The 55,700-nt window shown below is 48.1% G+C and carries 41 protein-coding genes; 27 read left to right on the forward strand and 14 right to left on the reverse strand.

Annotated elements, in window-relative coordinates; genetic code table 11:
- Positions 1-54 precede the first annotated feature (54 nt).
- Genes Q0198_RS05640 through Q0198_RS05650 form a run of 3 tightly spaced genes read right to left on the reverse strand, consistent with a single transcriptional unit; the run spans position 55 to position 2,556 of the window.
- Entirely contained in the window at positions 55-1,104 is a 1,050-nt protein-coding gene (locus tag Q0198_RS05640) for a dehypoxanthine futalosine cyclase (RefSeq protein WP_297895964.1), read from the reverse strand.
- Positions 1,097-1,639: an NfeD family protein gene (locus Q0198_RS05645; protein WP_297895966.1), complete on the reverse strand. Its 543-nt coding sequence runs from the start codon at positions 1,637-1,639 to the stop codon at positions 1,097-1,099. Before Q0198_RS05645 ends, Q0198_RS05640 begins: the two co-directional genes overlap by 8 nt.
- Positions 1,636-2,556, reverse strand: coding sequence for a stomatin-like protein (locus Q0198_RS05650; RefSeq protein ID WP_297895968.1), 921 nt, complete (start codon positions 2,554-2,556; stop codon positions 1,636-1,638). Before Q0198_RS05650 ends, Q0198_RS05645 begins: the two co-directional genes overlap by 4 nt.
- Before the next feature lie 118 nt (positions 2,557-2,674).
- On the opposite strand from Q0198_RS05650, the gene Q0198_RS05655 reads away from it, so the two are divergent.
- Positions 2,675-3,865: an MFS transporter gene (locus Q0198_RS05655; RefSeq protein WP_297895969.1), complete on the forward strand. Its 1,191-nt coding sequence runs from the start codon at positions 2,675-2,677 to the stop codon at positions 3,863-3,865.
- Between the two features lie 10 nt (positions 3,866-3,875).
- Here the strand turns inward: Q0198_RS05655 and Q0198_RS05660 are convergent, their stop codons facing one another.
- The 5 genes from Q0198_RS05660 to murJ all read right to left on the reverse strand — a co-directional run bounded on the left by Q0198_RS05660 (position 3,876) and on the right by murJ (position 10,987).
- Positions 3,876-5,027: an MFS transporter gene (locus Q0198_RS05660; RefSeq protein WP_297895970.1), complete on the reverse strand. Its 1,152-nt coding sequence runs from the start codon at positions 5,025-5,027 to the stop codon at positions 3,876-3,878.
- A gap of 512 nt (positions 5,028-5,539) precedes the next feature.
- Positions 5,540-7,261, reverse strand: a complete 1,722-nt coding sequence (locus tag Q0198_RS05665) for an ABC transporter ATP-binding protein (protein ID WP_297895972.1) — start codon at positions 7,259-7,261, stop codon at positions 5,540-5,542.
- A 136-nt stretch (positions 7,262-7,397) separates the two neighbouring features.
- Positions 7,398-7,667, reverse strand: coding sequence for a hypothetical protein (locus tag Q0198_RS05670; protein WP_297895973.1), 270 nt, complete (start codon positions 7,665-7,667; stop codon positions 7,398-7,400).
- A 361-nt stretch (positions 7,668-8,028) separates the two neighbouring features.
- The gene (cysS, locus tag Q0198_RS05675; RefSeq protein ID WP_297895974.1) at positions 8,029-9,603 is read right to left on the reverse strand and encodes a cysteine--tRNA ligase; all 1,575 of its coding nucleotides are present in this window, start codon (positions 9,601-9,603) and stop codon (positions 8,029-8,031) included.
- A complete protein-coding gene (murJ, locus tag Q0198_RS05680; protein ID WP_297895976.1) occupies positions 9,590-10,987 on the reverse strand; it encodes a murein biosynthesis integral membrane protein MurJ in 1,398 nt (465 codons plus the stop codon). Before murJ ends, cysS begins: the two co-directional genes overlap by 14 nt.
- A gap of 80 nt (positions 10,988-11,067) precedes the next feature.
- Between murJ and Q0198_RS05685 the strand changes: the two genes are divergently transcribed.
- The 14 genes from Q0198_RS05685 to upp all read left to right on the forward strand — a co-directional run bounded on the left by Q0198_RS05685 (position 11,068) and on the right by upp (position 24,790).
- Positions 11,068-12,171 carry an ABC transporter permease gene (locus tag Q0198_RS05685; RefSeq protein WP_297895978.1) on the forward strand — a complete coding sequence of 368 codons (1,104 nt, stop codon included), beginning with the start codon at positions 11,068-11,070 and terminating at the stop codon, positions 12,169-12,171.
- Positions 12,168-12,938 (forward strand): ATP-binding cassette domain-containing protein, encoded by a 771-nt coding sequence (locus tag Q0198_RS05690; protein ID WP_297895980.1) that lies wholly within the window; start codon positions 12,168-12,170, stop codon positions 12,936-12,938. Before Q0198_RS05685 ends, Q0198_RS05690 begins: the two co-directional genes overlap by 4 nt.
- Before the next feature lie 506 nt (positions 12,939-13,444).
- Positions 13,445-14,374 carry an MlaD family protein gene (locus Q0198_RS05695; protein ID WP_297895982.1) on the forward strand — a complete coding sequence of 310 codons (930 nt, stop codon included), beginning with the start codon at positions 13,445-13,447 and terminating at the stop codon, positions 14,372-14,374.
- A 2-nt stretch (positions 14,375-14,376) separates the two neighbouring features.
- Positions 14,377-14,940: a hypothetical protein gene (locus tag Q0198_RS05700; RefSeq protein ID WP_297895983.1), complete on the forward strand. Its 564-nt coding sequence runs from the start codon at positions 14,377-14,379 to the stop codon at positions 14,938-14,940.
- Positions 14,937-15,491 (forward strand): Holliday junction branch migration protein RuvA, encoded by a 555-nt coding sequence (ruvA, locus tag Q0198_RS05705; RefSeq protein ID WP_297895985.1) that lies wholly within the window; start codon positions 14,937-14,939, stop codon positions 15,489-15,491. Before Q0198_RS05700 ends, ruvA begins: the two co-directional genes overlap by 4 nt.
- A gap of 23 nt (positions 15,492-15,514) precedes the next feature.
- Positions 15,515-16,546, forward strand: a complete 1,032-nt coding sequence (locus tag Q0198_RS05710) for a D-alanine--D-alanine ligase (RefSeq protein WP_297895986.1) — start codon at positions 15,515-15,517, stop codon at positions 16,544-16,546.
- Between the two features lie 60 nt (positions 16,547-16,606).
- Positions 16,607-16,825 (forward strand): prevent-host-death protein, encoded by a 219-nt coding sequence (locus Q0198_RS05715; protein ID WP_297895988.1) that lies wholly within the window; start codon positions 16,607-16,609, stop codon positions 16,823-16,825.
- Positions 16,815-17,546, forward strand: a complete 732-nt coding sequence (locus tag Q0198_RS05720) for an alpha/beta fold hydrolase (protein WP_297895990.1) — start codon at positions 16,815-16,817, stop codon at positions 17,544-17,546. The genes Q0198_RS05715 and Q0198_RS05720 overlap by 11 nt, the downstream gene beginning before the upstream one ends.
- 845 nt (positions 17,547-18,391) lie before the next feature.
- Complete coding sequence (locus Q0198_RS05725) at positions 18,392-20,179, forward strand: Mur ligase family protein (protein WP_297895992.1); 1,788 nt, start codon at positions 18,392-18,394, stop codon at positions 20,177-20,179.
- 248 nt (positions 20,180-20,427) lie between these two features.
- Positions 20,428-21,108 carry a DNA alkylation repair protein gene (locus Q0198_RS05730; protein WP_297895994.1) on the forward strand — a complete coding sequence of 227 codons (681 nt, stop codon included), beginning with the start codon at positions 20,428-20,430 and terminating at the stop codon, positions 21,106-21,108.
- Between the two features lie 98 nt (positions 21,109-21,206).
- Positions 21,207-21,575 carry a pyridoxamine 5'-phosphate oxidase family protein gene (locus tag Q0198_RS05735; RefSeq protein ID WP_297895996.1) on the forward strand — a complete coding sequence of 123 codons (369 nt, stop codon included), beginning with the start codon at positions 21,207-21,209 and terminating at the stop codon, positions 21,573-21,575.
- 275 nt (positions 21,576-21,850) lie between these two features.
- Positions 21,851-22,624 carry an SDR family oxidoreductase gene (locus tag Q0198_RS05740; protein ID WP_297895998.1) on the forward strand — a complete coding sequence of 258 codons (774 nt, stop codon included), beginning with the start codon at positions 21,851-21,853 and terminating at the stop codon, positions 22,622-22,624.
- 380 nt (positions 22,625-23,004) lie between these two features.
- Positions 23,005-23,577: a BON domain-containing protein gene (locus Q0198_RS05745; RefSeq protein ID WP_297896000.1), complete on the forward strand. Its 573-nt coding sequence runs from the start codon at positions 23,005-23,007 to the stop codon at positions 23,575-23,577.
- Positions 23,578-24,163: 586 nt separating this feature from the next.
- The gene (gene upp / locus Q0198_RS05750; protein ID WP_297896033.1) at positions 24,164-24,790 is read left to right on the forward strand and encodes a uracil phosphoribosyltransferase; all 627 of its coding nucleotides are present in this window, start codon (positions 24,164-24,166) and stop codon (positions 24,788-24,790) included.
- A 1,209-nt stretch (positions 24,791-25,999) separates the two neighbouring features.
- Here upp and Q0198_RS05755 read toward each other — a convergent pair.
- A complete protein-coding gene (locus tag Q0198_RS05755; protein ID WP_297896002.1) occupies positions 26,000-28,054 on the reverse strand; it encodes an ATP-dependent helicase in 2,055 nt (684 codons plus the stop codon).
- 41 nt (positions 28,055-28,095) lie between these two features.
- On the opposite strand from Q0198_RS05755, the gene Q0198_RS05760 reads away from it, so the two are divergent.
- The 6 genes from Q0198_RS05760 (at position 28,096) to Q0198_RS05785 (ending at position 41,956) form a co-directional block, all read left to right on the forward strand.
- Positions 28,096-31,719, forward strand: a complete 3,624-nt coding sequence (locus Q0198_RS05760; RefSeq protein WP_297896004.1) for a transglycosylase domain-containing protein — start codon at positions 28,096-28,098, stop codon at positions 31,717-31,719.
- Positions 31,720-31,766: 47 nt separating this feature from the next.
- On the forward strand, positions 31,767-36,935 hold the full coding sequence (locus tag Q0198_RS05765; RefSeq protein WP_297896006.1) for an alpha-2-macroglobulin family protein: 5,169 nt from the start codon (positions 31,767-31,769) through the stop codon (positions 36,933-36,935).
- A 270-nt stretch (positions 36,936-37,205) separates the two neighbouring features.
- A complete protein-coding gene (locus Q0198_RS05770) occupies positions 37,206-38,756 on the forward strand; it encodes a flavocytochrome c (protein ID WP_297896008.1) in 1,551 nt (516 codons plus the stop codon).
- A gap of 459 nt (positions 38,757-39,215) precedes the next feature.
- Positions 39,216-40,760, forward strand: coding sequence for a flavocytochrome c (locus Q0198_RS05775; RefSeq protein WP_297896009.1), 1,545 nt, complete (start codon positions 39,216-39,218; stop codon positions 40,758-40,760).
- Positions 40,761-40,894: 134 nt separating this feature from the next.
- Positions 40,895-41,656 carry an EFR1 family ferrodoxin gene (locus tag Q0198_RS05780; protein ID WP_297896010.1) on the forward strand — a complete coding sequence of 254 codons (762 nt, stop codon included), beginning with the start codon at positions 40,895-40,897 and terminating at the stop codon, positions 41,654-41,656.
- Between the two features lie 141 nt (positions 41,657-41,797).
- The gene (locus Q0198_RS05785) at positions 41,798-41,956 is read left to right on the forward strand and encodes a hypothetical protein (protein WP_297896012.1); all 159 of its coding nucleotides are present in this window, start codon (positions 41,798-41,800) and stop codon (positions 41,954-41,956) included.
- A gap of 559 nt (positions 41,957-42,515) precedes the next feature.
- Here Q0198_RS05785 and Q0198_RS05790 read toward each other — a convergent pair.
- From Q0198_RS05790 to Q0198_RS05805, 4 genes are all read right to left on the reverse strand, one after another.
- Positions 42,516-44,165, reverse strand: a complete 1,650-nt coding sequence (locus Q0198_RS05790; RefSeq protein ID WP_297896014.1) for a sensor histidine kinase — start codon at positions 44,163-44,165, stop codon at positions 42,516-42,518.
- Positions 44,149-44,811, reverse strand: a complete 663-nt coding sequence (locus Q0198_RS05795) for a response regulator transcription factor (RefSeq protein ID WP_297896015.1) — start codon at positions 44,809-44,811, stop codon at positions 44,149-44,151. The genes Q0198_RS05790 and Q0198_RS05795 overlap by 17 nt, the downstream gene beginning before the upstream one ends.
- Positions 44,812-44,942: 131 nt before the next feature.
- Entirely contained in the window at positions 44,943-45,572 is a 630-nt protein-coding gene (locus Q0198_RS05800) for a hypothetical protein (protein ID WP_297896016.1), read from the reverse strand.
- Between the two features lie 13 nt (positions 45,573-45,585).
- Positions 45,586-46,089, reverse strand: coding sequence for a PepSY domain-containing protein (locus Q0198_RS05805; protein ID WP_297896018.1), 504 nt, complete (start codon positions 46,087-46,089; stop codon positions 45,586-45,588).
- A 207-nt stretch (positions 46,090-46,296) separates the two neighbouring features.
- Here Q0198_RS05805 and Q0198_RS05810 point away from each other — a divergent pair, with 207 nt between their 5' ends.
- The gene (locus Q0198_RS05810; protein WP_297896019.1) at positions 46,297-47,913 is read left to right on the forward strand and encodes a phosphoethanolamine--lipid A transferase; all 1,617 of its coding nucleotides are present in this window, start codon (positions 46,297-46,299) and stop codon (positions 47,911-47,913) included.
- A 204-nt stretch (positions 47,914-48,117) separates the two neighbouring features.
- Here Q0198_RS05810 and Q0198_RS05815 read toward each other — a convergent pair whose 3' ends face one another.
- Positions 48,118-49,008, reverse strand: coding sequence for a LysR family transcriptional regulator (locus Q0198_RS05815; protein ID WP_297896020.1), 891 nt, complete (start codon positions 49,006-49,008; stop codon positions 48,118-48,120).
- 156 nt (positions 49,009-49,164) lie between these two features.
- Between Q0198_RS05815 and sdhA the strand changes: the two genes are divergently transcribed.
- From sdhA to Q0198_RS05840, 5 genes are all read left to right on the forward strand, one after another.
- A complete protein-coding gene (gene sdhA, locus Q0198_RS05820; protein ID WP_297896022.1) occupies positions 49,165-51,045 on the forward strand; it encodes an 8-methylmenaquinol:fumarate reductase flavoprotein subunit in 1,881 nt (626 codons plus the stop codon).
- Positions 51,042-52,016: an 8-methylmenaquinol:fumarate reductase iron-sulfur subunit gene (sdhB, locus tag Q0198_RS05825; RefSeq protein ID WP_297896024.1), complete on the forward strand. Its 975-nt coding sequence runs from the start codon at positions 51,042-51,044 to the stop codon at positions 52,014-52,016. The genes sdhA and sdhB overlap by 4 nt, the downstream gene beginning before the upstream one ends.
- 10 nt (positions 52,017-52,026) lie before the next feature.
- The gene (sdhE, locus tag Q0198_RS05830; protein WP_297896025.1) at positions 52,027-52,884 is read left to right on the forward strand and encodes an 8-methylmenaquinol:fumarate reductase membrane anchor subunit; all 858 of its coding nucleotides are present in this window, start codon (positions 52,027-52,029) and stop codon (positions 52,882-52,884) included.
- 388 nt (positions 52,885-53,272) lie between these two features.
- The gene (locus tag Q0198_RS05835; protein WP_297896028.1) at positions 53,273-54,418 is read left to right on the forward strand and encodes a hydrogenase small subunit; all 1,146 of its coding nucleotides are present in this window, start codon (positions 53,273-53,275) and stop codon (positions 54,416-54,418) included.
- 2 nt (positions 54,419-54,420) lie between these two features.
- On the forward strand, positions 54,421-55,700 hold a 1,280-nt coding region (locus Q0198_RS05840), incomplete at its 3' end, for a nickel-dependent hydrogenase large subunit (RefSeq protein ID WP_297896030.1).

Raw genomic sequence — 55,700 nt, forward strand, 5'->3', positions numbered from 1 at the left:
TAAATTCTAGCCGTAAGCGCATAAATTCCTGCCGCAAACGCGCAAAACCTGCACCTAAGCGTACGTCTCCAAAATATCGTAGTTGGTGTTGCGCTTGGCGGGTATTTCGCCTACGTCGCGGATCAGCGCTATCATCTCGTCCTTACTCATCCGAAAGCTCGCGCCTGCGGCCTTTACGACGTTTTCCTCCATCATCGTGCTTCCCAGATCGTTCGCGCCGAATTTTAGCGCCAACTGCCCGATGTAGCTACCCTGCGTGACCCAGCTGCTTTGGACGTTTTTGAAATTATCCAAAAATAGCCGCGAAACGGCGAGTAGGCGCAAGTAGCGGTTTGGGCTTTGCTTTTTGATCTCTGGGTGCTCGCGCAAAAGGCGGGTGTTTTGCCCCTGGAAGCTCCATAAAATGAACGCTCGAAAGCCGCCCGTGCGATCTTGCAGCTCGCGGATTTTTTCCCAGTGTTCTACTATCTCGCGCGTGCTTTCCAGCGTGCCGAACATCATCGTGGCGGTCGTTTTCATGCCGATGCCGTGCGCCTCCTCGTGCACTCTAAGCCACGTGGCACTGTTACTTTTGCGCGGCGCGACCAGGTCTCGCACGCGGTCGCTTAAAATTTCGGCTCCGGCTCCGGGCATCGAGTAGAGCCCCTTGGCTTGCAGCCTGCGAAGCACTTCGAGCGTGCTGATGCCGCTAAGGCGCGCGATATAATCGATCTCGATCGCCGAGAAGCCGTGGATCGTGATGCTAGGGTACTTTTTGCGGATGAACTCCACCAGATCCTCGTACCATTCGATTTTCAGCTTCGGATGGACGCCGCCTTGAAATAAAATTTGCGTGCCGCCCACGGCGATGAGCTCCTCGATCTTTTCGCTAATCTGTTCAAAGCTCAGCACGTAGGCATCCGCGTCGCTTGCGTGGCGGTAAAATGCGCAAAATTTGCAATCCACCATGCAGGCATTGGTGTAGTTTATGTTTCGATCGATGATGAAGGTCGTGACGCGGTCTGGGTGCAGCTCGCGCTTGCGCGCAAACGCCGCGCGTCCAAGCTCGTTCAGATCGGCGTGCTCGATCAGCTCTAGCGCCTCATCGGCGCTCATTCTAGCCATTAGCTCCCTTTAAATTTACATCGCTCGTGTCGGCATTGGAATTTTTATCGTCGGTACTCGTGCTGTCCGCGCCGCCTAAATTTACGCCGCCGTCATTTAAATTTACGCCGTCTGCGCCGCTAGAATTTAGACTGCCATCTTTTTTAACCACGATCTGACCGTTTTTTACGCCTAAAATTTCGACGCGGTCGCCTTCGTTAAGATCCGAAATTTCATCGCTTTTCCAAAACGTACTTTTGAAATATACCATGCCGTTTTTGACGATGCCGGTGCCGCTCTCGTCTAAAAAATTATCCTCGTGTTTCTCTTCGGGCTTGAAAAAGCGCGATTTTAGCGGCCTTTTAAGCGCGATTAGAAGCATGAAAGAAAGCACGAACGAAAGCAGAATTTGTACGTCCCAATCAAGGTGAAAGCCGAAGCTCAAAAGCCCCGTGATGAAAAATCCGGCGCTGAAAAATATAAAGGTAAAATCCATCACCAAAAGCTCGACGATCGCCAAAATCACGCCGATTATGATAAAAATCAGCGCGTTCATTTGAGCTCCTTCGCGCCGTTTTTGCCGAGGAATTCTTTAAGCACGCTAAGAGAGCCGATCAGCTCGCTCGTTTCGTAAGGCACTAGAATTTTATCCTTGCTCGGGTTTTTGGACAGCTCGCTGAAAGCATTTACGCGACCTTGCGCGAGCAGGTATTCCGCCGCAAAGCTGGAAGCGCTCATCGCTAAATTTATACTATCCATCGCATCTTTTTGACCCTGTGCTAGCGCGATCTGCTCGTATTTTTTCGCATCCGCCATACGCTCGATCGCCTCGGCTTCGAGAACCTTCTCCTGCTTTAGCGCCTCGGCGTTTCGGATGAGGGCTGCTTTTTCAGCCTCGGCTTTAAGCTCGATCGCGCGCTTTTCACGCTCGGCTTTCATCTGCATATTCATCGCCTCTTCGATACCGTGCGGTACCGAAATTTCGGAAATCTCTACGCGCATGATCTTTACGCCCCAGTTATCCGCAGCATCGCCCAGAGCGATTTGTAGCTTGGAATTTAGCTGATCGCGCGAGCTAAGCGTGCTATCTAGGCTCATCTCGCCGATCGCGCTACGTAGCGTCGTCATCGCTAAATTTGAAATTGCGCGGCGATAATCCTCGACATTGTAAAGCGCCATCTTACCGTCGATGACCTTTAAAAACACGATACCGTCGACGCTTATGTTGACGTTATCTTTTGTGATGACTTGCTGTTTGCTGATGTCTACGAGCTGTTCGCGCACGCTCATCTTAGCACGCACCGCGTCAAAAAACGGCACGATGATGTGAAAGCCGCCGTCTAGCACCTTATGAAAGCGACCCAGCCGCTCGATGATCAAAATTTCCGATTGTGAGACGATCTTGACCCCCATCTTTAGAATTGCCGCGATGAGGACGCAAAATACTATTACCGTAGTTACGAACCCTTCCATTTTCACTCCTGAATTAAAATTTCGCAATTATAGCATTTTTAGCTTATTTTGGCTTTTAAGGCGCGTCGTGATACAATTTCGCTAGATTTTTTATATTAAATTTACGGGATAAAATTTTATGATCAGATACATCGTCCTGCTTCGACATTCGCGCAACTACCGACTGCTCTTTTCGGCGGGTTTTATATGTATGTTCGGCTTGTGGTTTTCGGTGGTGGGGGTCGCTACGCTGCTCATAGGGCTTGGCGCACCTGTGTGGGCGATTACGGCGGTGGGCGTCGTTTCGTTCGTGCCGAACGTTTTTTTAGCGCCCATCAACGGCATCATCGTGGATAAATTTCAACCAAAGCCGCTGATGACGGCGATGTTTATAACCGAGATGATCAGTATTTTCATGCTGATTTTTATCGATAGTTTGGATTATCTGTGGCTGCTGCTTCTGATCGTGGTCGTGCGAAGCGTCGCAGGCACGCTGTTTTTTCAGACCGAATCCTCGACGCTGCCGAAATTCCTAAGCCGCCCCTATCTCAAGCTTGCTAACGAGATGACGGGCATTATCTGGACGATCACATATACTTTCGGAATGGCGAGTGCGGGTGTTTTTATCCACTATTTCGGCGTGCGAGCGGCGTTTATTTTGGATTTTTGCTTATATGTTTTTTCGTTTTTTATCCTGCTACGGCTAAATTTTAAAGACCTCGCAAGAAACGCGCCAGGGCCGGTGTTTAAGATGCTAAAGGAGGGCTTTTCTTACCTGCGCTCGCATCCTTTGGTGGTGCATCTCATCGTCCTTCACGCCTTCGTCGCCGTCACTACTTACGACAATCTCATCGCGCTTCTTGCGAAGTATAAATACAAAGAAATTTTAAGCGCCTCGCTAGTCATCGGGCTTATGAATATGTCGCGCTCGGCGGCTGCATTTTTCGGGCAGATATGGCTAAGCAAGATCGTGAATAAACATACGTTTTTTTGGCTATTGCTGGGGCAGTTTGCGGGCATCGCGCTGTGGGCGGTGCTGGAGTTTAACTACTGGCTTTCGTTTGCGGGCATGATCGCGGCGGGATTTTTCATCACGACGGTGTGGTCGTATTCTTTTACGCAGCTGCAAAACCACGTCGATAGGGAGTTTTTCGGGCGCGTTATCGCTTACAACGATATGGCGTATTTCATCGTCGCGACACTCGTGTCGGCTGCGATCGGATTTTTTTTCGAGCTTGGATTTTCGCTTTCGCAAATCACCTTCGGCATGGGCTTTATGTTTGCAATCGCGGCGTTTTATTATAAATTTTTGATCTACGAAAAAATTTAAAATTTTAAAGCTATCTTTTCGGCGCGATCTCGGGGCGAAAGATAGCAAATATAAATAAAAAGCTCATCGCCGCGAAAAATACCCAGATAAAGCCGTTTGCGCCCAAAAATTTCATCATCGCGCCGATTATCAAAGGCGAGCAGAGCGACGCGCTCGAATAGATAAAAAGCATTGCCGCTGAAATTTGCACGCGAGATGCGCCTTCGCCGGTGATGGAGTCGTTTGCACGCGCAATGGCGAGCGAATACAAAGGGAAAGCGCCAAATCCCAACATCAACGCAAGCGCGCACGTTAGGATGAAGCTTTTAGCAAAAAATAGCGCCGCGCAGGCTACGATACCGATGGCGCAAACTATCATTATGGCGCGTTTGCGACCGAACTTATCTGAAATAGTGCCGCAGACGAGCTGCGCTAAGAAGCCTCCTGCCATCGCCGATCCCATAAATGCGCCCACCGAGCCCACTCCAAGCCCTGCGCTTAGCACGAAAACGCTCGCCATCGAAAAAAAGCCGTTAATCAAAATGCCCGCGCAAACCACCGTCGCAAACGCAAGCGGCGGCACGATCGAAATTTGCGGCATCGAGATGCGCATGCGAGCGGGAACTCTGGGAGGGTTGAAGCGGATTAAATTTACCGGCAGCAACGCCAGGATGATGAAAAATGCGCTTAGCACGAAGACCTTCATCGTTCCGAAATTTAGCGCTAAAATTGCAACTCCTATCGCAAACGCGCCGTAAAAAACCGCTTCGTAGATCGCCAGCACGCGGGAGCGGATGGAGTTTGTGATCTTTGAGTTTATCCAGCTTTCGATTATCATCAAAAGCGCGTAATAACAAAAGCCCAAAATAAAGCGCAAAATCGCCCAATACACGAGGTTTGAGCCAAGATCATGCAGCATTGCAGCAATTCCGAAAAGCGCCGTAAAGACTGCGTATGCCCGCACGTACGAGAGCGCACCGATTATCGAAGGCACGAAAAAGCCGCTAAAGATCGCCCCTAAAAAGAAAAACGCCGAAATCGCTCCGATCTCAAGCTCGCTGTGGCCGGATTCTTTTAGCATGATGCCCGCGCTTGCGATAACTAGCGCGTCGCCGATAAACATAAAGAAAATCCCCAGAAATAGGGGGCTTAGCGAGCGTGCCGCGCGCATAGATTCAAACAATGACTTTCCCTTGGAATTAAATTTGGCGTATTGTAGCCTTTTATTGATTAAAGCTCGGTTTTTATGTAAAAAATATTTGAAAAATTTCGATTCGGATAGGGATTTTAAAAAGATGCGAAAATTTATAAAGGAAAACAAAGCCAAAATTTTATCGCAGATGCCTAAGATCAAGTGCAGGTAGCGCGCCGAAGAGCCCAGCGTGCGATAAAATTTTACCGCAGCGGTTTTAAAACAGCACGAGCCTTTAAATTTAGTGGCAGCCTGCAATGAAGCGCTGAAATTTTGAGATAAAATTTTAATCCAAACGTTAAAGCTCTAGCAGTCGTGCCTCGTCGCATCAAAGAGACGAGCTTTATTAAAAAGCCCTGTAGCCAAAACAACGATCCGCGCGGCTAAATTTCAAGATAAAATTTCAATCTTTGCGGATAAACTTATGCGGCTTGCTTCAAAGATAAAATTTTAAAATTTCGTAGAGCAAAACCGAGGCGCAAAAGGGGTAAAATTTTAAAGCTCTAGCCGTTTTGCATAATCCCCTTTAGGCTGCGATACTCCTCGCATTCGCCCGCCAGCTTCGCGTCGGTGCCGATGGCGAGAATGCGGCCGTTTTTCATCACCGCGATATTATCGGCGCGCTCGATCGTAGAGAGGCGGTGCGCGATTACAAAGACGATTTTGCTTTGTTTGATCTTTTCGATGACGTTTGAGATCTCCTTTTCGCTTGCGTTATCCAGCGCCGAAGTCGCCTCGTCGAATATTAAAATTTGCGGGTCTTTATACAGCGCGCGCGCGATGGCGATACGCTGGCGCTGCCCGCCGCTAAGATTAGCGCCGAACTCGCTAAGCACGGTGTAAATTCCATCCTTCATCGAGCTTACGAACTCATAGGCGTTGGCGAGCTTGAGCGCCTCTATGACGCGCTGCTCGTTAAATTCTGCACCATAGCTTACGTTTTGCGCGATCGTGTCGTTGAAAATATAGACGCGCTGGCTTACGAGGCCGATATTTTCGCGCAGGCTAGGGATGCTAAACTCGCCGATCTCGTCGTTGCCGTTGAATAAAATTTTACCGCTGCTTGCGTCGTAAAAGCGCATCAGTAGGTTCACGACCGAGCTTTTTCCGCCGCCGCTGTTTCCGACGAGCGCTAAAATTTCGCCCTTTTTGACGCTGAAGCTTATGTCTTTTAGCGCCGCTTTGTCGCCGTAGTTTAGCGACACGTCGCAAAAGCTCACCGAGCCTATCTCACCCATCTGCTTTCCGCCTCCGACGATCGTAGGCTCCAAATCGATTAGCTCAAACGTCCGCTCGCTCGCCGCGATGGCGTCTTGCATGTTGTTGTAGAGCGAGGAGACCTTTTTTATCGGGGTGTAAACCATAAAAAGCGCCGTAAGGAAGCTGAAAAAGCTGCCGATACTCATCTGGCCCGCGATGACCTCCTGTCCTCCGACGATGATCACCACGGCGATGCCCACGGCGCCTAGCATCTCCATGATCGGGCTTACCAGGCACGTCGTTACGACCGCCTTTAAATTTAGACCGAAAAATTTCTTGTTTTCGGCGTTAAATTTCTCCACTTCAAAGCTCTCGGCGTTGCTTGCCTTGACGATTTCGATGTTGGAGTAAATTTGGCTGAGCGCCGAGGAGATATCGGAGGTTTTCTCTTGAGACTCGCGCGAAATTTTTTTCATCCGCTTTGCAAGGCGCGAGAGCGGATATATCGCGCACGGAAAGACCACGAGCGCGAAAAATGAAAGCTTTGGGCTCTGATAGATCACGACGCCCAAAAGCCCCAAAATCGTAATGATCTGCGTGAAAAAATCGGGGATCATATTCGAAACCACGACGCGGATACGCTCGATGTCGTTGATCGTGCGGCTGATGAGCTCGCCCGTGCGGAAGCGGTTGAAAAAATCCACGTCCAGCCGCACGAGGCTTGCAACGAGCCTATCACGGAAGCGGCGCACCGTGTCTTGACCGATGAAGGCGGTGAAGTAGTTTTGCATAAACGCGCCGCCGCTTTTCATCGCAAAAACCACGATGATAGCGATCGGAAGCGTGTAGAGATACGGCTCGTTTTTTTCGACGAAAATTTTATTTAAGACGGGCTCGACCAGCTTCGCGCTCGCAGCAGTCGCCACGCTCGTCATCACCATACCCAAAATCGCCAATGCAAACTGCGGCTTGTAATCCCTAAAATAGGGCTTAAAGCGCGATAGTAAAGTTTTAAAGCCGTTCAAATGCTATCCTTTTTTATAAAATTTTTAAAATTTAAATCTCAAAATTCCTAAAATTTTAAAATTTATAATTCTAAAATTCCTTAAATTTTAGAATTTTGACCGCGATGCAGCACGAAATTTATGGGGCGGCGCGGGACTAATTTGCGCTTCGCAAGCTCGCTAAATCAACTCGCTCGCATGCGGCGACCGTGCGGACGACGCCGAGATTTAGCTTTTTGTTTGCCGCTTTTAAAGCGCAAAGCGACTTAAAAGCGAGCGAGTTTTTATTCATCGCGATTTCTAAACACTTTCGCACGTCATAAGCGTTAAATACTTTGAGGCGCCATAAAGCGCTACAAAGTGCCGTATCGTAATTGCATCGCGTTATATCGCTACTTCGCATCGCCGCGCCGCATTGCACTTTCATACTGCCGCGCCTTCAAAAAAATCGCGCTAAATTTATACGCAGCACTGTGACACTACCTCGCCGCGGCACTATTCCGCTACGCCGCAACTCGGCATAAGCTAAAAATCACGCTTTCATCATCGCGTCGACAGCGCCTACGAATGAAAATTGCGATCCGCCTTGTGTCTTCGCCGCCACATCGCCGTATCATTGTATCGCCGAATAAAAATTGCGCCGAAATATGCACGACCGCCGCAGTGCTACCATCGCACCGCCGAATGAAATCGCACTGAAATTTATGCGCGAATTAGCGTTAGGATTTGTACTCCGTATGACAAAAATCATAAAATTTAACGTAAAATTTCGCGCTAAATTTTACGTTTTACTCCGCTGCGACCTCCCAAACGGTGCCGCTAGGCGTATCCATCACTTCGATCTTCATATCCGTAAGGCGCGCTCTGATGGCGTCCGCGCTCGCAAAGTCCTTTTCCGCCTTTGCCTGCGCACGCTGTTTTATCAGCTCCTCGATCTGTACCCTCTGCTGCTCGCTCACGCCGAAGCGAAAGTATTCGGTCTCATCCTCGTATAAAATTCCAAGGGTATGCTTCGCAAACTCCAAATTTGCAGTGATTTGGGCCTTTAGCGCCTTGTCTTTTGGCGCACGATCTAGCGCTTCATTCGCGCTTGCTACGAAGCTATCGAGCACCGCAAGCGCGCCCGAGGTGTTAAGATCGTCGCTTAAAAACTCCATCATCTCCGATCTAAATTTAGCCTCCGCAGCAGGCAGTTCTGGCGCGGAATTTTTAGGCTTGGAATTCGGTGCCGCGTTTGGGCTTAAACTTTGAGATCCGCTCGAAGTTAAATTTCGCCCTGTATCCCCGCAGGTCTGCGCAGAGCTTGCGGATGAAATTTGCGCAGTATGTTCAGATACACATACCGCAGAATTTTGCCCCGTAGCGGGAGCTAAAACTTCACACACACGCTTTTTAAGGCGGTAAATTTTATCTAGCCTCTTTTTACTCGCAAGCAGATCGGTCACCGAATAATTAAAATTTGCCCTGTAATGCGAGCTTAAGAGATAAAATCTCAACGCCTCGCCCGGGGCGATTTTTAGAGCGTCTCGTACAAAAAAGGAGTTGCCTAGGCTCTTGCTCATCTTTTCGTTATTTACCTGCACGAAGCCGTTGTGAAGCCAGTATTTGCTTAGCGCTCTATGGCGGGCGCAGCGGCACTGCGCGGCTTCGTTTTCGTGATGCGGGAAGAGCAGATCGGCGCCGCCTGCGTGAATGTCGATGCAAAATTGCGGATCGCCGCTATCAAGGTGCGCTAAAATCATCGCTACGCACTCGCTGTGCCAGCCCGGGCGCCCTTTGCCAAACGGGCTATCGAACCAATTCTCGTCAAATTTCCACAGCACGAAGTCCTTTTCGTCGTGCTTGGCATCGTTTGAGGCGACGCGAGCGATGTTTTTGCCGGCGCCCTCTTTTTTGCCGCTAAGACTTAGATAATCCCCATCCTTGCGCGTGTCGAAGTAGATGCCGTCACCTGCGATCTCGTAGGCAAAGCCTTTTTTAAGAAGCGAGGATATGAGCTCGCAGATCGCGGCGATATTTTCGGTCGCTTTGGGCGAAATGCTCGCGTCCGCGACGTTTAGCGCGCTCATATCCTGCAAATATCTGCTGGTATAAAATTCCGTGATCTCCCCCAGACTCTTGCCGGTTTCCGCCATCTTTTTTAAAATTTTATCGTCGATGTCTGTGAAATTTCGCGCAAATTTAACCTCATAGCCCTCCGCTTGCAGTACGCGGCGCAGCAGATCGAAGCTTACGGCGCTTTTTGCGTGCCCCAAATGCGCATCGTCATAAACGGTCGGGCCGCAGGCGTAAATGCGCGCTAATCCCTCGCTAATGGGCTTAAACGGTAGCTTCTTTTTGCTCAAACTATCATAAATTACCATAATACAAGCCTTTTAAAATGTATAAAATCGCCGCTTCGCCCGCACAAAGCGCCGCGATCGCAATAATTTTTTTTGCGCGGATTATAGCCAAAAAGTTATTAAATCCAAAAAAATAGAGGTTAAAGCCGAGCAGAAATGCCCCCGTTATCGTGCTTGCAAATGCAAGCCCCACCGCACCGAAGGGTTTAAAAAACAGCGCGCACAAAGCGACATTTATAAAGACGCACCAGATCGAAATTTTCGCGCTTAGTTTCTGCTTCATATTCGCATACAGCCAGTGCGAAAAAATCCTAGATAGCCCAAACGGCACGAGCCCCACCATATACGCGCCGAGAACTGCGGCGCATTCGATGGAATTTTGGCGAGTAAATTCTCCGCGCTCAAACAGCAGCTGCGTGATCTCGTTTCGCAGCATCACGCCGCCTATCGCGGAAAGCCCGAGCAGCGCCAAAAGGAAGTAAAACCCGCGCTCGACGAGCGCCAGAGCCTGCGCGTCGTCGTGAGCTTTTACGAATTTGCTCATGCGCGGAAAGATCGCCGTGCTAAGCGCGATCGCAAAAAGCGCAAGCGGCAGCTGAAATATGCGGTTGGCGTAGTATAGATAGCTGATACTGCCGCTAGCAAGGAAGCTCGCAAAGAAGGTATCTATAAACGAGCTTAGCTGAAGTGCCGACGCACCGAGCACGCCTGCGAAAAAATTTTTATAAAAGCCCTGCGTCTGCGGTTTATCACCCCGCGCAAGCCGCGCAAAGCCGCCCGTTAAGACGCGCAACATTCCGGTGAACTTCAGCGCATAAACGTGCACCGCAAGCTGTAAAAGCCCGCCCGCTACGACGCCGAAGCTAAGATAAAGCACCGCCGTGGCGCCGTCCTTACCGCGAGCTAGCAGAAGCGCCGCGATCATCGCCAAATTTAAAAGCGCGGTCGAAAACGCCGTCGTAGCGAAGTGGTCGCGATACTGAAGCAGCGAGGCAAAGAGCGTAACGACAAAGATAAATGTAAGGTAGAAAAAATTTATCCGCACGTACGGCACCGCAAGACCGATCTGCTCGGCGCTAAATCCGTATGCCAAAACTTTAGTAAAAACGGGCGCGGCAAGCAGTACGAGCGCCGTTAAAAGCGCGATGAAAATACTAAATTTAATAAGCACCGCTGCGGCAAAAATTCCTTTTTTGTGCGCGGCGGTAAAGCTAGGCAAAAACGCCTGCGTAAAGGCTCCCTCGCCGAAGAGTCTGCGGAAAAGATTGGGCAGTTTAAACGCTACGAAAAACAGATCGCTGTAAATCCCCGCGCCCAAAACCGATGCGGTAAGCAGGTCGCGCACGAAACCCAAAACCCGCGAAACCAGCGTGCCTACGCTATTTGTAAAAAAGCCTCTGAGCATAAATCTCCATTAAATTTTATAAAATGCCAAGGTTGATTATATTATAATTTCCCCTATTTTTTGATTTTGGAGAGAAATTTTTGCGGAATTTAGCCTTTTCGCTCGAAAGCTCGGGCGGGAAAAATACCTTATCGCTACGCGGGCAGTGGAACTACAAAAGCTCGCACTCCCAGCTACTTGCACTAAAAAAAGCGGTAAAAAATCTAAACGAGCTGGAGCTAAGCTTAAGCGAAATTTCAAATTTAGACTATTTCATGGCGTTGATGATCAAAAACGCCCTTGCCGGCAAGCGGGTTAGCCTTGTGGAGGATGGCAGCAAAGCTGCCAAAATTTTAAGCTTTATGGATGATAAAACGATCGATTTTAGCTACGTACCCGAGTCTCGCAGGCTAAATTTTTTAGCGCAGATCGGACTTTATTGCCATCTTGGAATTCTAGGCTTGCTAAGCCTTGCAAGCTTTTTAGGCGAGTTTTTTTCTAAACTCGCGGCTTTTATAATTCATCCGATGAAATTCCGCTTCAAAGAAACCGTAAATTTCATTAAAGATAGCGGCATAGACGCGCTTTTCATAGTCTCACTGACGGCATTTTTGATCGGCATCGTGCTTGCTTACATCGGCTCGGATATGCTTTCTAAATTTGGCGCCAGCATCTATATCATCGATATTATGGGCTCTTTGACGCTGCGCGAGGTGGCGCCTCTAATCGCCGCTATCGTTATCGCAGGTCGCTCGGCTTCGAGCTTTACGGCACAGATCGGCGTGATGAAGATCACAGAAGAGATCGATGCGATGAGGACGATGGGCTTTGATCCGTTTTATTTTCTTGCGATGCCGCGCATTATCGCGATGGTACTAATCATGCCGCTAGTCATTTTTATCGCAGATTCGGTAAGTATTTTGGCTCAGATGATTGTGTGTGACGCGTATTTAGACATAGCCTTTAACGATTATTTGGATAGATTTAAGGCTTCTGTAGAGCTTAGGCATTTTTTAGTGGGTATGATTAAAGCGCCGTTTTTCGGGGCATTCATCGCTATCATCGGCTGTATGCGGGGTTTTGAGGTCAAAGGAAATACCCAAAGCATCGGCGAATACACCACGATCAGCGTCGTAAATGCGATATTTTGGGTCATCGCGATCGACGCGGTCTTTGCGGTTCTGTTTTCGGAAATCGGACTATGAGCGAGCAAGTGCAATCCGGCGAAAGCGCTAAAATTATAGTCGCGCGCGACGTTACTACCGCGTATGGATCGCGCGTTATGCACGATTGCGTGAGTTTTAGCGTCAAAAGAGGCGAAATTTACGGCTTTTTAGGCGGCAGCGGCAGCGGTAAAACGACGTTAATGAAAACGCTCATATTTTTAAAGCGCCCGCAAAGCGGCGAGATTAAAATTTTCGGGCGCGATATTTGGCGCGCGAGCGAGGCGGAGCAAAACGAGATCCGCCTAAAATGCGGCGTGATGTTTCAGTTCGGTGCGCTTTACAGCTCAATGAGCGTGCTCGAAAACGTAGGCGTGCTGCTTCGCGAATACTCTAAATTTAACGAGCGCGAGATAGATGAGCTATCGATGTTTTGGATCCAAAAGGTGGGACTTAAAAAAGAGGCCGCCGCGCTTAGGCCAAACGAGCTTAGCGGCGGTATGAAAAAGCGCGTGGCGCTGGCTCGCGCGCTAGCACTTAGTCCTGAAATTTTATTTTTGGACGAGCCAAACTCGGGGCTTGATCCGCTCAGCGCCAGAGCCCTTGATAGGCTTGTTTGCGAGCTTAGAGACAGCCTCGGCGTCACGGTCGTTATGGTGACGCACGACGTGGATAGTATCTTTGACATTTTGGATCGGTTTTTGATCGTGGATAATCAAAAAATCGCTTTTGAAGGAAATATCGAGGAGATTTCAAGCCTAGAGAATAACCCGCTCGAAGAGCTATTTAAGATGCGACAAAGAGATTAAACTTCGGAATTTACCGAGCCGAAATATGCATCGCGGCGGGTAAAATTTAGATAGGTAGGAGCTGAAATTTTAAAATAGCAGCGGAAGAATTTTAAATTTTAAACCTAGCGAGGAATTCCCGGCTCCGCAGGGCTTAAATTTTAAAATTTAGACCTTAGCGGCTCAATCGAAATTTTAAACTTCGCCAGGAATTTTAGACCCCCGCGAGCATAAAATTTTAAAATTTAAACGGGGTGCATTTGCGGGATAGCGCATTGAAATTTTAAAATTTCGACGAGTAAGCGGCGTTAAATTAAACCGGGGCGGTAAAATTTTACGCTAAAATACGACGTGACGATATTTTGAAATTTCAAAATGCACGCTAAGCTTTAAAATTTAAACTCAGATGATTCTGCAAATTTTGCGACTATTTGAGAAAGTGCTAAGTTTTAAAATTTAAGCCCAAATGGCTATTTTAAGGCATATCGCAGGGCTTAAATTTTACGCTCTGAAATTAGGAGAAAAGATTGGAAAATAGAACTTCATACACGATAGTAGGCGCATTTGTTATGATTTGCGTCGCGGCTCTTACGGCATTTATGTGGTGGATGCTTACAAAGACTGATCGCAGCGAAAGCTACCGCTCCTACTATATCCACACAAAAGAGCTTCCCGTAGGTATTAAGGAGAATTCCGAGGTTAAATTTATCGGCGTAAATGCGGGCATCATCAAAAGTATCGACTTCGCCGATATCGAAAATGCGATTATTGAGATTGAAATTTCGGTAAAAAGCAAGCTACCGATCTCGCAAGATAGCGTCGCTAAGGTAGAATCTCAAGGCATCAGCGGAATCGCGTTTATAAATATCACGAAAGGAAGCGGCAAGCTTTTTCCGCCGAATGATAAAAAGCCGATAATTGCGCTGGACAAAACACTTCTTGACAAAATCGGCTCTAAAGCTGAAGTCATCACCGATAGCGTGAGTGAGATGGTCTTTAAAATTAATGGGCTGTTGTCGAAGCAAAATACCGATAAAGTGGATAGAATTCTATCTTCGATGGATAAATTTAGCGCCGAGCTAAGTGATGAGAAAAAATTCCAAAGCCTAGACGCGCTGCTTGCTAACGTAAATACTCTCATAGCGAATTTAAACGAGCGCGAGAAGGAGCTAGACGCGCTGCTAGATAATCTAAACGCCTTTGCCGTGAGTGCTGCCAATCTATCGAATTCACTGGATAAAACCGCAGGCATCATCACTAAGCGTATCGATCGCGGCGAGTACAATCTAAAAGCGATCTTGGATCCTACGCTTGAGGAGGCAAAAAACACTCTTGGCGAGCTCAAAAAATCGCTTAGAGAATTCCAAGGCGCGATGTTTAGGCTAGAGGACAATCCTTATGATTTCTTTTTCAAAGACACTTCTAAAAGCGCGGATCGCGACGATAAAAAGGAATAAAGATGAAAAATTTTATAAAGTTTACGCTTGCTGCGACGCTGGCAGCGATATTTTTAGGCGGCTGCTTAGCTAAGCAGGCTAAGCCATACACTTACTACGAGCTGCGTTATGATCAAAAGCACTGCGTAAATCCTAGCGGTGCGCGCAAAAATATCTTTATCGACACCATCACAGCGACCGATCTCGTCGATAGGCGGGATATTTTAATAGTGGATTTTAGAAACCGAACGCGGTTCGCAAGCGACGCCAAATTTATCACGATGCCTAGCGAGATGGTATATAAGGCGCTGCTTGATGCGGCATTTTCCACCTGCTCGCTAAATCCGATATTTGTGCCAAAAGAGCGGGATTTGCGCCTAAAAACCAGTATCGTAGCGCTTCAGGTCAATAACGATCAAGCAACCGTCACGATGGGATATGAAATTTTGAATTCTTTAGAAAGCATAAAATCCGGTATCGTCACTAAGCGCGTTTTCGTGCCTGATCCTAGCTCGCAAAGCATTTATAATGCCCTAAATTTAGCGCTTAATGAGAGCATAAACGAAATTTTAAAGGCTCTTAGATGATAGCGGCGATCGAAGGAATTATCACGCGCAAGGAGCCCACTGCTTGCGTTATTAAATGCGCTAGCGGCGTGAGCTACGCTCTTTCGTTGTCATTAAATACCTCCGCGAAGCTCACGCAGGGCAAGCTGACCGAGCTTGCGTGCGTGCAAATTCTGCGCGAGGATGCCGATTTGCTGTATGGGTTTTTAGACGAGAGTGAAAAAAGGATGTTTGAAACCCTAATCAAGCTTAGTGGCGTAGGTGCAAGCACGGCGATGGCGGTTTGCTCGACGCTCGCTCCGCAGGATTTTGCGCGTTGCGTAGCTACAGGGGATGCTGCGACGCTAACTTCAGTTCCGGGTATCGGCCCAAAGACTGCTAGACGGATCATTGCCGAACTAGGCGATGCGAAGCTAATGGAATTCGGTCCTAGCGAGACTTATAAAAATGAAGCGGCGTCCGCGCTACAAAGCCTTGGATTTAAGCGCGATAAGATCAATCAAATTTTAGCGGGCTGCAGTAGCACGAATACGTCAGATCTTGTCAAAGAGGCGTTAAAAAAATTAGCGTAGAAAATAAAATTTGAAGGAAAGCAATGAAATTTGGCTTAGTTTTTGGAGCTCAAAGCTATGAGCACGAAGTAAGTATCATCTCGGCAATTGCCGTCAAAAATGCCCTAAAAGGCTGGGACTTGGAGTTTATATTTTGCGATAAAAATCGCAAATTTTACCGCATCGAGGATAAAAATATGCGCGCGGCATATTTTAAGCAGGGCGGCTATGCTAAAGCAAAAGAGCTTAGTATCGGTGCAGGCGGATTTTTTGAGAGTGGAATGTTTAGCAAAAGCATGCTAGAAGTCGGCACATATATCAATCTAATCCATGGCTGCGACGGCGAGGATGGAAAAATGGCGGCGCTATTTGAGTTTTTTGGCATCCCTTATATCGGACCTCGCATAGAAGCTAGCGTGCTAAGCTATAATAAAATTTTAACCAAGCACCTGGCTCTAATCGCAAATGTAAAAACCTTGCCGTATGAGATCGTAAGTCGTACCAGCTTGCCTAATTTTAATTTTCCGATCATCGTTAAGCCCGCTCATTTGGGCTCTAGCATCGGAATTTCGATAGCCAAGAATGAAAGCGAGTTTAGCTACGCGCTGGATCAGGCTTTTGAGCTGGACGACAGCGCGATCGTAGAGCCATACTGGGAAAACGTAAAGGAATTTAATCTCGCAGGCGCTAAAATAGACGGCAAAATCGTATTTTCAAACATCGAAGAGCCAAAAAAAGAGGGCTATTTAAATTTCGATCGTAAATATTTGGATTTTTCGCGTAGTGGCGCGATCGAGCCCGCTCGTCCTGGCGCTTTGCTAGAGGGCAAGATGAAAGACGCCTTTAAGCGGCTTTATAATGCAGGATCATTCGATGGCGCGCTCATTCGCTGCGATTTTTTTGAAAAAGAGGGCGAAATTTATCTAAACGAGATAAATCCAAACCCAGGCAGTCTCGCAAACTACCTATTTGATGATTTCTCCGAGGTATTAGCAGCTCTTGCTTCGTCGCTGCCGCCGATGAGACAGATCCCCGTAAGCTACGAGCTGATCACTAAAATCACCGCTAATAAATAGCCAATCGTTTAAAATTTTACGCTAAATTTTGCGTAAAATTTTACCCCAAAAGGTCGAGTTATGATAAATCAAGACGAAATTTACACCGCTACCGAGATCGTGCGCAACTTCAGCACCGTTTTAAACAAGATCAAAAATCAAGAGATCAAAAAAGCCATGATCGTCAAAAACAACAAATTTGAAGCCGTGATGATCAGTATGAGCGAGTTTGAGCGACTCGAAAAGGCGGTCGAGCTACTCAAGGCCGTTTACGCCAAAAGGAGCGGCGGTGGCGAGTAAGGAGCTCGTCTACGGCGGCGAAAACTACAAAATCAGCTACGAAATTTCAAATCTGCAGCGTGCCGAATATATTTTGGTGCTGCACGGCTGGGGCGCAAACAAAGCGCTTATGTCTAGGGTTTTTGCGGATAAATTCCGCCGTTACGCGATAGTGTGCGTCGATCTGCCGGGGTTTGGCGCCAGCTCCCAGCCCGCGCGCGCCCTTGGCAGCAAGGATTACGCAGAGATTATGCGCGCCTTTATCGCAGCTTTCGGCAAGCAGCCCGCAGCGATCATGGGGCACAGCTTCGGCGGCAAGATCGCCGCATTGCTGGCCCCGCGCAATCTCATACTGCTAAGCAGCGCCGGTATCATCGAGCCCAAGCCCTTTGCAGTGCGCGCCAAAATCGCGATTTTTAAAATTTTAAAAAGACTTGGTCTGGCTGGGCTTTGGCGTGCGTTTGCGAGCAAGGATGCCGCAGGTATGAGCAAAACGATGTATGAGACGCTAAAAAACGTCGTAAATGAGGACTTTCGCGACATTTTTTCTGCGCTAAGCCCGCAAAATGCGCTCATCTTTTGGGGCAAGGACGATCGCGCCACTAGCCTAAAAAGCGGCGAGCTGATCCACTCGCTCGTCAAAAACAGCAAATTTTATCCGCTGGCGGGGGATCACTTTTTCTTTTTGCAGAGCGCGGATTTTATCGGCGAGCAGATCGAAAAGGAGCTTGGCGGCAGCTAAATTTAACGATTTGGCGTCGCGCTAAATTTAAAGCGAAACGCGATTTTGTGTAAATTTTTAGAATTTAGCCGCGAAATTGTGGTGCCGAGCCGCTAAAAATCGCGCTTTAGATACAAAACAGATCGCGTGAATGTAAGAGCGGGGTGCAATTTAAAAGCGTTTCAATGCGGCGGCTTTAGTCCGGCTTATCTCGCGGCGCACGTTTTAAAATTTTGCAATCTGTTTGCGTCAAAGATCGCGAACTAAAGCGTAAATTTAGATTATAAAGCCGCGTGCGTATGCGGCACATATTTAAAATTTAGCGGCGTAAAATCGGCTCTTTGGGCGCGTAGTACAAAACGCAAGCCCAAATTACAGCGTGTCGCGTTAAATTTTAAAATTTTAACGCGTTTCTGCTCTGTGTTTGCGGCAGCCGTACATGATGCGGCGAAACCGCGTGTGCGCCGCAAAGCGAGCAATTAAATTTGGTCGCATAACCGCGTCGTCGCTTCGTCGCGATACGAAGCCGAAGTGCCGCGGATGGCGCGCAAATAATCGCGCGAGGTGGGGCTAGATGTCGTAAGATATACAGCATGCGAAAATTTCAGGTCGCGAGAGATGGATACTGTGCGGTATCGAAAATGGGGGCGGCGCGCGGTAGCGCAAATTTATCTAGTGCGGCTCGTGCGGCCAACATGAGAGCGTGAATTTGCGAGCACGCGAATTTTGTAAAACTAGAATTTGCAAAGCGATAATTCGTAAAATTTACAAATGAAGCCAAATGCCGGTTAGCCCGAGCTCGCCGCGGTTTGCCCGCGCAGCCTCGCAAAGCGGGCGCGTAAATTTATAAAAAGGAATTTTAAAAGATGAATATAATATTTTTGATCGCGCACGCGGCATTCGTCCTACTGCTCGGCTTTTATCTGATCACCTGCCTGCAGTGGTTTTCGTATAAGCCCGCGCGTATTATCTTTCACTTCACCAAGCCCGCGTGGCACATTTATTTTTTCATTTTGCCGCTGGCGGCGTATTTTGGCTGCGAGATCGCGGTAGGTCTCGGCGCAGCTAAATTTGGCACTGCATTCCTCTATGCCCTATGTGCCGCTAAAATTTTAATCATCGCGGCCTATGCGCTAGCGCTTTATTGTTGGCAAAGAGGACTTGATAAAAAGCTCGTCTTTACGCCGCGCGTGAAGCGATTTTTTGCAATTTTAGTACTCTGTGCGTTTGGCTTCAGCGCCGTGTTTTATGCCGCAGAAGCTCCGATTTTGCCGATATTTTTACCGCTTGGCGCCGCTCTTGTGGCGAGCTTTGCTTACGAGCGGGCGCAGGCTGCGAAATTTAAGGCCGATGCACGCAAAAAACTAGCCCAGATGCCCTCCCTTACGATCATTCAGATCACCGCGAGCTACGGCAAGACGAGCATTAAGAACTTCTTGTATCAAATTTTAAAAAACGACTTTCGCTGCTATAAGACGCCGCGCTCGGTAAACACGCTAGCAGGGCTCGTGCGCGACGTAAACGAGGCGCTGCCCGCAGATACGCAGATCTACATCGCCGAAGCAGGCGCCAGGCTGAGCGGTGACATCGCCGAAATCACCGAGTTTTTGGCGCCGCAGATCGTCGTCGTGGGCGAGATCGGCGCGCAACACATCGAGTATTTCAAAAGCATCGAAAACATCCGCAAAACCAAGCTCGAAGCGCTCACGAGTGCGCGGCTAAAGCATGCGTTTTTGCACAGCTCCACGCAAAAAGGCACGGACGAGCGCGTCACGATCTACGACGAGGGGCTAAAAATCCACGGCGCGGATCTGGACGGAATAAAATTTAGCCTTAGCTTGAGCGATGATGAAAGCGGTGCAAGCTGCAAAAATTCCGTGCCGCATGCAGAAACATCCGCCGCAGGTGGTGAAGGGGAGGGCGATTTAAGCCTAGATGCAGGCAGTGTGGCATGCGCGGAAAAAGACAAAAATTCTAAAAATTACGGCGCCGATTTTGACGATGCAAATTCCATGTCCTGCGCCGAGCGGAGCGAGCGAAAATTTTGTGAACAAACCGCCCGTGACGATAAAATTTGTGGCGATAAAGAGCGGGGCTCGCAAGAGGCTCCAAACGAGCGTAAAATTTCAAACGGGCGGAGAGAACTATGCGAGAGACATGAGTTTTTTGCGCCGATTTTGGGTAAATTTAACGCCGCAAATCTTGCCGCGTGTATAAAGATCGCGCGATTTTTGGGTCTTAGCGTAGATAAGATCAAAAGCCGTGTCGCGCACGTCAGCGCCATCGAGCACCGCCTCGCGCGGCTCGATGCGGGCGGCAAAATCATCATCGACGATAGCTTCAACGGCAATCTAAGCGGCATGCTGCAAAGCTACGAGCTGATGCGAAGCTACGGCGGGCGCAAGGTCGTCATCACGCCGGGCATCGTCGAGAGCACGCGCGAGGACAACGAGACGCTGGCTGTCAAGATCGATGAAATTTTTGATCTCGCGATCATCACGGGCGAGCTAAATTCCGAGGTGCTGCAAAGCAAGATCGACCCCGCAAAGACTATCGTTTTGAAAGACAAGCGCGATTTGCAGCGGGTTTTGAGCGAAAATACGCATAGCGGAGATCTGATTTTGTTTTCAAACGACGCGCCGAGCTTCATTTAAGCGGCTTTGGCGGCACGGCTTGCTTTGCCCTGAGGCATACTGCGCGATTTGACAGGGCGTATTTTTAGGCAAAAGACTTTGAGCGGGTACGACGAGTGACTTGAAGCGGTGCGATCTATCGGGTGATTGGTTTGTGCGTGCGGCGCGATCTGTTTAAATAAAAGTCCTATGCGGCAAAATTTCGGCGCGCCGTTATAAAATCGCAATCTTGCGCGCGATTAAATTTACGATAAATTTAAAGGAAAGCTATGGATTTACGAGAAAATATGCTAGGGCAGCTGCGAGCGCTAAGCGAGGAGAAATTCGCGCAATTTTCGCAGCGCCTAATACCCGCGCCGCAGATTTTGGGCGTGCGCACTCCCGCGCTGCGCGCACTTGCTCGCAAAAGTTTCGCCGCTTTGAGCGGGGCGGATGAGGCGCGGCGCGAGCTGCAAAATTACGAGCCCTTTTTTCACGAGGAGTTCGTGCTAAAGGGCTTTTTTATAATGCTTTTAAAGCAGGATGAGGCGAAATTTGCACTTGCGAGCAGTTTTATCAAAACTATGCCAAATTGGGCGGTTTGCGATATGTTCGCTCCGAAATTCAGAAACGACGCTTTCGCGGACGCGTTGTTAAAGCAGGCTAAGGGCGGCGTGAGCGAGTTTGAGAGGCGATTTTTCTACGTTTATTTTATGCAAAATATGGGCGCGATCACGCCCGAGGAATTTTTTGAAATTTGCGCCGCCGAAAGCGACGAGCGGTATTATGTGCAGATGGGCGCGGCGTGGGCGATAGCGGAGATGTTTATCAAGCAGCGCGAGATCACGCTTGCGTTTTTGGCGAGCAAGCGGGCGGTTAAATTTATCCAAAACAAGGCGATATCGAAGATCCGCGATAGCTTTCGCGTAAGCAAAGCCGAAAAAGATGCGCTTTTGAAGTATAAAATTTAACCGCGGCGGAAAGTGGCGGAGGTAGTTAAAATTTCAGTTGCGCGCGGGGCTTGTCAGCCAAAATCGCGAGCTTTAAAATGTAAATTTAAGGAGAGAAAATGTTTAGCAAGGAATTTTTGGAGATTTTGAATTATGAATGCGCCGTGGGTATCGCTACCTGCGCGCAGGGTGAGGCTCATATCAGCAATACGTGGAACAGATATCTCGTCATTAAGGGTGATCGCATCCTTATCCCGGCTGCGGGTATGAAAAAGACGCAAAGCAACGTGGAGGCTAATCCGAACGTCGAGCTTAGCGTCGCAACGAAGGAGCTGGCAGGCAGGTTTGGCGCAGGGCGCGGCTTTGTAGTGAAGGGCACAGCGCGCTTTATGGATAGCGGTGCGGAGTTTGAGGAAACGAAGGCGAAATTTCCTTTTGCGACAAGGCTGCTTGAAATCACGGCTAGTAGCGTAAAACAGGTGCTGTAAGCCAAGCGGCGCAGTTTGGGTGGAATTTACGGATGAAATTCCCGATGAAATTCCGCCGCGAGCTTTACGATGGAATTTTGCCGTGAAATTTTATCGGTAGAATTTCAAAGTTAGTAAAATTTTATCGATGAAATTTCGCTTCGCCGCGAAATTTTAAAGCGGGCGAAATTTTAAAGTTAATAAAATTTCAAAGCCTGCAAAATTTCGAAGTTTGCGAGATCCATAAATCTCGCTCAAATTTTTTGAACGTAAATTTACGCATTGAAAGGAAAAGTATGAAACGATTAGAGGGTAAAACCGCCGTAATCACTGGCGGAAGCGACGGCATAGGGCTTGGTATCGCAAAGTGTTTCGCCGAAGAGGGCGCAAATTTGATCCTGCTTGGCAGAAGCGAGGAGAAATTAAAAATCGCGCAGGAGGCCTTGGGCGGTTACGGCGTGAAAGCTTACGCGGTAGAGGCGGATTTGGCGCAAAGCAAAACGATAAAAGGCCTTTGTGAGCGCATTTTAGCGCTACCCCTTAAGATAGATATCCTAGTAAATAACGCCGGGCTGGGAAAATTCGTACCGTTTGAGGCGACCGACGAAGTGCTGCTGGACGCTCATCTAAACCTAAACGTCAAAGCGCCATATCTGCTTACTCAGGGGCTTTTGGGCGCGCTTGCGGCTAGCAAGGGCTGCGTGATCAATATCTCGTCGTATTTTGCGAACCGAATGCTCGTAGGGCGCACCACGACGGCGTATTCGATCACCAAAGGCGCGCTAAATTCTTTCACCAAATCGCTTGCCTTCGAGGTCGGCAAACTCGGCGTACGCGTCAACGCCATAGCGCCCGGTAGCGTGCTAACGCCGCAGTTTGAGCGAAATTTAAGCGCGCTTAGCCCGCAGGGACGCGAAGCGTTTGAGCAAATGGTGCAAAATATCTATCCGCTCGGCAAAATCGGTAGCGCGCAGGACATCGGCGATGCGGCGGTGTTTTTGGCGTCGGATGCGGCGAAGTGGGTCAGCGGCGCGATATTTGCGATAGACGGCGGGCTTACGACGAATTAGCCGCGATTGGGCGGAATTTTGGGCGCGGGTTTTGAAATATAAAATTTTACAGAGGCGAATTTCGCTGCGAGAAATTTTACCCAGTAGAATTTATTGCAGCGGCAAATTTTGCAATGAAAAATTTAACCGGGTAGAATTATGGCGACGAATATTGCGCGTGAAATTTCGCAGCGAAGAAAACGCAGAATTCCGCAATCTGTGGGAATTACAACGTAAATTTTAAAATTTATATTGTAAAATTTTACGGCGTGCGGTTTGGGCGGAATCTCGCGGCGCAAAATTTGAAGCTGCGATAAAACGGTGCCTGCGGGGTTAAATTTAAAAAGCGGCGCCGGCAGCCGGCTTGAGATAATTAGAAATTAAACGAGATTGGAGAGGGTTTGAGGGTTTTGTTTCTAGCGATTTTAGCGGTGTTTTTGCTCTCTTGCGCGGCTCCGCTGGCGCCCGCTGGCAATGCGCTTAGCGTATACGACATCTACTCCGTAGCACGCGACCGCCGCAGCGTAAGCGAGGTCGCTAGCGACAAGCTCGTCCAGACTAAAATCCAAAGCAAAATTCTATTTACTAAAGGCCTTAGCAGCTGGGATCTGGAGGTCGAATGCTTCTATGGCGAGGTCTATCTCATCGGGCTTCTGGATAGCGAAGCGATGCGCGAGCCGCTACTTGCTTTAGCTCGGCAAACAGAAGGCGTGCGGCGCGTGCATACCTATCTGCGCGTCAAAAAGTCCGAATATCCGTGCAATTCGTTTGAAATTTTTACAAATTTAAAGAAAAATCTCTTTTCCGATACCGACGTTTCTGGCACTGCGGTGCGCGTGGCGATCGTGGGCTGCGACGTGGTATTTAGCGGCGTAGTGAGCGACATCGAGCATGAAAAGCACGCGATCTGGTACGCGACGCACGCGCCCGGGGTGCAGGACGTGTATTCGTTCCTGCGCGTGGTGAAGGAGTAGGGGCTTTGCGGTTAAATTTGATCGCTTCGGTACGGCAAATTTAACCGCTTGCGGCGGGCTAAATTTGAGGATATGCCAGATTTATTTCAGCTCGTTTGCAGGGCGATCGACATGCATGAAATTAAAATTTTTGGCGCGCAAGATAGCGGGGAATTTTAAAATTTGGCTCACGAGCGAGAGCATTAAGTAAATTTAAAGCCGCCTCAGACGATAATTTCGCAGATGAAATTTACGCCGCGAGCGCTCGCCGAAAAGTAGCGCCCGGCGTGCCGATAGAAAGCGCGCCCTGTTTAAATAGCGGCTAAATTAAAGCGGCACGCGCGAGCTAAATTTAAAGCACTGCGTTTTTAAAGGCGTTAAATTTAAGCGAGCCGCCGAGCTAAATTTAAACGTAACGCGCGCATTGTGAGCTAAAATGAGCTAAATTTAAAATCGCGCTGCCGTTATCGGCGAAATTTCAGCGAAATGACGCGAGCGCTCGCGCTAAAACATACGATTAAAATGCCCCAAAGGGCGCAAAATTCAGTAAATTTAAGGAGAGAAAATGAGCCAAAGCCAAAATTGTACGTACCAAACCGCGTGCGAGCTGCCTAACGTGAGGCTGATCAAGCACCCGCTGATCGAGCATAAGCTCACGATCTTGCGAGATCGGGGGACCGATCCGTTTCAGTTCCGCATGCTCGTCGATGAGATCAGCTACCTGATGATGTTCGAAGCCACGCGCGATCTGGCGCTGCGCGAGGTGAGCGTGCATACGCCTGTGGCGCAAACCAGCGCGTATAAGCTCGCCACGAAGATCATGATCTGCCCGATTTTGCGCGCCGCGCTGGGTATGCTGGATAGCGTATTTAAACTCATGCCGGACGCTAGCGTGGGGTTTTTGGGTTTTCAGCGCGACGAAAAGACCGCACAGGCGGAGTTTTTTTACGCCAAACTGCCCGCAGATGCCGCAGAGCGCACCGCGATCATCATCGATCCGATGTTTGCGACCGGCGGTACGGCGATCGATGCGGTAAAATTTCTGCTGAAAAACGGCGTTAAAAAGATCAAATTTATCTCCATCATCGCAGCGCCCGAGGGGCTTCATAGATTTAGCGAGATCTACCCGCAGGTCGAGGTTTTCACCGCGGCGATCGACGAGAGACTAAACGAGCAAAAATATATCGTGCCGGGACTTGGAGACGCGGGAGATAGGGTGTTTAATACGATGTGAAATTGCGCGGCGAAGGACTTTTGACTGCGTTAAATTTGCGCGACAGTATTTATGCGGCGATAAATTAAATTTGCCAGCATGTAATTTGTGCTGCGAAATCTATTTATCAAATATGCGGGTTGCCGCCGCTCGGAATTTCACGCTGCAATAGATTTGGCAGGGCACGTACTTTTTACGGCGTGCGCAATACGTAGTGAAATTTAAAATTTGTAGCGCCGTAAATTTAATGCACTTTAAAATTTTAACTAGTCGTAAAATTTGCGGTATTTTTGGAATTTATCAAATGAAATTTTAGCTCCGCGATGTATAAAACACGTAAATTTCAAAGTAAGGAAAAAGCAAAATAGGGCGGCGGAATTTTATTATCGCCGAATTTGCCATAGAATTCTACCCGTGCGAGATTTCACGGAGAATTTACCGCGTCAAAACTCTACTCTCTGCAAAGCGGTAGCAAAATTTCAAAATTTAGCGCGCATTTGCGGCGTAAAATTTTGCAACCGCCCGCGCCGCAAATATCACCATTTTAAACCGCCTTTGATTGCACTGCCACATAGCTCGCGCGCAGCTCGCAAAAAACTCCGAGCAGTCACGCTTTTCATAGTAGCTTAAAACCCAGCCGTCGCCTACAAAATTTATCGAGCCGCAAAAATAACAAGTTTAAAGCCGCCGTATTTTGCGATCAAGAGCGATTTTACGCTTGCGAGCCGTGGAAATTTTGCGCCGCTATGCTGTTTTAGGCGCGATTCCGCCCTACTGCCGCCCAGTGCGAGCGTGACGAGTGCGAAATCTTACAACCCGCAGTGAGCTATCGGTAAAATTTCAAGTAAGGGCAAAATTCGCCGCTATAAACTAGAATCGTCCTTAGGCTCGGGAGAAATTCTAAAATAGCGGATGGAGGTAAAATTTTATCGCTAGGTCGTATGTCGAGCTCAAATTTAGGCAAAATGCCGATAAATTTTGGCTCGCAAAAGAGCCTACCGCTTCGCAATTCTAACTACGCAAAATCACGCTCATATTGGCGTCGTAGCGCCCGCACCACAAAAATTTACAAATCGCAAAATTTGCAAAAATCACGCGGCAAAATTCTTACTTCAGCAATCCGATAAAGAAGCAGGGCGGCGCACCAGGCGTATGCAAGGAGTAAAATTCTCACCCAAACGATCCGTCCGCGCTAAAATGAAATTTCAAATTTAGCGAGCAAAATTTCGCCTACTTCACCAGCCCCGCTTCCCTTAAAAAGCAGCTCGGCTCGTAATTAATCTTTCTGATCTTATCAAATTTCGCGTAGCTTAGCACCAGCTCGTCGCGCGCTCTGGTAACCGCCACGTAAAATAGCCGCCGCTCCTCCTCCAGGCTGCCGCCCATCGCCATTAGCTTGAGGTTCGGGAAGCGGTTTTGCGCCAGATCGATGAGATAGACGCTGCAAAATTCAAGCCCCTTGCTTGCGTGCACGCTGAGCAGATTTACCCCCTCGCCCTCGCTCATCTCCTTTGCGCCCAGAGTTATGAAATTATAAAAGCTCTGCGGATCCGCGTATTTGCCGGCGATCTGCTCTAAAATTCCGCATTTATCGTAGATGTGCGCGGTCTCGTCCTTTTTGCGCTCGTCGTCTATCTTGCCGTTTTTTAGCGTCGCGCGTTTCGTCGCGATAAAGTCCGCTACGAGGGCAAAAAGGCGCGAGTTTTTGATCTGCGAGATCAGCGTGGCAGACCTTGCAACGGAGCCGCTTTTTTTGAAAATTTTATAAATTTCGTGCAAAAACACTGCACCGCCTTCGGTGATTTTATTATGTTTTAGCACCGGATGCGAGCGAAAAAACTCGTCAAATTCCAAAGCTTCAAAGCGCGATACCGAGCCGATTATATCCACATCGTCAAAAAGCCCGAGCTGATAGTTTTTCCTCTTTTTTTCAAAAATTTTAACGCTCTCGTCGGGGCGCAAAAGCCCTGCGTGAATACTTCCGTGCCCAAGCGCGATCAGTGCATCGAAAAGCTCCTTGCTTAGCGCGCTGCCGACGCCTCTTGCGTATTCGCACGTGCTCATAAATGCCATCATATCTTTTGGGTTTATTATCATCGCGAAAATGTCCGTAAAGGCCTTGATCTCGCGGCTTTCAAAAAAGCTCACGCCGCCTTTTCGCTTCGCACCGATTCCGAGCTCCTTAAGCGCGACCTCGACGCCGTCGGCGCTGGAATTATTGCGAAAGATGACGGCGATCTTTTCGCGCGGGATGCCGCTTTGCGCGATCTGTGCGGCTACGTGGGCGTATTGCGCCGCCGTATCGTCGTAAACATGCAGCTTAGGCGCGCTAAATTTTCCCTCGCGGCCCACGATCAGCTTCTTTTCGTAAAGGCGCGGATTGTTCGCGATGACGCGATTTGCAAGCGCCAAAATCGCCGAGCTTGAGCGGTAGTTGATATTCAGCGCGTAAATTTTAGCGTCCGCAAAGCGTTTACCGAAGCTACCGATGATGTCGATATTTGCGCCGTTGAAAGCATAGATACTCTGATCAAAATCGCCGACGCAAAAAAGGCTTTTCGTCGCAAAGGCATCGATGAGGCTTCCTTGCAGCGAGTTCGTATCCTGATACTCGTCCACTAAAATTTCATCAAACCGCAGCGGCGCGCCCTTTTGTAGCTCACGGCGCATCTTTAGCAATACGTCGTTGAAATCGGCGTAGTTAAATTTTGCCTTTTCCTCCTCAAACTCGCGTAAAATATCTGCGTAAATTTCGGCAAATTCCGCCTGATCCTCGTAGTTTTTGCTAAACCACGATGCAAAATCCGCGCTCATCTCCTTGTTTTGATACAGCGAGTACACGTCGTACAGATACGCCCCGCCATAGGGACGCGCGTCGCTTACGTGATAAAATTTGCGCCTTTCTACGAGGCTTTTTAGCAGCGTCTTTAGCTCGGCGGGCTGCTTTAAAATCACTCCTTTGCTGAGCTCTCGAAGTAGGGCGTAGGATACGGCGTGGAAGGTGCCCGCGACGATTGCGGAGGTGATCTTTTTATCAAAATGCCGCTGCAGCCTCGCTATCATCTCGCTTGCGGCTTTGTTCGTAAAAGTAAGAAGCAAAATTTTTCTAGGGCTCGTGCCGAGATTTAGCAGATGAGCGATGCGCGCGACGATGGTGCTGGTTTTGCCCGTGCCTGCGCTTGCGATTATTAGATTGTGTCCGGCAGGAGCGGTTGCAGCGGCGTATTGTTCGGTGTTTAGCTTAGCTAGAGCGTCCAAGATTATTCCTTTGCAAAAAGGCGCCATTATAGCCTAAAATCATTAAAATTCTTTGATATAATTGCGCGATGAAATTTCTAAAATTTACGTTAAAAATCGCGCTATTTTGCGCATTTGCATTCGCCCTGTTTTTGATCTTGGACGCGCTTTATCCGCTAAATTTGGATATGCTAAATAAGCAGAAGAGTAGAATTTTATATGACCGAAACGGCGAAATTTTAAATATGCAGATCAGCGACGATCAAATTTGGCGCTTTTACGCGAGCGCGGACGAGATACCGCCGCGGCTGAAACAAAGCGCGATCTACTTCGAAGATCGCTATTTTTACTACCATTTCGGCGTCAATCCAGCCTCGATCCTGCGCGCGGCTACGTATAATTTTACGCAAAATTTTACTAAAAAAAGCGAGGGCAATGTCGAGCGCGTCGGAGCCTCCACGATTACGATGCAGGTTGCGCGTATGATGCGCCCCAAACAGCGCAGCTACAAAAACAAAATCATCGAAATTTTCAACGCCTTTCAGCTGGAGTGGCACTTCAGCAAGGATGAAATTTTAGGAATGTATTTCAACCTCGCCCCATACGGCGGCAATATCGAGGGGGTCAAAACTGCGGCGTATTTTTACTTCAAAAAGGACCTGCGCGAGCTTAGCAACGCTCAAATCGCGCTTCTTAGCGTGATCCCAAAAAACCCGAACAAAAACCGCCTAGACCGTAGATCAAACATCAACGCGCTTAAAAACCGCCTAATTTCGCAGCTGCGAGAGGGTGGCGTGATCTCGCAGAGCGAGTATGAGCGCGCCCTCGCAGAGCCGTTTTCGCCCAGACGCTACGCAGCGCCCAATTACGCGCCGCATTACGCGCTGTTAGCGTTTAACAATTATAAAATGCAGAATTTTACTGCCAAAGATGACGTAAATTTCACTCAAAATTTAGAGCAGGGAGGCACGCTTGGCGCGACATCGGAGCAAGCAAGCTCGTCTACACGCCGAGCCGCGGCGGTAGCAGAGTCAAATTTTTCGGACGCGGCGAGTGCCAAATCAGGCTTTACGGTTGCAACAAAGGGTGAGTCAAATTTATCAAATGCCGCAAACGCGCAGGCGGGAGCGGATTCGAAAGAAGCAGATTATAAAACGAATGTGCCGGAGAGTTTAAATTTAAGCGAACGAACGAGGCTAAATTTAAACGAGCGCGAAGGCGCAAAATCACAGGCAGGCGTAAAACCGAATGAACCGGAAAGCGTAAAACCAAATGAACGAAAGAGCGCAAATTTAGATGAACGGCGAGATTTTATTGATGCCGCACATCCGTCGCAAAACTCGCAAAGTCTAAATTTAAACGAGCGACGAGGCGCTGTGCGTTTGCCGCAGAATTTTAGCGCGGATACGGATTCGGATAAAGGGCAAACCGAGCATTCGCCGCAAAATCCGAGTGCGGATATAAATTTAAACAAGCGGCAGAATGTCGTCGGTACCGCACATCCGCATCAAAACTCGCAAAATCGGCAAAATCTAAATTTAAATAGTCAGCAAGATACCACGCATCCGCCGCAAAATTTTCAGGCAGATGCAAACTCTAGCGAGCGGTCGAGCGCAAATTTTAGTGCGCAGACAAATTCCGTTTCGGACGCTAGTGCACAGACGGTTTTCGCTTCGTTGGACGCTAATGCTCAGACAGATTCTACTCCAGACGCCAAAATACAGACAAATTCCGTTTTAGACGCCAAATCGCGGGAAAATTCCACTTCGGACACTAAGGCGCAAATAAATTCCGATCTAAACGCCAAATCGCGGGGAAATTCCGCAGGCTCCGAAGCGAGCGCGCAGTCCAAGGAGCAAACTGCGCTAGCGCAGGAGTTTGCGCGTCTAAACGAGGGTAAAATTTATTCGAGCTTGGATCTGAAAACCCAGATCGCGCTTGAGGGTTTTTTGAAAAGTGAGATCCTCTCCCTGCGCGATAAGGGCGTTAGAAACGGCGCAGCCGTGCTGATCGACAACGAAAGCATGAGGGTGATCGCCTATGTAGGCAGCCACGATTTTAGCGCCAATGAGGGGCAAAACGACGGAGTGCGTTCGCAAAAAAACGTAGGCTCGACGCTCAAGCCCTTCATCTATGCCAAAGCCCTTGAGCGCGGCCTCATCACCCCTTCAAAGAAGCTGATCGACGCGCCGATAATCTTTGCGGGCTACGTTCCTCGCAACTACAACCAAGGGTTTTTGGGCGCGGTGAGCGCGACCGACGCGCTAAGTCTTAGCCTAAATATCCCCGCGGTGAAGCTAAATTTGATGCTTGAGGGCGACGGGCTATATGAGATGCTATCAAACGTGCATCTGGCGGAGTTTAGCAAGGATTATTACGGCGCGGGTATCGCGCTGGGAAGCATTTCGATGAGCCTAATGGATCTTACTCGCCTTTACAGCGCGTTTGCAAACGGCGGGAAGCTACGAAAGCTCGAAATAGCGGGCGCAAAGACGGGCGATGAGATGCAAATTTTAACCCCGCAAAGCGCCTACATCGTAACGCAGATGCTAAGAAACGCCCCGCGCTCCTATCTCGGCTCAGTGTGGCAAAATACCCTAAACGCGCCGCCGCTGATGTTTAAAACGGGTACGAGCGCCGATGCGCGCGATCTCTACACCGTCGCGCTCACGCCGAAATTTACCCTCGGCGTCTGGCTGGGAAATTTCGACGGCTCCAAGACTAGAGATCTTAGCGGCGGCGTGAGTGCGGCGAAGGTGGCGTTTAATATGTTTGCCTTCCTCGATAAATCGGGCATGCTGGGCGAGGCGGAGTTTGCGCGTCCCGCGGGCGTGAGCTTTCGGCGGGTATGTACCGACGCGTACCGCGAAAAGGAGTGCGCTCAAAGCGCCGATGATCTTACGATCGATGGAGTTGAGCCCAACGAGGAGTGCGAAATTTACGGCACGAGCGAGCTTTTTTATCTGCTAAAACACGGCCTAGTCGATCCGCAAAAGGTGCGCGCAGGAAGGTGTGCGGCTAAATTTGCCGCCGTAAAGCCCGTGCTAAACGACATCAACGCCAAAACCTACGAGACCGGCGCGGACGGCACGCTGCGGCTAAAGGTGCAGTGCACGGCGGTTTTCGGCGAGCGCGTATATATCAGGCTAAGTGGCGGTTCGCGGGAGTTTATAGCACTAAATTCCACCGCGTTTACGAGGGAGAATTCCACGGATTTGGATTTCGAACATTCTAACGTGGCGCAGCAAGATAATTTAAAGCAGAATTTAGCACAGCAAAATTTTGTAGAACAGAATTCTGCGGTACAAAATTCTATGCGACAAAATTCAGCGCCGCAGAATTTAAAATCACAAAATCTTACGAAGCAAAATTCTGCGGGATTGAATTTTATAGCTGAAAATCCAGTCACACGGAATTTGGCGTCGCAAAATTCTATCTTGCAAAATTCTACAGAGCAGAATTCGGAGGCTCAAGATTTCACAGCGAAAAATTTCACAGATCAAAATTCCTCGCAGCAAAATTCTGCGGCACGAGATTTCACCACGCAAAGCCTAGCGCCTACAAATTCTAAAGTTAAAACGGGAGAATATTTTGCGCGCACTAACGGTGAGGCTTTTACGCTAAGTCTTGGAGCAGGGGATTTCGAGCTTGGCTGCTTGGACGAAAATGCAAATTTCGCTAAAGCAAATTTTAGAGTAAATGAAAGAAAATAAAAGGTTAATTTGTATATAATTTCGTAAAATTTTTGCAAAGGAATTTTATGAAGACAAAACTACTAAGCGCAGCGCTATTTTGCGCTTTGGCTAGCTTTGCCGCGGGCGTAGAGATCAAATACGCTAGCGGGGCTTACGAGATTAGCGGGGTGGACGGCAGTGGATTTAGTGTCACGCAAAAGCAGATCTTAAAATGCACTCCCAAAATAACGGGCACCTATGAAAGCGTGAGCGAGAGCTCAATCAGGCTCTATCCAAAGCCGATGCTTAGCGCCGGGGTTAATTATTCGTGCGAGGCGCGCGGGGTGCGCTTTGAGTTCGAGACAGAGCCTTTTAGCACCGAGCATATCGCGCTTCTGCGTCCGGGGCTAGTGGCAATTAAATTTAACGATGCGGTTAGCAAGGACGCGCTACAGCAAGCGACTAGAATTTACCGCGCGCAGAATTTAGCCCAAAACGACATATCCTACGAGCTTAGCTCGCACGATGATCGGAATTTTTTATTCAGCTTCGATCCTAAGGCACAAAACGTCGTATTGCAAATAGAATCCCTCACCTCAAAAGCAGGCGCAAAGCTGCAAAATCCGGTGGAGCTGCGCACGGACGAGGAGCCTTTTAACGACAGCATTAACGCTTCAAATTTAAGCGGCGTGCAGATCCGCCCCGCGGCTCTAAAAGACGGCTCACTCGTAGCTAGAGTGTGTTTTCCTAACTATATGGACGAGCTGTCCGCCAAATACATAAGAATCGCAGGCGTGAGTAAATTTAGCCTCACTCAGCCGCGATATTATTATTACGACGAAGATGAAGAGGGCGGCGAAAGCGACGATCCTTCATGCTACTACTATGCAGATATAGTAAGCGACGAGTTTATGCCGAATAAAAGCTACGAGATTAGGCTGCTAAAGGGCTTCGGAGATAGCTCATATATCTTGCGTGACGAGATCAAACAAAGCGTAAAAATGGGCGACAGGCTGCCTTTCGTAGCCTTTAGCGACGAGAAAAATTTTATCCCAAAATCCGCTTCGTTAGCTTTTAAAAGCTCAAACGTAAATGAGGTTAAAATTTCGATTGCCAAAGTTCCTGAGCAAAATTTTAGGTATTTTTTAAACTTTGAAAGCAACGAAGATAGTGTAGGTGGGCTAGCTAGCGAGATCGCGGTTAAGAGCTTTGATATAGGAGGCGCTAAAAACGCCGTTGCGGAGCATAAAATCGCGATGGATTTTAAAGGCTACGAGGATGGAATTTATAAAATCACGGCGTTTTACAAAGTGGGCGAAAAGATGCAAGAGGTTTCGCGCGTAGCCTATCTTAGCGACATTACGGCTCAAGTGGTGCTGCTTGAGCGCGGCGCGCTAATTTATACTTCTAGGCTTAGTAATGGCGAGGAGCTAAGCAGAGCGAAGGTTAAAATTTACAGCGATAAAAACGAGCTAATCGTAGAGGATAAAACGGACGGAGATGGAATTTTAAGATTAGAAAATATGGAAATTCTAGCCAAAAATCCGCGCTCTATCGAGATTAGCAAGGGGGGTGAGCATGCGTTCGTACTGTTTAATAATGCTGTTGCAAGCGTCGAGAAAACGATTACTGCAAAGCGTCCGTTCGTTTATCTCGCAAGCGAGCTGATAAGCCCGAATGAGCGGCTTTTAGGCACGATCGTGATGAAAAATCGCGATTTTAGCTCTTTAAAAAATACGCCGATTAAATTTAAAATTTACGATCCTAGCGGCACTGTGGTCATCACGCGCGCGCAAAATACCGATGAGTTCGGCAGCGTTAAAATCGACGAGCTGATGGGCGAGAAAAGCGGCACTTACCGCCTAGATCTCATCTATGAGGACAAAATCATCGCTTCTAAAAGCTTCAGCGTAGAAAATTTCGTCCCAAACCGCATCAAAAATGAAATTTTAACTGCTAAAGACGAATACGGCGCAGATGAGATCATAACTTTAAAGCTAAGCTCAAACTATCTTGCAGGCGCGCCGGCCGGAGATTTGAAAGGCTCGCTGGAAGCAAACGCCTATGAAAAAGAGCTAAAAATTAAAGGCTACGAGGGCTTTTCGTTTCTAAACGATCGCTTAAAGAAAAAGGGTGCTACGCAGCTTCGCAGAGCAGAATTTACGCTAAGCTCCGCCGGCAAAAAAGAGCTTGCACTCTCGCCGGCAGCAGCTGATCTTAATGTCTCTAACGCCATAAATATTCTACTAAATTTCAGCGTAACCGAGGAGGGTAAAAACGTAAGTGCATATCGCAACCTAAGCTATCTGCCTTATGATCGTATCGTAGGAATTCGCGCGAGCAAGGATTTCATATCAAGCGGCGATAGCGTAAAATTCGGCTTTGCGCTGCTAGATTCCAAAACCAAAACCGACGTCAAAGGCAAGATCGACGTTGAAATTTACCGCGACGATTTTACTTACGTTTATGACGGCAACAGATACGTCGAGCAAGAAAGCTTTAATCTCGTAAGCGCCGTTAGCACCGATGCGCGCGAGTTTGAGTACAAATTCCAAAACGGCGGCAATTATCTAATCGTCGCAAACGATTACTCAAGCGGCGCGAGTGCTGGCGTGCGCGTGGACGTAAGCGGCTGGGGATATTATGGACGGGTAAACGCTAAAGACGTGCAAAGCGCTAAAATCAAACTCACAAGCGACAAGGTTAAAGCTGGAGATAAAATTAAAGGCGTCATCAATTCGCCGGTAGAAAGCGGCGTGCTAAATATCTCGCTCGTCGGCGAGCAGGTTTACGACTATAAAATTCTATCCATAAAAGGCGGTAGCGCGGAATTTGAGCTTAGCGTGCCGGAGGATTTCGTCGGCGGACACATCAACGCTGTAATCGCGCGCGCCGCGACACCTGCTGCTATGCCGCTTAGAGCTTATGCAAACGTGCCGGTGGCGCTAGATGCGAGCTCGCACAAGGCTAACGTGCAAATCCTAGCCGAGAAAAGCTACAAAAACGGGCAAAACGCGCAGATCAGCGTAAAAAGCGAGCCGAATTCCAAAGTGGTGCTCTACGCGGTCGATCTTGGAATTTTAGATATCGTCTCGCAAAGCGAGCTCGACGCGTTTGGGGCATTCGACGTTAGCGCGTATTTTGCGATGCAGTATTTCGATATTTACGACGATCTTAGCGTGTATCAAACCATAGCCAAAGAGCTAAGCTTCGGCGGCGACGGCGTGATGGCGAAGGCTAAACGAAATTTAAGCCCTGTCGAAAATAAAAAGCAGAAAAAATTTATCAAGATGCTGATCGCAAAAGCGGACGCAAACGGCGAGGCGAAATTTGATCTCGCGCTACCGCAAAATTTTAACTCCATAGTCCGCCTAAGCGCTATGGCGATCGGAGAGGCGGCTACGATCGGCTCGGCAAACGTCGAAGCTAAGGTTCGAGACGACGTGATCATAAAGCCCGCCGATCTAACCTACATGGTACGCGGCGATGAAATTTCCGTGCCGCTAACGCTCATCAACACCACCGACAAAGAGCAAAAGGCGGTCTTGAAAATCAGCTCATCTCCTTCGGTCGCTATAAGCGGCGGTGAGGCAAATTTCACGCTCAAACCGCTTGAGGTCAAGCATACGAACTTCACCGCGAGCGCGCTTGATATTGCGGATGCGAACATTAAATTTGATCTTGACGCAAACGGGCAGAAATTTAGCAACGATGTAGAATTTGACATAATCAGCCAGTTCCCGCGCTCGAAGCTATTTCACGTAAGCTACGGCGATAAGCCGGTAACGCTCAAAATCGATCCGAGTTATAAAGAAATTTATACTCACATCAGCGCTACGCCTAATGCTTTTAGCCTAGCGGACGAGCTATATCTCTATCCTTACGGTTGCACCGAGCAGCTTACTTCAAAGATGGTAGCGGTTGATTATGTCGCACGCAAAGACTCCAATAAAACCTTAACCAACCGCGTAAACGAGTATGCAAGTAGAATTCTATCTCGCCTCAAACCTAGCGGCAGTTTCGGCTACTGGAGTGCTCACGGCGTTACTAATTACTACGCTTCGATTTACGCAAGCGACGTTTTACTAGAGCTTGACGCGCGCTATAAATTCCTTAGCAATAAGCAAAGATCGCTGATATTTAGCGCCTTAAAATCAGACTACGAAGATCAAGCGACGCTTCGAGTATATGCGGATTTCGTGCTAGATCAATACGGCAAGCTGGATGACGATGAGATAAATTTCATTTACGACAACGGCCTTTATGACAACTCGCCGATGGCTCGCATCGCTATGGCTGCGATACTTAAAAAGCACAATATGACGACCGAATTTAACTTCATGCGTGAAAAAATAAACCAAATGGATTATGATTACGCCGAAGACGGAGCGGGCTTGACGTTTGCTAGCGACATAAGAGACGCTGCCTTTAAGCTCTACGCATTCGGCAAGGCGGGCATCAAAGACGATAGCACGGCTCGCACGGTCGATGCGATCATTCGCGATCTAAAAAATATAAACAACACGCAGGAGCGAGCGAGCGTAATACGCGGATTTGATGCGTATTTTAAGGACGCGAAAAAAGATATTAGCTTTGCTTTGAAATACGACGGCGAGGCGAAAAATTTCAATTCGCCGCTGGATACCAAACTCGCGGTTAAAGACGGCGCGATAGAATTTACGCCGATGAGCGGCAATGGCGAGCTATTTTTTACCGCTCTTGGCTTTGGATATGAAAGCGCGCCTTTAAAGCATGAGGCTTTGGGCATACAGAGCCTAAACGCCCATTCTATGGATAGCAAAAGGATTGAAATTTATCGTGAATTTATAGATGCTCGCGGCAACATAGTCGATCTAAACAAGCTTAAAGTAGGGCAGAAAATTTACTCTAAGATCAGCTGGCGAGCGAATTATTATCTTTATAATTTCGTAATCGACGAGGCTATGCCTAGCTGCTTTGAGGCGGTCAATGAGCGCCTAGGCTCGGCTGCGCAGGCTAGAGTCGAGGGCATGCAAGACAGCGTGGCATTAGAACACACGGAGTATCTGTATGACCGAGTGCTTCGCTTTCCAAAAAGCGGCTATTTCTATTATGATCCGCGAGACGGAGAGAATAGTAGCGGCGTCATCTATACGCCAATAAACGTGATTATGGCAGGCTCGTGCGCGCTTCCTGCGATCTCTATCGAGGATATGCAATACGAGCAGGTAAATAACTACGATCTGCAAACGCTTAAATTTAAAGTCGCTCGCTAAGGCGTAGCGATTTTAAGGCTCGGCACGGATTTTGCATTTATTGCGATTTTTGTGCCGAGCGCTTTTATGCTCGACAGATATTTGTAAACGAACGCCTGATAAAATTTTAAAATTTCAATTCCGCCCGCCCGCCGAATTTCAAAATTTTATATCAATGCCCATATTTCATAGCTTTTTACTATCTATTTATAACGTTATTCTATTTGACTTACCTTTAAATTCGAGTTATCATTTCTTTTAAATATACACTTTCAATTAAAGGAGTTGCAAATGCAAGACGTATCAAGACGTAGTTTTTTAAAAATCAGCGCAGTGGGTGCGGGGGCGCTTGCGCTGGGAGCTAGTAGTGCGTGCGCGGCACAAAACGCCAAGGACGTCAAATTTGACGAGGAATACGATATCGTCATCATCGGCACCGGTTTTGCGGGACTTGCCGCGGCGATTAAAGCCAGCGGACGCGGCAAAAAGGTGCTAGTGCTTGAAAAGATGGGTCGCGCGGGCGGAAATTCCGTCATCAACGGCGGAAATATGGCTGCTCCGATGAATAAATTTCAAGTCGCACAAGGCATCAAAGATAGCAAAGAGCTTTTTATCGCTGATGCCGTAAAAGACGGGCTCGGGCTTAACCACACCGATCTTTTGGGCGTGATGTTTGATCGCAGCAACGATGCGGTGGATCTTTTGGTGGGCTGCGGAGCGGAGTTTAGCGATAAGTTGATCTTTGAAAGCGGCCACAGCGTTGCAAGAAGCTTGCAATCAACCAACGGCTCGGGCTCGGGTTATATCCAACCGATGATGGGTAAACTTCAAAACGATCCTAACGTCACGATCAAGACCCGCACGAAATTTGACGATTTTATTGTGGACGACAGCGGCCGCGTCGTGGGCGTAGAAGCGCGCGAGGAGTATAAATTTGATCCGAAGCTCTTTAGCGACGATCTGGAAAATAAAAGCGGCGAGAAAAAGAGCTATAAAGCTAAAGACGGCGTTTTGCTAGCCTCGGGCGGATACGGACGCGATCTATGGTACCGCCAGATCCAAGATCCGCGCGTAGTGCCTAGCATAGACAGCACCAACCATCCGGGAAGCTCGGCAGGAGCGATGCTAGCGGCAAATAGAATCGGCGCATTTACGCTTCTTACATCGTGGATTCAGTTCCTTCCATATTGCTCGCCCGATGAGAAGGGCTTCGGCGCCGCAGTAAATTTCACCAACCACTGCTGCAACACCTACGGTCTTACCGTCGATCCAAAGACGGGTAAACGCTTTATGGACGAGCACGCAGGGCGCAAGATCAAGGCAGACGCCTGCTTTAAGGTTATCGGCGAAAGCGAGAAAAACGACAACTATCCGGTAAACGTCTGCGACTCTCAAGCCGTCGCCGCGCGTAATCCGGTCTATACTTCAAGACCGCTGGAAGCGGGCGTTGTGAAGAAATTTGACACGCTAGAGGAGCTTGCAAAGGCTTACAATCTGCCGCTGGAGCCGTTTTTAAAGACCGTCGCGGATTATAACTCTTACGTCAAAGCGGGTAAAGATCCGGAATTCGGCAAGGTTGTCGATAAGCTGGACGGTATCGACGTTTCCAAGCCGCCGTTTTACGCAAGCCGCACGATGCCGAAGGTGCACCACACGATGGGAGGGCTCGAGATTAACACCAAAGCTCAGGTAATCTCGAGCCTTACTCACGAGCCGATCCCGGGGCTTTGGGCTGCGGGCGAGGTAACCGGCGGCGTGCACGGCGCGAGCAGACTGGGAACCTACGCGATCCTTGATTGTATGGTTTTCGGAATGATCGCGGGCGAGAGCATCGGAGCATAAATTTAAGCGCCTGCGAAATTTCGGCGCGAAGCGGTTGTCAACGCACGCTTTGTTAAATTTTGGCGCGAAGTAGCGGTATGTGCTTTGCGCCGAAATACTATGTGCGCCTTTAAAATTTAGAAGCAGAGCCGCAAAGCGTGCCGTAGAATTTCAAAGCGTTTTAAAATTTAAAGCGCTTGAAATTCTGCGACGCGAGTTTTAAATTTGAATACCGCGCACTTTAAAATTTTATAGCGGCGGCAAAATTTCGCACAGGCGGCGAGCAAATCCGTGCGCCGTAAATTTTAAAATTTACGCCTAGACTTCGGCTAGCGGAGCGGAGTTTATTCGCTTTAAATTTGCGCTTTTAAAATTTTCTTTTCTAAATTTTTAAAATTCTATCACTAAGTCTTTACGTTAAATTTTAAATTTCGCTACGTGGGTGTATAATCTATAAAATTTCAACGCAAGGAGCAAAAAATGCAAGAAATTTCAAGACGAAATTTTATTAAAATCGGCGCGGCGGGAGCTCTGGCTTTAACTGCAAGCAGTGCGAGTGCAACGCAAAACACCAAAGACGCAAAATTTGACGAAGAATACGATGTTGTTGTTATCGGTAGCGGTTTTGCAGGCTCGATGGCGACACTTCAGGCTCTTAAGCGCGGCAAAAAAGTGCTTATGATCGAAAAGATGGGCCGTGCGGGCGGCAATTCCGTCATTAACGCCGGCAATATGGCAGTGCCAAATAACGAATTCCAAAAAGCTGCGGGTATCACGGATAGTAAGGAGGCTTTCATCGCAGATTGCCTAAAAGACGGGCTAAATTTAAATCACGTAGATTTGCTAGGCGTCATCTACGACCGCGCAGGCGACGCTTTTGAATACCTAAAAAGCATCGGAGTGGAGTTTTCGGGCAAGGTGATATCTGCCAGTGGACACTCGCTAAAGCGCGCCGTACAGGCCAAAAATGCTAGCGGCTCGGGCTACATCCAGCCGATGCATAAGGCGATCGAGGAAAATGCAAATGCCGTAATCAAAAAGCGCACGAAATTTGACGACTTCGTAACCGACGATAACAGTCGCGTCGTGGGTGTGAAATGCCGCGAGGAGTATAAATTTGATCCACAGCTTTCTAGCGACGACAGAGAAAACAAAAGCGGCGAAGTAAAATTTTTTAAAGCCAGAGACGGCGTCATTTTGGCTGCGGGCGGATACAGCTCGGATAAGTGGTTTCGCGCTCAGCAGGTGCCGTATCTAAAAGACAATATCGAAACCGTAAGCCAACCAGGCGCTACCGCAGGTGCGCTTATCGCGGCGATGAAGTTAGGTGCGAATCCTTTGCAACTCAGCTGGATTCAACTAAATCCTTATACCAATCCTAGCGAGAAGGGATTTGGTACTTCTGCGTTATTTTCAAATCACTGCGCTAACGACTATGGTCTAACTGTCGATCCAAAGACGGGTAAACGCTTTATGAACGAGCACGCCGGGCGCAAGATCAAAACCGAAGCGATCTTTAAATGCATGGCGGAGAGCGAAAATAACGACAACTATCCCGTAAATATCTGCGATCAAGCCGCAGTTGATGCAAATAATCCGGTCTATACGTCAAAAGGCGTAGAAGCAGGCTCAATTAAAAAATTTAATACCTTGGAAGAGCTTGCAAAATTTTATAAAATTCCGCTGGAGCCGTTTTTAAAAACCGTCGCGGATTTTAACGGCTATGTCAAAGCAGAAAGTGACCCGGAGTTTGGCAAGCCTTTGACAAAAGCCGACGTAGGCGGTATCGACGTATCAAAAGCTCCATTTTATGCGTGCCAAACAAGCCCGAAAATTCTTTACTGCATGGGCGGCGTGCAGATCAATACCAAAGCCCAGGTTATTGACGCGGCTAGCGGCGAGCCGATCGCAGGGCTATATGCAGCGGGCGAAATCACCGGTGGCGTTCACGGCGCAAGTAGGCTCGGTACTATGAGCATGGCTGATTGTATGGTTTTTGGCATGGTGGCGGCAGAAAATATCTGAATTTAGGGCGCGACGGCATATTTAAATTTCGCCGTCACGTCTAAATTTTAAAATTTTATGCAAAAAAGCGTAAAATTCTATTCGTTCGGTAAGGGTTAAATTTCACCGAAATTCGCATAGTCTGGGAGACGGGTATGATAGCGATCTATTTTAGTGCCACGGGCAACACGAAGCACTGCGTGGGTAGGCTCATCGCTCATCTTGGCGGCGTCTGCGTCTCGATCGAGAGCGAGGCTTGCGGCGAGCTTTTAAAATGCCACAATGACATTATTTTGGCGTATCCCGTCTATTTTAGCGACCTGCCGCGTATCGTGCGCGACTTCCTCTACCGAAACGGCGCGAGCTTTAGCGGCAAAAACGTATTCATCTTCGCTACGATGGAGATATTCAGCGGCGACGGGGCAGGGTGCGCGGCTAGAATTTTAAAACAATTCGGCGCAAATATAACGGGCGGCGCTCATATCAAAATGCCCGCGTTCATCCTCGACGTGGCGATTTTTGGCTACTCGCGAGCGAAAAACGAGCGCATAATCAAAGAGGCGGACGCTAAAGTCAGACGCGTTGCGGAGGCGCTTAGCGCAGGCCGTCCGCCGCAAGAGGGGCTGGGCGCGCTTTGTCGTATCGCAGGGTTTTTAGGACAGCGACTTTGGATGAAAATTTGGGATAAAAGCCCCTTTGCCAAGCGCAAGCCGAGCCTCGATCCATCGCGATGCAGCGGCTGCGGGGCTTGCGTCAAACCCTGCCCGATGCGTAACATAAAGCTCGCTTGCAAAAAGGCGCAATTCGGCGATGAATGCACGCTTTGCTACAGGTGCGTAAATATATGCGAGCGCAGAGCCATAACGATCCTAGGCAGGGCGAAAAATTTAGAAAAGTCTATCGCCGCAGACTTATGAGGACGAGCTCATGCCTCGCAAGTTCGCAATAAAATGCGTAAAAACGGGCGAGGAAATTTTAATTTTTGATAGCACTGCGTACGGCTAAAGCGCGATGTTCTGCGACGAATATGGCGCAAAAAAGTAGCCCGCTGCGAGCTAGTGAAATTTAACCTGCCGCCGTGCAAGACCCGCGTAAAATTTGGCTACAGCACCCGCTACGGATACGAGACAGACGAGCGTGGTAGAGTCATACTGATAAACGACGGGGCTGCCTCATGGGGCGAGGTAAGGCAAACGGCTTTGATTATATCGCCGTAAGCTGCGAGGATGAAACAGACAAAAAGACAAAATTTCGCTTGTGTAGGCGGCCTTAAATCTCAAGTCCGTCTTTTTTTGCTCCGTATTTAAATTTTACTCTGTCGCTAAATACTCCTAAATTCAAATTCTCTAGAACCGAATGTGGCGTCTTAGAATTTTAGTAAAGGTTTATTCTGTAATACTGCGCCGTAAAATTTCAGCGAAGGCTTATTTTACCGCATATCTCAAAATTCTTAAATTACCCGCGCCGGCCCACTTAAGCTATAAAGCGCTTGCCTTATCACTTCGCCTAAGGGCAAAATGCCGCGCCTTGCCTTATTAATTCGCCGCAGAATTTCGCGGTAAAACTAAATTTTAAAATTTGGCCCATTTAAATTTAAAAGCGCACGACTATCGCAAAAATCATCCAATATTATTGGCGACGCCGGCCTAATTTTAAAATTACACTATCGCCTCTATATACGGCTATAGCCGTTAAATTTTAAGCAACAATAGGCGATAAAATTTTAAGAATTTCGCCGCCCAGCATTTCTTTACGCCACCAAGCCCACAAAACCGCCTAAACCTTCTTAAACTTTACGCTAAATTTGCTTCCGCGTCCTACTTTGCTACGTAGTGAAATTTGCGCGCCATGGATTTTTGCGATTTGTGAGGCGATGGCTAGCCCGAGCCCCGCGCCACTATTTTGCTCGCGATTTCTGGAGCGCTCTATTTGATAGAGCTTGTCCCAAATTTTATTTTGCAAAGCAGGCTCAATGCCCTCTCCATCGTCGCTTATGCTAAGTTCGCACGCGTCTGCACTGACGCAAAGCTCTAAAACGACGCTGCTGCGCGTAAATTTTAAAGCATTGCTTAAAAAATTATTAATCAGCCTGATCAAAAGTAGCTCATCGCCGTTTACGTGCACGCCCTCGGCTATCTGCGAGCTAAAACTTAACCCTTTTTGTGCGCACAAAAGTTGAAAGTCTTGCGCGCACTCGTTTGCGATTCTGCTTAAGCTTACGGGTGCCAAACGCGCGCCGCGCTGCAAGCGGGCAAGCTCTAAAATTTGCTCTATTAGCGCCGAAATTTTACGCGCTTGATTGTTTATGACAGCGAAATTCTCCTTCGCCTCGCTCGCGTCTTGCTCATAGGCTAGGGCATAGTCGCTTTGAGCCAGTATGACGGCAGCGGGCGTACGTAGCTCATGCGAAAGGTCGGCGCTTAGCTGCCGCTCGCGCTCAAACGCGCTTTGCAGTGATGCTAGCATTTCATTAAACGTAGCTGCGAGCGCGCTTAGCTCATCCTTGCCTCGCGGTAGTTCTATTCGCCGCGTAAAATCGCCGCTAGCTCCGATCTCGCTAGCTGTACGCGACATAGTGCGCACGGGCTTAAACGCTCTTTTTATGATCGCGTAGCCGCCGTAGATGACGAGCACCACAAATAGCGGCGATAGGATAAGAGCGATCAGCATCACGCGCTTCATCGCAAGCTCAAACTCGCTAACTGCGATGACGCCGCGTATCCATGCACTGCGCCCTTTGATCTGCGCGTCGTAATAGAAAAACTCATCGTCGTCAAGCTCCACCTCGCGCGCGCCTTGAGGCGAGAGCGGCAGCGCGGGCTCGAAGCCTTTAGGCACAAACCCTGCGATCACGCCGCCTTGTCCGTCATGCTCGTAGAAAAATACACCGTCATCAAAGCTTTTAAATTTTCCCTCGCGCGCGGCTTTTTGCACTAAGCGGGCAAGCTTTTTTTGGCTGACGGAGCTTCCTGATACTTCGTCTAAAATATAGCCGCAAATGCCGATAATAGCGCCTGCAAGCACCAAAATAAATACGCTGTAATAAAGCGTCACGCGTAGGCTGATAGGTAGCGCGCGCGAGATAAAATTCTCTTTAGCAGTTGAGAATGCAAGGACTAAGGCTTGAGTAAAATTTCTTATCGAGATTTTAGACGCGAAATTTTGTTCTTGACTTTGCGCGAGAACGCTATTAGAATTTTGCGCTAGATCAGGCGTTGCGCTTGTAGCAGCAAAATTCGGCGCGGAATTTGATGCCAGATTTTGCGTGGAATTTTTCTTGCAGCTTTTCTTTAAACACGCAAAATTATGCGTAAAATTCTGTTTAAAATTTCGCACGAATTTTAATATGAAAAGCGCCGTAGCGGCAAAAATCTGCTTCGCAATCGCCGAAATTTTAATCCAAATCTTGCTATTTTGCCACGACATAGCCAAGCCCTCGCTTCGTTTCTATTATATCGCCATGCTCGCCTAGCTTTTTGCGGATATTTTTGATTAAAATATCGATAACATTTGAGCTTGTTTCGTCGCTAAAATCCCAAATGCTCTCGCCGATTTGTTCGCGGCTTAAAATCGCACCGCGATTTAGCATTAAAAGCTCTAAAATTCTATATTCCTTACCCGTTAGCTCCACTATCTCACCCGCGCAGACGACCGATTTTTTGCTTAGATTTAGGCGCACTTGCCCTATGATAATTTCGTTATCCGCAGTAGCGTTTTTACGCCTGATAATTGCGCGAAGTCGCGCCAAAAGCTCACGAAAATCAAAGGGCTTAACCATATAATCGTCTGCGCCCAGATCAAGCCCTGCGATGATATCTTCTTTGGCGTCCCGCGCAGTTAAAAATAAAACCGGCGTTCCCAATCTGCGCGCCCGCGCCACCTTCAAAAACTCAAAGCCGTCCATCACAGGCATCATCGCATCAAGCACGATAGCGTCATATTTTGCGACATCCAAAAACTCTAGCGCTTCCTTGCCGCAAAAGGCGCAATCTACGCTGTAGCCGTCCTTTTTCAGACATTTTGCGATGATTTGATTTAGATCTTTTTCATCCTCGACAAGTAAAATTTTCAAAGTGCTCCTTTAAAATTTTGCTAATTCTAATCCGCCATTTTAGCCAAAAACGTATAAATTTTGCGGCGCCTTGGATGTGTAAACCTGCTCGCTTTATGCACCACTAAATTTCAGTAGCGTTGGGAGCTGCGCTAATTCGCAGGCGCCTTTTGCCTAGCTCTAATCTCGCTTGCCTTTTTATCCGCTACGCTTCCTAACCGCCCTAAAAAATTTAGTGCGCCTGCTGCGATATTTAGCGCAAAAAGCCCAAATCCTACGCAGCCAAGCTTGAAATTTTGCTTAGCGATTTCGCGTTTGCAGTGGCTGCAAAGCACTGGCTTGCAAGAATTACAAACCTCCGCGCAGCTTGCTGCGCTGGCATAATCTCGTGCGCTTGCGAAATTACTTGTATCAGAAAAATTTTGTGTATCGGCGAAATTTTGCTCGCTAGTGAAATTTCGTACACTTGATAAGTCTTGCGTCTGCAAAGAATTCCGCTCGTCCTTATAATCTTTCGCATCCGCAGAAATTTTTTGATTTTCGCAACATTCCATGCTAGAAAAATCTTTAGAATTTTGCTCGCAGGGCGCGAGATTCCGCTCGCTTGTTTCGCTTGCTAAATTTGCCGAAAAATCCTGCGCATTTTCATCTAAATTTTTAGCCGCGTCTACATTTTGGGCGCCATAGTCAGCGTTTTCGTTTATGCTAAAATCTCTAGCGTCCAAAGCCTCACTAGTTTGGGCGGAGTTATCTGCTCCACCCTTTAAGCTTTGATTTTTCATCTCACGCCTTTGCTTATTTTTGACGCTGCAAGATCTGCTCGCCCGTAGCAGCGTCGATTAGCACCTCTTTTTTGCTCATGCCCTGGCGCAGTTTCACTTCGTATGCAGGCTTACCGCCGTTGCTTTCTAAATCAACCTCGCGAAAATCCCAGCCGGTGTTTACGCTAAGTGCTTTGGCGCGAGCGTCTGTGGCACTGATTTTGACCTGCGAATAATCAATTTTACTAGGCTTTAGCTTCTTTTGCGTTTGAGTCTTTAAAATTTCGCCGCTTTGAGCGTCGATTTTGATCTCGTTTTCGCTACCTTCTTTATGCGACTCTATCTCATAGACGAGCCTTCCGTGCTCATCGTCGATTTCTACGCTTTTTATAGTCGCGTCACCAAAGTTTTGCTGTGCGATCCCTATCGCTTGATCGAATGAAACTTTAGCATCTTTTTCGCTAAAGTTTCCTGCGTTTAATGCGCCTACAAGGGCGAATGTAGCGGCGAGCGCGCCTAAAGCTTTAAGATTTTTCATCTTTAATCCTTTTGATTTTATTTCCAAATTTTATTTTGGATGGCGCAATTTTAAAATTCCAAGATGAAGCTAAGATGAATACGCGCGGAATTTTAAAATTTCACAAAAATTTTGCTGCGATTTGTGAGATACGAAGTGCGGAATTTCCGAGCATTTACCAAAACGCCGTAAAATTTCAACTTGAAATTTTATCTCAAGGAACGCTTCGTGCCTAGCTTTTTTAAAAATCCGTCGCAGCAGAAGCTTATTTTTCTAAGCTCGCTTGCTTTTGTGGCATTTTTTAACTTCTCGTTTTTTAAAAATATCATAAACGCCTACGGAATCTCGGGGCTAAATTTTATCTATCTTGTCTGCGACGCGGTGGCTTTGATTGCTTTTTTGACGCTATTTTTTACGATTTTTAGCTCGCGTTATACAACCAAGCCGATTTTGATGATCTGCTTTTTTATTTCGTCGTTTACGGCGTATTTCATGGATAGCTATAACGTCGTAATCGATTCGGAGATGATCCGTAACGCAGCCCAGACGAACTTTGCCGAGTCGGCGGATCTTTTTAGCCCGAGACTAGCGATTTACGTGCTGGTGCTGGGCGTCTTACCCTGCGTGCTGATTGCTCGCTCGCACGTTAGCTATCGTTCACTTAAATTTGAAATTTTAGCTAAGCTCAAAACAGCGGGCATTTGCATAATGATCATCGCGGCGCTGCTTTTTGGATTTAGCAAATACTACGCGTCATTTTTCAGAGAGCATAAAATTTTACGCAGCTACGCAAATCCCGGATATTGGATCTACAGCGGCGTTAAATTTATCGCAAAATCTAAAAAGCAGGGCTCGCAGCCTCTGATGCAAATCGCTACGGACGCGCATATCGATAAAAATTCCACAAGTCCAAAAAAACTCGTCGTCGTAGTCGTGGGCGAAGCGGCGAGAGCGGATAGATTTTCACTAAACGGCTACGAGCGAGATACTAATCCGCTACTAGCCAAAGAGCAGGGCGTCGTAAGCCTAAGCAATACCCATTCTTGCGGCACTTCGACGGCGCAAAGCGTGCCGTGCATGTTTTCGCTGCTAAATCGAGAGGAATTTAGCGTAGAAAAGGCTGCGGAGGAGCAAAACGTATTGGACGTACTAAGCCGCGCTGATGACATGGCGATTTTGTGGCGCGATAACAATTCCGATTCCAAAGGTGTGGCGCTGCGCGTAAAATATCAGGATTTTAAAATTCCGCAAAATAATCCGATCTGCGACGTAGAGTGCAGGGACGAGGGGATGCTCGCAGGGCTTGATAAATTTATCGCCGAAAACGCGGGCAAAGATGTATTAATCGTGCTGCATCAGATGGGCAATCACGGGCCTGCATATTTTAAGCGCTATAAGAAAGAATTTGAAAAATTTAGCCCCGTTTGCCGCGATAACGAGCTTGAAAACTGCTCGCAGCAAGAAATTTCAAATGCCTACGATAACGCGATTTTATACACGGATTATTTTTTAAGCAAGGTTATAGATTTTTTAAAGCCGTATTCTAAGACGCATGAAACGGCGATGATCTATATGAGCGATCACGGCGAGAGCCTCGGCGAGGGCGGCGTTTATCTGCACGGTATGCCCTATCTTTTCGCTCCCGAGGCGCAAAAGCATATCGGTGCGATAGTTTGGTTAGGTGAGGGAAAAATGCGCGAAAGATACGATCTAAGCGCGCTTAAATCGCATAAGGACGACGCTTTTTCGCACGATAATCTTTTTCACACGCTGCTTGGAATTTTTGAAGTAGATACCAAGGTGTATAACAAGGATTTGGATATTTTAAGCGGAGTGAAAAATTAGAATTTTGCGCTAAATTTCGTCGTAAATTGTGAGTGAAATTTTAGCAATAAAAAATTCTATTGGCAAAATTCTAATTTAAGCTTAGTTTTAAATTTACCTAAACTTGAGCAAAATCTGCTCCAAAAATTTTTTATGCAAAAGCTAACAAAGAGGCAAAGTGCTACAAAATCTCAATCTCTCATTTATCGTTGCAAGATATGAATTTTAAATTTCATTAGAAATTTTACGTGCAGTTTTGATAAATGCCTGCGTTAGATGGTTTAGACGTTTGCCTTTTTTGTATGCAATTAGCAGCGTCCTGTCCAGCTCGTGCGCGCCCACGTCAAAGAGTTTTATCCTGCCCGCTTTGTCTTCCTTTATCATCTGCGGTATGCTAAAGCACGCTCCCACGCCGCTTGCGACGATAGCATTGGCGATATCGAAAGTCTCCGTGCGACACAGCACTTTCGGCGCAAATCCCGCAGCAGCAAAAAATGCATCTATCTGCTCGGCGCTTCTTAGGCTTTGATTAGGCAGGATGAATCTTTCCTCTTTCAAGCGCGAAATGTCAATTTTAGGAACAGATTCGTTTTTAAACTCAAGCGAGAGCGGATGGGTGAAGCTTAGAGCGACATAGGTTTTTTGCGTTAGAATTTTAACCCCGTCAAGCCCGCTCATATCGATGGGCAGTATCAGCATACCGACATCAAGATCACCTTGAAGTAGCATTTCGCGAATGCTAAGCGCAGAAGAAAACTGCGTGATTTGTAGATCCGAATCCTTAAATTTCTTGCAAAACATCGGCAGTAGCGACGGCAGTAGATTATAGCCGTTTTGCGAAAAACCGATGCGAATTTTATCATTTTTTACGCCGCTTATTTCAGAGATATCGTTTTTTAGGTCGTTTATGGCGTCAAAAATGACTTTGGCTTTACTAGCATAAATTTTTCCCGCGTGCGTAAGCGAAATGGGATTACTCGTGCGGTTAAAAAGCTGCGCTCCAAGCTCACGTTCCAGTGATAAAATGCTCTGTGATATCGACGGCTGCGGTATTTTAAGTGCCTCGGCAGCCTTAGTAAAGCTGCGGAATTCTGCTACTTTTAATACTAGCTCCATGCGATGCAAATTCATTTAGCCTCTCCAATTGATAATTTAATTCTTATGAAATGATACACTAAATAATATTTGACTTATGTTAAAAATGAAACTAAAATTACGCTTTTAGTTTAGAACTTTAAACTTAAGCTAAGAATTTCTCAAATGGAGAGGAAAATGAGTGAATCAAATTTCAACAGACGCGATTTCTTAAAATCGGCCTGTATCAGCGTCGGCGCGCTTAGCCTTAGCGGCTGCGTGGATACCGACAAAAGTAAAAGCGGAGGCGGCGGCAACGAAGGCGGCCTTCCTAGTGTGGACGTACTCGTTATCGGCTCGGGAGGCGCGGGTTTGCGTGCAGCCGTAGCGGTAAGAAAGAGTAATCCAAATCTCAGCGTAGTCGTTGCTACGAAGATGATGCCTTCGCGCAATGCCACCTGTATGGCGGAAGGCGGTATCAACGGCGTTACGAGCTTCGCAAACGGCGATTCATACAAGCTTCACGCCTACGACACCGTAAAGGGCGGTGCATATCTCGTAGATCAGGACGCCGCGATTAAATTTTGCGAGCTTGCGGGCCCTACGATTGCCGAGATGGATTACATCGGCACGCTGTTTTCCAGAAACGCTAGCGGCGGCGTGGACGGCAAAGAAAGCGGCGTCCCGGGCGGCGTAGCACAGCGCTTTATGGGCGGCGCGTCTAAAAAACGATGCAACTACTCCGCCGATAAGACGGGCCATATCTTGATGCACGCCTGTTTTGACGATGCGGTCAGCAACGGCGTTAAATTTTTAATCGATCACGAGCTGCTTGAGATCAGCGCACCTGACGGCAGATGCGAGGGCGTCGTGCTTCGAAATATCCAAACCGGCGATTTTTATCCAGTGCTTTGCAAAGCCTTGGTAATCGCTACGGGCGGATATACGAGGATGTTTTACAACCGCACATCGGTACCTTATATCGCTACCGGCGACGGTATCGCGGCTGCACTGCGCGCGGGTCTTGGATTTAGCGATCCGGAGATGGTGCAGTTTCATCCGACCGGTATCAAAAGCGGCGGCGCGCTCATTACCGAAGCTGCGCGAGGCGAGGGCGGATATCTGCTCAATAACAAAGGTGAGCGCTTTATGAAAAACTACCACGAAAAGATGGAGCTTGCGCCGCGCGATGTCGTAGCTCGCGCGATCGAAACCGAGATTCGTGAAGGCAGGGGCTACGGTGAGGGGCTAGGCGCATACGTGCTACTTGACGTAAGACATCTCGGAAAAGATAAAATTTTAAAAGCCCTTCCTAAGATCAGACACACCGCCATTTTGTTTGAGGGTATTGATCTAATCGAGGAGCCGATTCCGATTCGTCCGACCGCACACTACTCTATGGGCGGCATCGAAGTGTCTAAATTTGACGATATGAGCACTAAAATTTCGGGGCTTTACACCGCGGGCGAAGCGTCTTGTATCTCGATCCACGGCGCAAATCGCTTGGGCGGAAATTCTTTGACCGACGCCGTCGTAACGGGCAAGCTCGCAGGACTCGGCGCAGCGGATTACGCTGCGAAGCAGGAGGGTTTCGGTGACGGCAAAAGAGCGAGCGAGCTGGCGCAAAAATGGCAGGCTAAATTTAAGCAGATCGCAAACGGCTCGGGCAAGGCAAACGAGATGTATGAGTTGCGCGAAGAGCTAGGCGCACAGCTTTGGGACAATATGGGCATCTTTAGAACAGGCGAAAAGCTCGATCTGCTTTCGCAAAATTTAGAGAGTATCAGAGCGCGCTACGACGAGCTGCACGTTGCTGATGTAAATCCGGTTATGAATACCGCATTTACCGACTACGTCGAGCTTGGAAATTTGATCTTGCTTGCGCGCTGTGCGTGTTTGGCTGCGCAAAAGAGGCTGGAAAGCCGCGGCGCGCATACCAGAGAGGACTATCCGAAGCGCGACGATAAAAATTTCTTAAAGCACAGTATCGTGACGATGAACGACGCAGGCGAGCTAAGCTTGGGCTACAAAGAGGTCGTCGTTACGGAATTCTCTCTTGACGGAAGGAAACCTCAATGAAATTTATCATAGACCGCTTCGATGGAAGCAAAAATTATAAGCAAGCCTACGAATTAAGTTTGGAGCAGATCAAAGGAAAGACCCTGCTTGGAGTTTTGCAATTTATTAAGCAAAATTTAGACATCACTTTAAATTTTACCGCAGCGTGTCGTATGGCGATATGCGGAGCCTGTGCCGTAAGGGTAAACGGACACTCATATCTTGCCTGCGATACCAAGATGGAGGCTTTGCTTGCGGAGTATGAAAACCCCGATAGTTTTACGATCTCTCCGCTAAATAATTTTCGAGTGATCTCGGATCTAGTTGTGGATTGGGAGCCTAGTATCGAAAATTTAAGAAAGATCAAGCCTACGATTACGCCTAAGAAAGAATTTAGCGCCGAAAAGGGCTGTAAGCAAAGCCCTGAGCAGATGGAGCGAATTAAAAAGCAGTGGGATTGTATCCTTTGCGGATGTTGCGCTAGCGAATGCAATAAGCTTGGAGCCGATGCGAGCGATTATATGCAACCCTTTGTTTTTACGCACGCTAACCGCGCCGCGTTTGATTCAAGAAGCAGGGACGCTATGCCTCATCTAAAGCCTGCGGTACTAAACGGATTATGGCTATGCGTGCACTGCCAAGAGTGTGCCGATCGCTGCCCTAAAGGCATAAGCGCCCAAAGCGATATCACCGCACTTCGCGCTTTAGCGATGAAAAAGGGCTTAACCGCAGGAAGCGGTCCTGGTCATGCAGAGGCATTCCTACTAGACATCGTAGAGGGAAGCGGAAGGCTAAACGAGATCAAGCTTGCCTTAAGAAGCGAAGGCGTATTTGCAAATATGGGCAAGATGGACGTAGCGGCAAATTTAATGGCTGCGGGCAAGATGAATCCTCTTCATGCTTTCGGCGAAGAGGAGATCGAGGGACATGCGCAGCTCGTTAAGATGATAGAGGCCGCACGCAAGGCTCAAGCTAGCGGTGAGATAGAATAAGGAGGAGAGGATGAATAACGAATTTGCATTTTTCCCGGGTTGCGTTTTAAGTCAAGCCGCAAAGGAATCTAAAATTTCACTCGAAGCGATCGCTCCGGTGCTGGGTATTAAACTTCACGAGATAAAAGGTTGGAGCTGCTGCGGGGCTAGTCAAGCTCAATGCGTCGATCCTATGGCGAGCCTAGTAGCCAATGCCAGAAACATCGCGCTAGCCGAGGGTATGAATATGCCTCTGCTAACTACCTGCTCTACCTGTATGCTAACTCTAACCAAGGCTAAACTTACTCTAGATAAGGGAGCTAAAAGCTATATCAATACCTTTTTAAAAGAGGGCGGTATGCAGTATCAGGGAAGTACCGAGATAACGAGTCTGCTTTGGGTACTATATCAAAGCTTAGATACATTAAAAGCTAAAGTCGTTAGGCCGCTAACAAATTTAAAAGTAGCGCTATTTTACGGCTGCCACTCATTAAGACCGGAGCGCGAGCTTAAAAAAGAAAGCTCAACCAATCCAAAAAGCTTTGAAGCGGTAGTTAGCGCACTTGGTGCTCAGATCGTGCCTTTTGAAAAACGCCTTGATTGCTGCGGCTTTCACGCTAGCTATCCAGCGGTAAAATCGGTATCTAAAATGTCAAGCGAGATCGTAAATGACGCTGCCGAGCACGGCGCCGACGTCGTAGTTACCCCTTGTCCGCTATGCCAGATGCAGTTAGATATCTATCAGGAGCGATACCAAGAAGCGATGAACTCCAAGGCAAGAAAGCCGATCATCCACCTATCTCAGCTGGTAGGCCTTGCTCTTGGGCTAAGCAACGAGCAGCTTGGGCTAAACATCAATATCCAAGATGCAACGAGATTGGTAAGCTGATCTTTGGGAAATTTCTAAAGATTTAAAGGATGATTTTGCAAAAATACTTCGCTGCGGCGCACAAACAGTGCGCCTGCTAGTATCGCACAAAATCATCCAACCTACGCCTGCTTTATCTTGAACTGCTTTTCGCTACTATAAAATTCTTGGATGAAATTTCACTGCTTCGTAAATTTTAATGCTTCGTAAAATTTAATGCTTTCTCTGTCGTAATTTAAAGTTTCGCCCGCCGAGCAAATTTTAATCCGCCTTTTATTTTTAAATTTAAAACCTACTAGACGATGAATAAATATAAAATTTTAATTAAATCTAACGAAATTTAAGGTGCATGAATTCTAAATTTTGATAGAATGCCATTTAAAAATATCCTAAATTTCAGGAGGACATTATGGTTGATTTGGCTCAAATTTCGGCTAGACTTGATGCCGTTGAGCGTTTGCCGCGAATAAAAGCAGAGGAAAGCATACAAGAAAGGCTTAAAAGCAAGGGTTTTTCGCGCCGCGATTTTATGAAATGGAGCGGAGCGATGACCGCGATGCTAGGGCTTCCGGCCGCATTTGCGCCGAGCGTGGCGCGAGCGGCGGAGCTTGCGGATCGCTTGCCTGTGATCTGGCTTCATATGGCGGAGTGCACGGGCTGTAGCGAGAGCTTACTTCGCACCGATACGCCTACGATCGACAGTCTAATATTCGATTACATCAGCCTAGAATACCACGAGACGATAATGGCTGCCGCAGGCTGGCAAGCCGAGGAAAATTTAGAGGGCGCGATCGAAAAATACAAGGGGCGCTATATCTTGATGGTAGAGGGCGGAATTCCAAGCGGCGAGAATGAATTTTTCCTAACCGTGGGTCCTGAGGGCAAGAGCGGAGCTCAGCACTGCAAGCACGCTGCCGAAGGCGCTGCGGCAATATTTGCGATCGGCACCTGTTCGAGCTTCGGCGGTATCCAAGCCGCGGCCCCGAATCCGACCGGCGCCGTAGGTTTGGACAAAATCATAAACAAACCCGTCATCAACGTCCCGGGCTGTCCGCCTAGCGAAAAAAATATCGTCGGTAACGTGCTAAATTTCATCCTTTTCGGCACGCTTCCAAGCCTAGATGTTTATAACCGACCGAAATGGGCTTACGGGCTGCGAATACATGATCTATGCGAGCGCCGCGGACATTTTGATGCGGGCGAGTTTGTAGAAAGCTTTGGCGATGCGGGCGCAAAGGACGGATACTGCCTTTATAAAGTAGGCTGCAAGGGTCCTTATACGTTTAACAACTGCTCGCGCGAGCGCTTCAACTCCCACACTAGCTGGCCGGTACAGGCCGGTCACGGCTGTATAGGTTGCTCGGAGCCTGATTTTTGGGATCATATGGGACCTTTTGAGGAACCTTTGGCAGATCGCCTTTACGAAAGCGTTTTCGGCGGGCTCGGCGCTGATGCTACCGCAGATAAGATAGGTATCGGAATTTTAGCGATCACGGGTGTTGCGGTAGCGGCACACGCCGCGATTGCGTCATTTAAGAAAGATAAAGGGGAATAATCATGTCGCAAAGAATCGTAATAGATCCGATAACCAGAATAGAGGGACATTTAAGAATAGAGGTCGTAGTGGATGATGAAAACGTCGTCCGCGAGGCTTATAGTAGCTCCACTTTATGGCGCGGGCTTGAGACCATAGTAAAAAATAGAGATCCGCGCGACGCGGGATTTTTTATGCAAAGAATTTGCGGCGTCTGCACCTTCTCGCATTACAAAGCGGGCATCGTCGCGGTAGAAAACGCCCTCGGTATCACTCCGCCGCTAAATGCCTTGCTAACGCGCACGCTGATGGCTAACGCGCTGTTTTTGCACGATCATCCGGTACATTTTTATCAACTCCACGGGCTTGATTTCGTAGATGTAGTAAGCGCGCTTAGCGCCGATCCTAAAAAAGCAAGCGAGGAGGCGTTTAAATACTGCGACACCCCTTATGCGTGCGGCGCGGATAAACTAAAAGAGGTGCAAGATCGCGTGGGCGCTTTTGTTAAGAAAGGCGCTTTGGGGCCTTTTGCCAATGCCTACTTCGGCCATCCTACATATAAGCTTAGCCCGGAGCAAAATTTAATCGCTCTTTCGCACTATCTTGAGTGTTTGCGCATTCAGCGCACGGCGGCTCAGATGATGGCGATATTCGGTGCGAAGCAGCCTCATCCGCAAAGCCTCACCGTAGGCGGCGTCACCTGCGTAATGGATATCCTAAGTCCTGCGAGACTTGGCGAATATATGTCTAAATTTAAAGAGGTCGCGGACTTCGTAAATCGCTCCTACTATCCTGATCTCGTAATGGCTGCGAAGGCTTACGGTAATGAGCCTAGCGTGCTAAATGATATCGGTGTGGCAAATTTATGGACTCATCAAGAATTTCAGCTTTCAAAGAACGAATGGCTATTTCAAAGCGGCATGATCCTTGACGGCGATATTAGCAAGGTTTTGGAGCTCGATGAGAACAAGATTACCGAGGAGGCAACGCATGCGTGGTATAAAAACGATGCGGCGCTCCATCCTTACGACGGCGAGCAGGAGCCGAATTATACGGGCCTTCAGGACGGACAGAGCATCGACGCGCACGGCAAAGAAGCGCACACGAAGGTGCTCGATACCCAGGGCAAATACACCTGGATCAAGGCTCCGCGCTACGACGGCAAGCCGCTTCAGGTAGGACCGCTTGCAAATATCGTGGTAAATTACGCTAAGAAAAACGAGCGCGTAGTAAAGGTCGTGGATCAATTCCTAAAAGACGCCGGCTTGCCGCTTGAAGCGGGATTTTCGACGCTTGGACGAAC

This window comes from uncultured Campylobacter sp., from assembly GCF_938045205.1.
Taxonomy (GTDB): Bacteria; Campylobacterota; Campylobacteria; order Campylobacterales; family Campylobacteraceae; genus Campylobacter_B.

Excerpts from the sequence above, each read along its gene's own strand:
- Q0198_RS05640 (WP_297895964.1), bottom strand. The coding sequence starts at position 1,104 with ATGGCTAGAATGAGCGCCGATGAGGCGCTAGAGCTGATCGAGCACGCC.
- Q0198_RS05645 (WP_297895966.1), bottom strand. The coding sequence starts at position 1,639 with ATGAACGCGCTGATTTTTATCATAATCGGCGTGATTTTGGCGATCGTC.
- Q0198_RS05650 (WP_297895968.1), bottom strand. The coding sequence starts at position 2,556 with ATGGAAGGGTTCGTAACTACGGTAATAGTATTTTGCGTCCTCATCGCG.
- Q0198_RS05655 (WP_297895969.1), top strand. The coding sequence starts at position 2,675 with ATGATCAGATACATCGTCCTGCTTCGACATTCGCGCAACTACCGACTG.
- Q0198_RS05670 (WP_297895973.1), bottom strand. The coding sequence starts at position 7,667 with ATGAAAGTGCAATGCGGCGCGGCGATGCGAAGTAGCGATATAACGCGA.
- cysS (WP_297895974.1), bottom strand. The coding sequence starts at position 9,603 with ATGGTAATTTATGATAGTTTGAGCAAAAAGAAGCTACCGTTTAAGCCC.
- murJ (WP_297895976.1), bottom strand. The coding sequence starts at position 10,987 with ATGCTCAGAGGCTTTTTTACAAATAGCGTAGGCACGCTGGTTTCGCGG.
- Q0198_RS05690 (WP_297895980.1), top strand. The coding sequence starts at position 12,168 with ATGAGCGAGCAAGTGCAATCCGGCGAAAGCGCTAAAATTATAGTCGCG.
- Q0198_RS05700 (WP_297895983.1), top strand. The coding sequence starts at position 14,377 with ATGAAAAATTTTATAAAGTTTACGCTTGCTGCGACGCTGGCAGCGATA.
- ruvA (WP_297895985.1), top strand. The coding sequence starts at position 14,937 with ATGATAGCGGCGATCGAAGGAATTATCACGCGCAAGGAGCCCACTGCT.
- Q0198_RS05710 (WP_297895986.1), top strand. The coding sequence starts at position 15,515 with ATGAAATTTGGCTTAGTTTTTGGAGCTCAAAGCTATGAGCACGAAGTA.
- Q0198_RS05715 (WP_297895988.1), top strand. The coding sequence starts at position 16,607 with ATGATAAATCAAGACGAAATTTACACCGCTACCGAGATCGTGCGCAAC.
- Q0198_RS05725 (WP_297895992.1), top strand. The coding sequence starts at position 18,392 with ATGAATATAATATTTTTGATCGCGCACGCGGCATTCGTCCTACTGCTC.
- Q0198_RS05730 (WP_297895994.1), top strand. The coding sequence starts at position 20,428 with ATGGATTTACGAGAAAATATGCTAGGGCAGCTGCGAGCGCTAAGCGAG.
- Q0198_RS05735 (WP_297895996.1), top strand. The coding sequence starts at position 21,207 with ATGTTTAGCAAGGAATTTTTGGAGATTTTGAATTATGAATGCGCCGTG.
- Q0198_RS05740 (WP_297895998.1), top strand. The coding sequence starts at position 21,851 with ATGAAACGATTAGAGGGTAAAACCGCCGTAATCACTGGCGGAAGCGAC.
- Q0198_RS05755 (WP_297896002.1), bottom strand. The coding sequence starts at position 28,054 with ATGGCGCCTTTTTGCAAAGGAATAATCTTGGACGCTCTAGCTAAGCTA.
- Q0198_RS05760 (WP_297896004.1), top strand. The coding sequence starts at position 28,096 with ATGAAATTTCTAAAATTTACGTTAAAAATCGCGCTATTTTGCGCATTT.
- Q0198_RS05765 (WP_297896006.1), top strand. The coding sequence starts at position 31,767 with ATGAAGACAAAACTACTAAGCGCAGCGCTATTTTGCGCTTTGGCTAGC.
- Q0198_RS05770 (WP_297896008.1), top strand. The coding sequence starts at position 37,206 with ATGCAAGACGTATCAAGACGTAGTTTTTTAAAAATCAGCGCAGTGGGT.
- Q0198_RS05775 (WP_297896009.1), top strand. The coding sequence starts at position 39,216 with ATGCAAGAAATTTCAAGACGAAATTTTATTAAAATCGGCGCGGCGGGA.
- Q0198_RS05780 (WP_297896010.1), top strand. The coding sequence starts at position 40,895 with ATGATAGCGATCTATTTTAGTGCCACGGGCAACACGAAGCACTGCGTG.
- Q0198_RS05790 (WP_297896014.1), bottom strand. The coding sequence starts at position 44,165 with ATGTCGTGGCAAAATAGCAAGATTTGGATTAAAATTTCGGCGATTGCG.
- Q0198_RS05800 (WP_297896016.1), bottom strand. The coding sequence starts at position 45,572 with ATGAAAAATCAAAGCTTAAAGGGTGGAGCAGATAACTCCGCCCAAACT.
- Q0198_RS05805 (WP_297896018.1), bottom strand. The coding sequence starts at position 46,089 with ATGAAAAATCTTAAAGCTTTAGGCGCGCTCGCCGCTACATTCGCCCTT.
- Q0198_RS05815 (WP_297896020.1), bottom strand. The coding sequence starts at position 49,008 with ATGGAGCTAGTATTAAAAGTAGCAGAATTCCGCAGCTTTACTAAGGCT.
- sdhA (WP_297896022.1), top strand. The coding sequence starts at position 49,165 with ATGAGTGAATCAAATTTCAACAGACGCGATTTCTTAAAATCGGCCTGT.
- sdhB (WP_297896024.1), top strand. The coding sequence starts at position 51,042 with ATGAAATTTATCATAGACCGCTTCGATGGAAGCAAAAATTATAAGCAA.
- sdhE (WP_297896025.1), top strand. The coding sequence starts at position 52,027 with ATGAATAACGAATTTGCATTTTTCCCGGGTTGCGTTTTAAGTCAAGCC.
- Q0198_RS05835 (WP_297896028.1), top strand. The coding sequence starts at position 53,273 with ATGGTTGATTTGGCTCAAATTTCGGCTAGACTTGATGCCGTTGAGCGT.